A 57,671-nucleotide genomic window follows, 5' to 3' on the forward strand; every position below is an offset into this window, starting at 1 on the left:
AAACCTACGTAGGAATCAACCTCCCCGAACCAAACAAACAACCAACCCACTGACTCCACACAGCTTGACAGCCTGCGGGTTTTGCGTGTTTCTCTCTCACTTACCGATCGGTGGGAGCCGAAATCAACCGACCAAGCCTGCACCGAACTCCTCTACGGCAATAAGTGGTTGGATGACTTTCTGGACCTCTCCCTTTACGAAGTTCCTGCGGATCACGTTGTCTCCAAATACGTTGCCCAATGCTCCGAGCACCATGGCCTGGTCAAGGGAGAGATAACGCCGCGCGATAGTTCCGGACTTTACGGCAACTGCATCAAAGAATCCGCCCTGACCGTATGCTACGAGGTCCTTTTCAATCCTTACCAGGTTTTGGTAGGCCTCCTGAGGCTCGTACTCCATCGCAAGGAACGAAGCATGGGGTGTCACCACGCCGTCGCCCCACGTCGGAGTGGGGTCGGCTGCCGGTCGGCATTCTCCAAACCCGGTGTCCACGGTGGTCCGCTCGACATCAGATGGGTAGCCGTCACTGCTCATCCCCAGCGCGTCCACGCCCCACTCCGAGTAGCCACCGTTCGGGTGGCTCGCCGGTGAGAATCCCCAATATCCATACTTGGCGTCGTCCAGGCCGAACTCTCGCTGTGCCCGGACTGTTAGCGGATGGTTGATACCCCAGGCTTTCGGGGCCCAACTGGATTCGGGGACAAACAAGTCCGGCATCAATGACTCGAACATGTCCCCGCCCCAGCTGGGAACTATGCGCATGCCACGGTAGGTGTATGCCCCCTCAAACACATCGATCCCCTGATAGCTCCGGTGTTCACCCACAGGTTGTTGTTCCTGCCAGGACCAGTCACAGCTATCAGGGAACGCCCTCATGGTGGCGAAGTAGTGTGCCGGCGGAAGCTGACCCAAAGCGATGCCGATGTAGGTGGCGATGCGGGGTTCGGAATTGGTGACGTCGTAGTGGTTGAGCGTGTAAAACACGTCGGGTCCGTTACCAAGGTAGTTGCCTTGCACAGTCTCCACCGTGGGTTTGACGTCATAGAAGCCGCCTCGCAACAGACCCGCCGCAACGCCGGGCCGTGCGTCCTTGTTGTAGAAGATGCCGAAGTTCATTCGCTGGAGGATGCTGTTCGCCAATGCGGCAACCTTAGGTTCGGCGTTACGGACCACCATGAGGGCCGCGGCGAACCACCCGTTGTCCACGCTCGAGAGGAATGGCTGAACCACGTTGCCGTTCTCCGGCCAGATGGTGATGACGTCGCCGGTGGCTTCGTTGTACCAGTTGTAGAGCATGCCGCTGGGCTGGTGGTGTTTGAGGTGCATCAACGTTGTCAGGGTCTGCGTCAGGCGGTCCCTGCACTCACGTGCGCTAATGAGCCGCAGCTCACGGGCCACAACAGTGCTCCACATGTAGCCGCCAATGTTGGTGGGGGAGGTGAAGCCGCTGCGCTCAGGGTTGGTGATCGAATCGCCGATGTAGTCGGCAGGCAGTCCTGTCCGTGGATCCGTCATGGCCACCAAGGATTGCCAAGTGTCATGGGCCCACCGGTTGATGACCTTGTGGTCGATGCCGCTTTGGTTCTTCGCCGTGGATACCCGAAATGCGTTCGACGCCGGAACTGTGGTTGAGGTGGCCAAGCCGGGTTGCGCTGCGGCAGCGGTGAGTCCGGTGGCGGCGACGGCCGCGACACCGGCTAGGAGCTGGCGACGGGTGGTGACGGACAGGCCATGGGCTGGTGCAATGTGCTGGTTCATGAGGTCTGTCCTTTACTCGGTTTTGGAGGACGCGGGGCCGGATAGGGATGGATTTTCGGAAGTCAGGCGAAGGCCGTGCCCAAAGGGGAATAGGGGATTCGCGGTGTCACTGGGTACGTCCGGTCGGGAAGCCCGGACAGCATCCATGGATCTCGGAATTTCGAAGGGCAGCTTTCCTTCGGGTTGGATCCGTCCGAACAATGCGTCCAGGAGCGCTGTATCCGAGACGCCGAAGGTGCCTACCAAAGCCGAAGCCAATCCCCTCAGGGGAGTCAAAATGGCGGGACGGTCCAGGCGAACGTCGATGATCACAGGAACGCGCTTAGCCAAGGACATAAGCCGCGAGACCAGCCCCGGCGGAAAGTCCAGGCTTCCGGCGTGAAAGTGCTTCTCAAGGAATAGATCGTCGCGATGCTCCCATGGCGAGTGAAGTCGGATGATGGCAATGTCCGCCTCGTCCGGGTTTACCGCGGGTGTTCCAAACCCGGCGAGGTTGGCGGGGTCCACTCCCTCAACGTAGATGGAAGGTGACCCCGTCAGCGGCAGGGTGCTTCCGGCGTCGTCATCGCTGTTTGCCAACACCGTAACGGACCGCGCCTGCGCGCAGTGCCCTTCGCGCCGGAACTCTGTGTTCCCGACGATTTCTGCCGCCGCATCCTCGTCCACGAACGGGTTGTCGAACAGACCCAACTGGAATTTGACCAGAAGCAGGCGGCGTACGGACTCATCTATGCGTTGCTCGCTGACAAGGCCATCCCTGACCAGACCGATGAGCAAGTCCGTGCATTCTTCGCCGCCGAACTGGTCCACACCGGCGTTGAGGATTTTCAGCATACGCTCCGGTGCCGTGAGCTCTTCGACGCCCCAGGACCGTGCCGGCAACACCTGGTCTCGCACGATGTTGTCGTTGACCAATTCCCAGTCGCTGAGAACAACACCGTCGAATCCGAGCTTTTCCCTGAGTAGGCCCGTGATGATTTGCTTGTTGTAGCCGAAACCCACCTCCTCCACGGGTTCGCCGTCGAGTTCCACGCCCACCGGCATTCCGTAGTAGGGCATGATGGCGCTGGTTTTCTCCGCAATGGCAGTCCGGAAGGGAACCAAATGTTCATCGAATCGGCCACCCGGATAAACTTGCTCCCGCCCATAGGGGAAATGAGCGTCTTCACCATCGCGCTGTGCGCCTCCTCCGGGGAAGTGCTTCGTGGTGCAGGCGACGCTGGTGCGCCCCAGATTCTCTCCCTGGAACCCGCGCAGGTACTCCACCACGTACTGGGCGCTGAGCTGGGAGTCCTGGCCGAAGGTCCCTGCCTGCCGGCACCACCGCGGCTCGGTTGCCAGATCAACGGTGGGATGAAGGGCTGCCCTGATACCAACAGCCGTGTACTCCTGGCGCGCAATCCCTGCAAAACGGCGAATAAGTTCGGAGCTGCCGATAGCTGCGAGCCCGATAGGTTCGGGCCACTGCGAAAAGTGGGCGGCGGTGAAGGAGACACCGGAGTTCTCAATGAATGCATGCCGTGGGTCAGTGGAGATGGTCACGGGAATCCCATGAGGCGTCTGCTGTGCGAGTTCCTGGAGGGCGTTGCTCCAGCGGGCGGCCTCGCGGGCCGTTCCCAGCCTGTGGATATTGAAGTGGTTCATGAACTTGCCAAGAATCACGGTGCTGGTGGGCGATTTGCTGATGTCCCCCGGTGTCTCCAGCAGCGAACCTTCGGGACCGGTTTCTATCACCGTATGGAACATCAGGCCGGCCTTCTCCTCGAGGCTGAGGCGGGAGGTGAGGTCAGCTGCACGTTCCTTCGGGGTGAGGGCAGGGTCCTCAAAGGGATCCATGATCCCGTTGCCGTTAAGGTCCCGGTAGTGCGTTCCTTGGTCCGACACGGAGGTCAGGGGGCTGGTGTGGGTTTGTGATGTCATGGGTACTTTCGGGGTCAGTTGTGGTTCGGCCCGGAGGGGCTACTTGATGCCGGTGGCAGCGACGCCCTGGATGAAGAAGCGCTGCAGGGCAACAAACAAGAGAAGGATGGGTGTGATCACCAGGACTGATCCGGCCAGGAGCAGTCCGTAGTCGGTAGCGTTCTGGCCCGTGGAGTACAGCGAGAGAGCCACCGGTAGGGTGTACATGTCTTCGCTCTGGGCCACCACAAGCGGCCACAGGAAGTTGTTCCATGATCCAAGGAAAGTCAGAATCCCCAAGGTTGCCAGCGGAGGTCCGCAGAGGGGCAGAACGATCCGCAGGAAGGTGCGCAACTCACCGGCACCGTCAATCCTGGCTGCCTCGATCAGCGAATCCGGAATGCCCATGATGAATTGGCGCATAAGGAACACACCCATGGGTGCTGCCAGGAAAGGCAGGATGAGTGCCGGGTAGGTGCTCACCAGGCCGAGTTTGCTGACCATCACGAACAGTGGGACGAAGGTCACCACACCGGGAACCATCAGCATGACCATGACCAGGAGGAACAGGAACCGTTTGCCGGGGAAGTCCATCTTGGCCAAGGCGTATCCAACCATGGAGCAGAACAGGAGATTGCCCAGAACGGTGAACACGGCCACCACCAGGCTGTTGAGGAAAAACGTGCCGATGTGGAGTTCGTTGAACCACGTCAGGAAGTTCTCCAGCGTGGGTTGTTCAGGCCACCAGGTGATGGGCCGGCGGAGAAGCTCACCCTGGGTCTTGAATGCGCCAAGGAACATCCATACGAAGGGGAGGAGAGTGGAAGCTACTGCCACCAGGAGGACTGCGTAGGTCAACGGGCGGGCAGCCGGTGTTCGTTTCCTGGGCTTGCGCATTATCTGGTCTGTTGTCATTGAAGTCCTCAGTCCTTGGATCGCAGGGCTCGGAATTGGATCAGGCTCAGGAGCGCAATCGCCACAAACAGGACATAGCTGGCGGCCGAAGCGAGTCCATACTTGCCGAACCCGAACTGGTTGAACGTGAAGTAGCTGACTGACAACGTGGAATCCAGTGGGCCGCCCTTGGTCATCACAAAAGGCTCTTCAAAGAACTGCAGGAAGCCCACGGACAGCAGGACCGTCCCCAGAAGCAGGGTGGGGCGCAGCATGGGCAAGGTGATGCGCATGAAGCGCTGCCAGGCATTGGCACCGTCCACTGCTGCAGCTTCGAGAATGTCGGCTGGAACATGCTGGAGGCCGGCGAGGAAGATGATCATCAGGGTCCCTAGATTCCGCCAGACTGCCAGCATGATCAGTGCGGGCATAGACCACGTGGTGCTGTTGAGCCAGTCTGGGCCCGCGACGCCTACCCAGCCCAGGATGATGTTCAGCAGGCCATCGGGCTGGAGTATGAACCGCCAGACGACGGCGACAGCCACGATACTGGTGACCACCGGCGTGTAGAACCCGACGCGGAACGCAGTGCGGAAACGTGTTATGCCGTTGTTGAGGGCTACGGCCAACGCCAAAGCCAGAACGATCGTCAAGGGTATCCCCGCCACCACGAAGTACGCAGTGTTGAGGACGGAATGCAGGAACTGGGGATTCTTGAAGAGGGCAGAGTACTGGTTTAAACCTACGAATCCCACAGCAAACGGGTTGTCGATGTCGCGGCTGGTGAAGTCGGTGAAGGACATCAAGAACGATGACACCAATGGTCCCAGCATGAAGACCGAGAAGACCAGGACAAACGGCAACGCGAAGAGCCAGGCAACCAACGCATTGCGCCGGCGACGTGCGCGTCCTCCCCGGGCAGGAGGCCTGCCAGCCACCTTGGTGCTGGCAGGCCTGACGCTTGTGGTGGTTGCCACTGCTATTTCCCGGTTCCGATCGACTCCGCAGTCTGCTGGAGGGACTTCAACGCTTCCCCGGAGTCCTTGCCCGCCTTGACGATCTGCTCGATTTCGGTGTCAGCGGCTGCGGCTACCTGGGTCCAGGTGCTGACGGATGGCGGGTTGTTGGTGTTCTTCAATTGCTCTCCGAACACGGAAAGCTTGCTGTCGGCGGAGAGGGACGGATCTTTCCACGCGCTCTCCTGGGAGGGCAGGTCGCCCGTTGCCTGGTACCACTTGAGCTGGATCTCGGGCTTGGACAACCACTGCAGGAGCTTCCAGGATGCGTCCCTGTTCTTGGACTTCTTGAAGACCACCATGTTGGAGCCGCCCACGAAGGACGTGGAACTCTTGGCCTTGGGCATCGGCGCAACCTTGTACTTGTCCGCGAAGCCCTCCCCGCCGGCTTTGTTCAGGAGCCCCACATGCCAGGGACCACTGATCATCATGGGCGCAGAACCGTCTACGAAGGAAGCCTCGGCTGTGGTCCCTGTTGACGCCGCTTTGGACGCAATTCCGTCCGTGAAGAAGCCCGAGTAGAACTTCAGTGCCTCGGCAGCCTCCGGGGTGTCGAGAGTCCACTTGGTGCCGTCGTCGTTCATGAGCTTTGCGCCGTTGGACCACTGGAACGGAAGGGTGTCCTGGAAGGATCCGGCCACGCCAGTCGGCAACTGGATTCCGAATTTTGCCCCGGCCTTTTCCTGGAGAGCCTTGGCCAGGGTTTTGAAATCGTCCCAGGTTTCTGGGGCCTCGGTGATCCCGGCCTTCTCTGCAAGGTCGCTGCGGTAATAGACGACGCGGGTGTCAACGTACCACGGCAACCCATAACTGGTCCCTTGAACTTCCGTCGACTTCACGGAGCTTGGGAAGAACGTGCTGGCGTCGATTTCCTGGGGAGTGGCGTCGAAAGAGTCACTGAAGTCGCCCATCCACGTGGTACCCATCTGTGCAACGTCCGGAGTGGTCCCGCCGGCAATGGCCGTCTGGTACTTGCTAAGAGCCGCGTCCCAGGGAATTGCTGTGACGTCCACCTTGACGCCAGGGTTTTCGGACTCGAACTCCTTCAGCAGGGCAGGCAGTGCTTCGCCCTCGCTGCCTTGCGCCCACAGAGTGATGGTGCCGGTAGCCGGCCCCGAGGCAATGGGTGCGGCGGACGCATCACCGGCCGGAGCCGTTGCGTCCCGACCGCAGGCTGTGAGCAGCAGGGCTGCAGCGAGGCCTACCGCAGCTGCCTTGGTGGCGTTCGGATGGATCATCGTTGTTCCTTTCGTGGGTCCCGATCTTCTCTGCCAACTGCGGAAGGGAATATCGCGGAGGAGGGTCATACTTGCGCCTCAAAATAGATATCTAAGCGCTTTGATTTGCCAACAAGCCCAATCTAAGCGCATTGACTGTGACTTTGGCAACAGCTTGGTGAGGCAATGTGGAAAAAGAAAAGCCCGGCGGAACATGCCCCGCCTGACTTTATGTAATGTTGACGACCTGGCTAGGCCGCCTGGCAGCCGCAGCTTTCCCGCACCACAAGACGGACGGGGAGATGTACGTTGGCGGGCGGCTTCTCAGGATTGTCCAGCCGATCCAGCAGAAGCTGCACCATGGACCGGCCCATTTGTTCCAGGGGTTGGCGCACGGTGCTCAAGGATGGTCGGACCACGCGGCCAGCAGCAATGCCGTCGAACCCCGTCACAGCCACGTCCTTCGGGACGTTGACTCCAGCTGCCGCCAAGGTATCCAGGACCACCAGGGCGTCCTGGTCTGTGGCGCACACAATGGCATCGGGCAAGTTCCCGCCTTGGCAAAGCAAGCGCACGACCTCAGCCACGCGCTCATCGCTGCCGCACGGATAGTTGGGGCCGCGGGCCGACGATAGTCCTGCATCATGCAACGTTCGGAGGAACGCCTGGAGCCGGTGGTCATTGTCGGAGGAGGGCATGCCGCCGAGGAACATAAGCCGGGTCATGCCATGCACCGTCAAGAGATGTTCGGTAATCGCTCGAATGCCGGACTCATTGTCCACAGTTACATGGTCCAGATCCGCGTTGAGGTCGCTCTCGGAGACTTCCACCACGGGAATGCGTCGGGCAATGCGGGCCAGAGCCTCGCTGGGGACCGACCTGGGAAAAATGGCCAAACCATCAACACGGCCCGCGATGTCGGACAACACCGCCTCGTTGTTTTCCGGATTTCCGCCGCCTACCAGCAGCGCCTGGCCGCGCCGCCAGCATTCCAATTCGACCCCGCGCTGCACCTCGTCCACATACAAGGGGAAGAGTCGGAGGTCCTCGTTGCCAAGACCCTCTGTCGGGGCCGGGACCGAGGCGGCAATGCCTTCTTCCCTCCGTCCATGGGCAGGATCCAGCAGATAGTCGTAGGCAAACAGGCCAAGGGCGCCGGTCCTGCCGCGTGCCAGCCCGCGGGCGCTCGCGCTGGGGACATAGCCCAGTGCTTCGGCAGCTGCCAGTACGGCATCCCGGGTGGAGGCTTTGACCTTGTCCGGCTGCCGAAAAGTAAACGAAACCGTCGCGATCGAGACGCCTGCCCGTTCTGCGACGTGGTAGACCGTTGGACCCTTTGCCATATGACTCTCCTTCTACATCGAGTCTATGCGCTTAGCTCAACTCCGTGGTGAGAACGGGCACGATGTGATTGAGCATCGGGTGGGAACGGGCACGATGTGATTGAGCATCGGGTGGGAACGGGCACGATGTGATCGAGCATCGGGTGGGAACGGGCACGATGTGATTGAGCATGGGTGGGAACGGGCAGGATGTGATTGAGCATCGGGTGGGAACGGGCAGGATGTGATCGAGCATCGGGTGGGAACGGGCCGGGATGTGAGAGAGCGATTGGGTCCCGCCCGCGCCAATAGACTGGAACCGTGACTTCACAGGACTCTCTGACATCCATCGCCGCCGCCAGGATCGCCGTGACTGCACTGCTCGACGGCGGTGTGCGGCACGTGGTGGTGGCGCCGGGTTCGCGTTCTGCACCCATGGCCTACGCCCTTGCTGAGGCAGAAGCGGCGGGCAAGGTTCTCCTCCATGTCAGGATCGACGAACGTGATGCCGGATTCACAGCGCTTGGCCTCGCCCTCGCAACCGAAGCGCCTGTCGCAGTCCTGACCACCTCGGGCACCGCAGTAGGAAATCTGATGCCGGCCGTCATGGAGGCCAATCATGCGGCCGTACCGCTCATCGTCGTCTCCGCGGACAGGCCGGAGGAGCTTCACGGGACCGGGGCGAACCAGACCACAATCCAACTGGATCTGTTCGGCGATCACGTCCGCTTCGCCGTCGACGTCGCCGCGGGAGCAAGCCCGCAGCGCGCGATTGCCACCGCGCTCTACGCAGCCACGGGTGCGCTGGAGGACACCCCACCGGGACCGGTCCAAGTGAACCTCGCGTTCCGCGACCCACTGGTTCCGGCGGTTGGGGATGCACTTCCCGCCGTCGCAGGACACAGCGTGTTCCATTACGACGCCGGCCCCCAGGCGCTCGATCTTCCGGCCGCTTCGCAGGAACTCCCCGAACGCCGCACTGTGGTCCTCGCAGGTCACGACGCCGGTCCCGTAGCTGAGGCTTTCGCGCGCGCGCACGGCCTTCCCTTGCTTGCGGAACCTTCATCCAACGCGCGGTTCGGCCCCAACGCCGTAGGCCCATACCGGGTGCTGCTGGAGCACTTCGGCCCGGATTCGGCCACACCGATCGAGCGCGTGGTCCTGTTCGGACGGGCTACCCTTTCCCGGCCCGTGGCATCGCTGTTGGCCCACCCCACCATCGAAACCGCAATCTACCAGCCGGTTCCTGTGGCCTGGTACGAAGCTGGCCGTCGCCGCGAGACACCCCTGGAAACCCTCCCTGAGTTAGCCGCATTTGCTGGCCGGGGCTCTGCCGAGTGGCTGGATTCCTGGCTCCTGGCCGGGGCTGCCGCCCAACATGCTTTGGACGGAATATTGGCTGGGGAGTCGGCTGCCAACGGTCCTTCCGTCGGTGCCACCGTCTGGGAGCACTCGCGCGGGAAATTGGTTCTCGGCTCCTCCAACGGCATCCGTGACGTCGACCTCGCCGGCCAACCGCACCCTGACCCGATCGCCACGGTCTACGCCAACCGCGGCCTGGCGGGCATCGATGGCACCATCGCCACCGCTACCGGAATAGCACTCGGCAGCGGACGCGAAACCACGCTTCTCCTCGGCGACGTCACGTTCCTCCATGATGCCGGTGGACTACTTCTGGGCCATGGGGAACCCGTGCCTGATCTCCGCATCGTGGTCCTTAACGACTCCGGTGGCGCAATCTTTAGCCTCCTCGAGCACGGGGCAGTGGAAGACTCGGGGGCCTACGGCACCGCCGTCGAACGCCTCTTCAGCACCCCACACTCAGTGGACATCGCGGCACTCGCGGCGGCGTACGGCGTCGGACATCAGGCGGTAAGTACGACGGCGGAACTTGCCGAGGCCCTCAAGTCACCGCTGAAGGGACGCACCATTGTGGAAGTCCGCGTGGACCGGGCAGGCCTTCGGAAACTGCACGCCCGCATCAAGGAAGCGGTCTCCGGCGCCGTGAGCAAGGTCCTGACCGCGGGCTAGCCAGCCGTGGTGCTATGGCCGTGCTCTGCTTGTGGCCCTGCTGGGGATACGAAAGAACCGTGTGAACGCCATTCGCGCTACGGGCCATGGCGTTGTCCGGTTGGTGTGGAGTGATCTCCGATCGCCCGCTCGGCTGGAAGCCGAGCTCGAGGCAGCAGGGGTTCCCCGTCGTCGTCGTGTTTCTGCGGGCCGCGCAAATTCGTAGAGGACACAGAAACGGGAGGGCGACACCCACATATAGGTGTCGCCCTCCCGTTTGCGTGGCGCCAGCGAATCTGCGCGACGGTGAAGCGTCAGTCCTCCACGACGTCGATGTGCGTCGGGTCCAGGACGCGGCGCAGGAATTCCTTGGTTCGCGGCTGGGACGGGGCGCTAATGACATGCTCCGCCGGGCCTTCCTCCACAACCACGCCGGCATCCATAAAGACCACGCGGTCAGCCACTTCGCGGGCGAAGCCCATTTCGTGCGTGACCACCAGCATGGTCATGCCTTCCTGGGCGAGCTTGCGCATAACGGCAAGGACATCGCCTACCGTCTCCGGGTCAAGGGCGGACGTTGGCTCGTCGAACAGCATCAGCTGCGGGTCCATGGACAGGGCGCGGGCGATTGCGACGCGCTGCTGCTGGCCACCGGAAAGCTGGTCCGGAAAACGGTCGGACAGGTGGCCGAGGCCGACGCGTTCAAGGTTGCGGCGTGCCACCTCGGCGGCCTCGGACTTGGACCGCTTGAGGACCTTCATCTGCGAGATGGTGCAGTTGTCCAGCACGCTGAGGTGCGGGAACAGGTTGAAGTGCTGGAACACCATCCCCACGCTTTGGCGCATCCGGTTAAGGTCTACGTCGGGGTCGGTGGCCTCGAACTTGCCTACGTTGATGGTGCCCGCGTTCGGGTGTTCAAGCAGGTTCACGCAGCGCAGGAGGGTGGACTTTCCGGAGCCTGACGGCCCGATCAGGCACACAACCTGACCCGGTTCAACGGTCAGCGAGATGCCCTTGAGGACCTCATTGTTGCCGTAGGACTTGCGGAGATCCTTGATGTCCACGCCTGCGGCGCGAACAGCTGCGGTGCTCCCAGTGGAGTTATTCATGACTGTCCTGCCTATCGCTTCGTCCGCGCGGAGCGGCTTTCGAACTTCCGTGCCAGGAGGCTCAAGGGGATGGTGATGACCAGGTAGAAGGCACCGGCCACAAGCAGCGGAGTCAGGCCGGCTCCGAGGCTGGAGATGCCATCGCGGCCGAACTTGGTCAGCTCATACTGGGACGCGGTGAGGCCCAGCACGTAGATCAGCGAGGAGTCCTTGGTAAGCAGGATGATCTCGTTGGTCAACGGCGGCAGGACGATTTTGAAAGCCTGCGGAATGACAATGGAAACCATCGCGCGCCAGTGCGGCATGCCCAGTGACCGAGCGGCTTCCATCTGCCCCCTGGGAACGGCCTGGAGACCGGCGCGCAGGGTTTCGGCGATATACGCGGAAGCCACCATACCGAGGGAAACCATGACCACGATGTTGACGTCCCACTGCACACCGAAGGCCAGGGGTACGCCGTAACCGAAGGCGATGAACACCAGCAGGGCGGGGACGCCGCGGAAGAATTCGATGTATCCAGTAGCGATCCAGCGGTACAGCGGGAAAGAGGAGAGCTTCATCAGGGCCAGCAGCAGACCACCGGAGAGGCCCACAACGAAGGCAAGTGCCGTGTAGATGAGGGTGTTCTTGAGGCCGATGAGGAAGATGTCGGGGAACATCGGGCCGATTTTGGCGAAGTTGAAGACGCTGTTTCCAACGGTCTTCCAATCCACGGCGAGGATCACTGCGGCCACGGCCACAACGAAGATCCCGGCCTGGACGTACAGACTGACTTTGGCTCGTTGACGTGCAGTCATTGCCATGGTGTTCTCACATTCGTGTTGCGCAGGAGGGGCCCCGAACGGACTGCCTAAACAGATCGTTGCGGGGCCCGCCTGCGTGATTCTTGGGAGCCGGAGCTCGGACTACTTCTTGGTGGCTTCGCCGAACCAGGTTGTCTCGAACTTCTTCAGGGTGCCGTCATCGGTGATGCGCTTCAGGGTGGCGTTGACGGCATCAGCCATGGCTGTGTTGCCCTTCTTGATGGAGATGCCCAGCTTCTCGCCCGTTGCGTAGTCTTCAACGCGCTTGAGTTTGGAATCGTCCATGATGGCGTAACCCAGAACCGACTGGTTGCCGACCGCGGCGTCGATGGTGCCCGCCTTGAGGGCCTGGACCAGGAGACCGGAGTCCTCGAACTGCTGGGCGTCGATTCCCTTGTCCTTGGCGTACTGGGCGCCGGTGGTGGCCTGCTGGACGCCAACCTTCTTGCCCTTTGCGCCGTCCAGGTTGCTGATGCTCGAGGACGAGGTAGCCACGAGAGTCAGGTCGTCGTCCATGTAGGGGTTGGAGAAGTCCATGACGTTCTTGCGGACGTCGGTGATGGAGATTGAGGAGATGGAGACGTCGCAACCAGTCAGTGCCGTGCCGGTCTCGATGGCTTCGAAGGAGCTGTCAACCACGTTGAGTTCGGCCTTGAGGTCCTTGGCAAGTTCGTTGGCGATGTCCATGTCGAAGCCGACGATCTTGCCATCCTTCTGGAACTCGAAGGGCTCGTAGGGGACGTCCGAGCACACCGTGAGTTTGCCGGCGTTGATGAGCTGGGGACCTGAGCCACTGGAGGCAGCCGGGGTGGAGGAGCCACCGCAGGCTGTCAGGGCCAAGGCGCCAGCTGCGAGCACGGCGGCCATCTTGGTGCCGGACAGAACCGAACGGGAGATCTGCATGTTTTTTACCTTTTGTTGCAGGGGATGCTGAACTGAGTCGGTTTTAGTGTAGCGCCGAACCTGAGATGTGCATCACAGGAAACTTAGTTTCACTATCAGATAACTAGTTTAGCGAATATGCAAGCGGCTCCCGCGGGTCCCCGTCTGAGATCCCAGATTCAGCGCTGGATTCCCAAGGCCTCAAGCATTGGCCGGAATTTAGCCCACGTCTCGGCGAGCTCGGCCTCCGGCTGTGAACCTTCCACGATCCCGCAACCCGCGTAAAGCCGGACCGTGTTGGCGTCCTCGATGACCGCGCCGCGCAAGGCGATGCCCCACTCGCCATTGCCTGCTGCATCGAGCCAACCCACCGGTCCGGCGTAGGGACCACGGTCCAGGTGCTCCAGTTTTCGGATCAGCGCGCCGGCCACCAGAGTAGGTGTTCCGCACACTGCCGCAGTGGGATGGAGCGCGTTGATCAAGGCCAAACAAGTGGGCACATGACCTTCGATATCAGCAAGCTCGGCCTTGACGTCCGAGGCCAGATGCCAGACGTTGGGCAGTTCAAGAATGAAGGGCTCGCTGTGCGAGTTCATCGCTTCGGAAAACGGCGCCAGCTGGCGGGTCAGCGAATCAATTGCGATCTCATGCTCGTGGCGCTGCTTTTCAGATCCGGCCAATACCCGCTCGGCGTAGGCCATGGGGGATCCGTCCACACCTTCGGCATCGCGGCGATCCAACGTTCCGGCCAGCACGCGGGCCTGAGCCGTGCGGCCCTCCACCTGGATCAGCATTTCCGGTGTCGCGCCCACAAGGCCGTCAACACCATACGTCCAGCATTCCCGATACCTCGCCGCCAGTTGGCGAAGCACCTCCGCAGCGTTCACGCCGGCAGGAAGGTTGGCCACGACGTCGCGCGCCAGGACGAGTTTCTCCAGCTTGCCGGTGCGGATTTCCGCCACGCCGTTGGAGACGGCGTGCATCCAATCCGTCTCGCTCAACGACCCCCGGCTGAGGTAACCACCGGCACCGTTGGGCGAAAAAGCGTCCGGTGACAGCCCGACGTCGGACCCTCCTGCCGCAACGGCCTCACCATCGCCTTCGAATGGCTCGGTGCTTGTCAGCCAGCGGTCCAAGGCGGCGAGGACGCCCGCCTCGGTGAGCTCGGCGTCGTCGAACGTTAATCGGGTGGCCCAGGCGCGGCCATCGCGGATGCCAACCACCATCTCAGGAACGATCAGCCGGGAAACGTGCGGGGACATCTTGGAAAAAGCGAACGAGCCAAACGCAACCGGGCCAGTGCCCGGAACCTCAACGCGATCGGTGATCTCGGCCTCAAGTATGAGGTGCCGCCACCAGATATCGGCCTCAAGAAAGCGCTCCGGACCGGAGGCATTGAACCGGGTCAGCTCGCCATAGCCAACAAGGCCGGCTTCACGCCGTGACCAGCAAAGGACATCGTCCCGGACCAGAAACGACGGCAGCCCCCCGGAGGATGATTCGACATCGAGGGGGACTGTCAAGGTACGGAGCGTGCTCGTCATGATGGAACAACAGTACTCCCGCGTGCCGCCAGAACCTGAGCCGAGTTCTACAGCGCAGCAAACTCGGCTGAATGTCTGAGACAATTACAAGGTGAACCGAGCATCCTTGGAAAAGCGTCCGGACGAAGTTGCGACGATGTTTGACGATGTCGCCCCCAAATACGACGTCGTGAATGACGTCCTCTCCATGGGGCAGACGCGTCGGTGGCGCCGGATCGTGGTTGATGCAATGGATGTGAAGGTGGGCCAGAAGGTCCTGGACCTCGCCGCTGGAACGGGCACCTCAAGCGAACCGTATGCCGATGCTGGCGTGAATGTTGTGGCCTGCGACTTCTCCCTGGGCATGCTCAAGGTAGGCAAGCGCCGCCGCCCGGACATCGACTTCATCGCCGGAGATGCCACCAGCCTGCCGTTCGCGGACAACAGTTTCGACGCTTCCACCATTTCCTTCGGCCTGCGGAACGTTGTGGAACCGCGCAAGGCCCTCGAGGAAATGCTGCGCGTCACCAAGCCCGGCGGCCGGCTGGTCATCGCTGAGTTCTCGCACCCCGTGGTGCCGCTGTGGCGCAACCTTTACACCGAATACCTGATGCGCGCTCTGCCGGCCATTGCCACCAAGGTCTCCTCCAACCCGGATGCCTATGTTTACCTCGCGGAATCCATTCGCGCCTGGCCGGACCAGGACCACCTGGCCCAGTGGCTCAGCGACGCCGGCTGGACGGACATCACCTACCGCAACCTCAGCGGCGGCATCGTGGCAGTTCACCGTGCGCAGAAGCCGGCCGAGCACCGCGAAAGCGTTCCCGTTGCCAAGCTTCGCCGCCAGATCAAGCCGCGCCGGTCCGGCAGCCAGCCCAGCTGACGTGCCACTTATTTAGGACGACGTGAAAGTACTGATTGTTGGCGCGGGACCCGCCGGGTCCACCGCCGCTTATTACCTCGCCCAGGCCGGCATTGATGTCACAGTTCTGGAAAAGACTTCCTTTCCCCGCGAAAAAGTTTGCGGGGACGGTCTCACCCCGCGCGCGGTCCGTGAGATCCAGAAGCTCGGATTGCCGCATGCTGAGTCCGAGGGCTGGCGCCAAAACAAGGGGCTTCGACTCATCGCGGGCGGCCGTACCATTGAGCTGCCTTGGCCCGAGGTTTCAGACTTTCCCACGTACGGACTGATTCGGACACGTCTGGGCTTCGACGAAGAGTTGGCCCGTCACGCCCAGGCCGCGGGCGCCGTCGTGCTTGAACGCCACAGCGTCACCTCGGCATTGCAGTCCGACGACGGCCGCGTCATCGGCGCACGTGCATCCATCCTTGACGAGTCCGGACGCAAGACGGGCGAGACGCGCGACTTCCATGCCGACGTCGTACTCGCCGCGGACGGCAACTCCACGCGAACCGCCGTGTCGCTGGGTATGCACAAGCGTGACGATCGCCCGCTGGGCGTCGCCGTGCGCACCTACTTCACATCTCCCAGGCATGAAGACGACTGGATGGAAGGCTGGCTGGAACTTCCCGGCAAGTCCGGCAAGCCTCTGCCCGGTTACGGCTGGGTGTTTGGCGTCGGCGACGGAACGTCCAACGTGGGCCTCGGGATACTGAACTCTTCCAAAGAATTCGGCAAGCTGGACTACAAGCAGGTCCTGCGCGAATGGACCGCCGGAATGCCCGCCGACTGGGGTTTTACACCCGAGAACCAGGTAGGCGAGATCCGCGGCGCTGCGCTGCCCATGGGCTTCAATCGCACACCTCACTACTCGCCCGGGCTGCTCCTGCTAGGCGACGCCGGTGGCATGGTGTCCCCGTTCAACGGCGAGGGCATCTCCTACGCCATGGAGTCGGCGCGCTACGCCGCCGAGTTCCTGATCGACTCTGCTTCGCGTTCGGCCTCCGCCGGTTGGACCGCCGACGACGCCGACGCCCACCTATCGCGCTACGCGGACTATGTGCGGGACCAGTGGGGATCGCACTTCACTTTGGGTCGAATGTTTGCGTCCTTGATCGGGAAGCCGGCCGTGATGAAGCTTGCCCTACGCACGGGAATGCCGATTCCGATGCTGATGCGTTTTGTAGTGCGCATGCTCGCCAACCTCACGGATCCGTCCGCGAAGGGCTTCGAAGACCGCGTGATCCGCGTCCTTGAGATGCTCGTCCCGGCCACGTCCAACACTTCCTCTGTCCGTCCTTTTAAGGCGGCAGACTCCGACACCGCGGTTTCCGCAACAACTAGTTAGGGTTAAGCCGTGACGAACTCTGCCGAACACAGCTGGACGCATGCCGGGCACGGCCTGCCGGACACTGTTGAGCCTGCCCCCAACACCACCGCGATCGCAACGGGTCTCCAGCTGCCCGCCGGTTTTGCCGCTATCGCCGGCGACGCCGAACTCGGCCCGGCTATCACCACCAACCTTGCCCGCGTGGAAAAGAAGCTTCGCGAAGCCATCTCCAACTCGGATCCCCTTGCTGACGCAACGTCGCGCCACCTGGTGGAAGCCGGCGGCAAGCGCATTCGTCCGCTGCTCACTTTGCTGTGCGCGCACCTTGGAGATGCTTCACGTCCCGAGGTGGTCCAGGCTGCGGTTGTGGTTGAACTGACGCACCTCGCCACCCTGTACCACGACGACGTCATGGACTCTGCACCCTTCCGCCGCGGCGCCCCGACGGCCCACGAAGTGTGGGGCAACTCAGTGGCCATCCTCACCGGCGACCTCATCTTTGCCCGCGCCTCCATCCTCGTCTCCGAGCTCGGCTCCCGTGCCCTCGGCATCCAGGCCCGCACCTTCGAACGCCTCTGCCTCGGCCAGCTCCACGAAACGGTCGGCCCGCGCGAGGACGAAGACGCTGTGGAGCACTACCTCTCCGTGATCGCCGACAAAACTGGATCCCTGGTTGCAGCCTCTGGCCAACTTGGCGCGATCTTCGCCGGTGCCGATCCCGCCTTCGAGGACCTCTTGGTTGAATACGGCGAGAAGGTTGGCGTGGCCTTCCAGCTTGCCGACGACGTCATCGATGTCACCGGCGTCAAGGTCAAGTCCGGCAAGTCCCCGGGCACCGACCTCCGCGAAGGTGTTCCCACGCTGCCCGTTCTGCTGCTGCGGCGCGATGCTGCTGCCGGTGATTCGTCAGCGGCTGAGCTCTTGAAGCTTGTGGACGGGGACTTGACGTCTGATTCCGCCCTTGCCGATGCTGTGGCCGGTTTGCGCGAACACCCGGTGACCACCGAATCCTGGAAGATCGCCCGCCAATGGTCCGCCGAGGCCGTTGCCGCTTTGGCCCCGCTGCCTGAGGGTGTGGTGAAGGCGTCGCTGACGAACTTCGCGCATGCAGTGGTGGACCGGAGTAGCTAGCCTTCTCTTTGTGGGTGTGGGTTCCTGACCTTGTTTGGTTTGCTTCCAGCCGTTGTGCAGCCGTTTTGGGTTGCGTGCTGGCTGATTTAGTTGCAATGAGGGTCAGGACGCCACGGGCGTGGTGATAGTTCACGACGCCGGGGGCTACTTGGGCGTCTGGGGTGTGGGTTCCTTACCTTGTTTGGTTTCCCTCCAGCCGTTGTGCACCCTTTTTGGGTTGCCTGGTGGCTGATTTGGCTTCAATGATGGTCAGGACGCCACGGGCGTGGTGATAGTTCACGACGCCGGGGGCTACTTGGATTGCAAGCGTGACGGTCCGAAGCGGCCGGCTTCCCTGTTGGCCAAGACAGCGAGCACCTCGGACACCATTCGTTCAGGGTTATGAACGACGTCCGCGTAGTAGTAACGAAGGACCAAGTGGCCGCCCCGGATACTGGCATTGTTCCGATATTGGTCCTTTTTCACTTGTTTCCCTTCCAAATGTGTACCGCCGTCGAGTTCGATGACCAGACAATCGTCGATCAGACAGTCGACTTCCCCAACCCGGGGCAGCTGCACGTGCATGCGGACGCGGAGTCCCGCCCGCACAAAGTGAGTGTGGGCCAGAACCTCAAGCAAGGAATCCGCCCTTGGCAGGACTAGATCGAGGATTGCCCGGGCCTTGCCGTTCCGATTCCCGGTCAGCCTCGAACGGAGGTAGTCGGGAGTGAGCAGGGCCAGGGCGATCGCGCTTTGAACCATGACCAATGATTCCAACTCAGGCAAGCAACGAAGGGCGTGCATCAGGACGTCGGCCACTCCGACTACCGGAAGATATGGGTGGTGTGGATGTAGGGCTAATGCGTGATTAACTACTGCTGGATTGGGCAGACCGTTACCGCAAGTCAGGTGCAGGATGTCCGGATCGTGAAGCGTCCAAAACCCGTAGAACCGCGCAGCCGAGATGCACGTCAGACGACCATTCGCACGAAAGGCCGCAACGACGTCGGGGTCTGCTCCCTTGGTGACATACACGCCGCGCTGTACACGTTCGATAGCTCCCGATCGTGTGGCATCGGACAGGGAGCGTTCTGTAAAACCGGCCCGTTTTAGATCCGTAGTCCTGGCTGCTCCGTGCCGGGATTGAAGGAATTCGATGAGGTTCATTCGGTCATGCTTCCGTGCTTTCAGTCCTGAATGTGCTGTGTTTTGCAGCTATGTGGATAACTGCACGGGTCCGTAAATAAGATCTTGGTTGTTGGAAAATCATTGACGGCAAAAGTTGCATATGTGACAGAGTTGTCATAAGCTATTCACGGATCCACTAAATGCCTCCGGTGGGTCTGATGCGAACGGAGATTGTGGTCCCGGTTCGGTGCAGCGTATGACTCGTAACGTTGCAGCGGACCGGGGCCATTCCGTTTAACAGCAAGACCTCAGTGGAGGCGGGGTTATAGGACAAAACGTGTGTAGATTCCGGGCGTGTCAGGATCGTCCGGCCCAGCCGGTGCGGTGCCAGAGGCCTTCGTCGGGGCTGAGCCCGGTGCTGTAGAGATCTGGGCCGGGTTCCTGTTCCTGCAGGGTGTGGTTTGTTGTCTTGGCGGGTCGGTAGTGGCGGGTTTCGATGAGCTTGGCCGGCGGGCGGGGTTGCTCGCTGTGGAGGTAGAGGTACCACTCAATGGCCCGTTTTTGGTGGTCCTCGCTCATCCCCCGGTGTGCCCGCAGGATCAGCCTCAGTTGCGCGTTCGTGCCTCCTTCGATCCTGTTGGTCGTCGAGGCGATGTCCAGCCCGGTGTACTCGGCCTGCAGATAGGTGAAAAGCGTCCCGGCCCGGCCGAGTCGTTCCAGGAGCCGGTAGGCCTTGCGGAGTCTGTCGTGCGTGTACCACCAGGCCTGATTCGACCGGACCCATCCCGGCGCCACCGCCGTAGAGGTACGATAAGTGCGCGCCTTGACCAGATGCCCGTGTTCCTGATGCCAGTCGTTCAACCCTGCCAGCCACGCTGCTGCTTCGGCCGGGGCGGTGATCCTTGTCAGCGCCCGTCCCAGCCGCAGCAAGGTCTTTCCTGCCTCTGTTCTGGGCCGGCTGGTCAGATAGGTGCGGACGTTCCGCTGGACATGGACCAGGCAGCGCTGGACTGCGGTTTCGGACCAGCATTCCGACAAGGCAGCGGCGATCCCTGACCCGCCGTCGGTGATCACCACCCTCGGTGCCGGGAAGCGCTGCAGCAGAGCCGCCCACGCAGCCTTCTTCTCGGTGTCGCACCACTGCCAGCCAAGCACATGATCACCGGCAACGGCGATTAAACAACACCACGAACCGACGTAAATCCCATCGACCTGGATCTGGTCATGGACCTCACCGGTCACGGGAATGCGCGGGTCAATGTTCCAACACCAGGCAGTACGCCGACGGAAGGAACGGGCCGTACCAAACGATCCACGTGATGCCTGACTGGACGTACCCAAAAGCCAGCCGAGGAACGCCTCCAACTCCGCCCGGCGGCTCACATCCGGACGTTCCCCAGACCGGCTCGACCCACAGCCCAGACATCGAAAGCGCTGCTTCCCCGCAGCCGTTTTCCCGTTCCGCACCAGCCTCTGACCGCAGACCAAACATTCCAGCGATATGCAAGCACCCCAGCCACACTAAGCTCCAAAAGCTTAGCTACCCTGGATTTCACCCGCCAATACTGGGAAGTAGGCCTCTCCCATACACACGTTTTGTCCTATAACCCGCACAATGGCCGTGGCCCAGCCAAACCTGGTTGGGAAGCCACAGCCCCCAGCGATTGGCGCGGGCTGGGGGCCGGGGTGAGTGCCGCCGTCGTGGTTGTTGGTGGGGCATGGAGGCCGGGGGGCCGTGGCTTCGAGACCTTGTTTGGAGGACGGGCAGCTCTAATGCAACCCGGATAGGGTGCAAAGGGGCTGCGGCCAAGCCAAACATAGTCGGGAAGCCAGAACCTCCGGAGAACAGCCTGGCGGGGCGGCGGGGGAGGCGTGGCTTCGGGACCTTCTTTGGAGGACGGGCTGCTCTAATGCAACCGAAATAGGGTGCAAAGTGGCCCTGGCCCAGCCAAACCTGGTCGGGAAGCAACGGTCCCCACCAAAAAAAATCAGCCCACCGAAACAACCCCCAAACAAAAACAGCCCCCACACCACCCAACAAAGGGAGCGCAGGGGCTGCCAGTCAAAACCTAGTCTTCGTCGTTGAACGCCCACTCGAACATGTCGAAGACGAACTCGGAGAACGTGCCTTCTTCGCTCTTCCATTGCCCGCGGGCGTTGTTGCGGCGCCAGACGATGGGGTCCGGGATGCTGACATCGGCGATGCGGAAGCCCCAGGTGAATTGTTCCTCTTCGTCCTCGAGGAACATGAGGAAACCGTCGTCGTCCACCTCGAGTTCTTCGGGATCCCAGAAGTAGTGGTACGCCTCCATGAGGTCTTCGCAGCCGCCAAGAGCGAGGTAGAACTCGCGCAATGCCAGCGGGATCGTGAAGGAGTGATCGGCGAGGGCCTCGTCAAGTTCCCCTGGTGTGAGGCCGTCTTCTTCCTGCCATTCATCCTCGAGATACTTTGGGACCAGCGCACGGAACTTCTCGAGGAACATGTCAGTCATGCTCTTATCCTAGCTAATCGCGGGCACCCGAAATTGCGCCCGCTCCGGTGCCTCCACGCTGCCATCCGCGCACGGCCAATGGCACGTACCAACTGCGCCTCCAGGCTGTGACGCGGAAGGCGAAAACGATGCCGGCCACCAGGCATGCAGTGAGCCCGCTAAACAGGCCAAGGTGCCAGAGCAGGGTGGTCAATCCAGCCCCCACGAACGCGGGTAGCGCGTAGATGTCGCGGGCATCAAAAAGGGTAGGAATCTCGTTGGCCGTGATGTCGCGTAGCAGGCCGCCGCCCACTGCTGTTGTCACTCCCAAAAGGATCGCAGCCACAGGATTCATGCCGGACGTGAGTGCCTTCAGCGTCCCGGTGATGCAGAACAGGGCCAGCCCGCCGGCGTCGAACAGGGTTAAGAGGGACGTGAAGCGCTGCACGGACGAGAACAGGAAGTACACCAGCAGTGCAGCGAGCAGAGGCGGGATCAGATAGACCGGATTTGTGAAAGCAACAGGGGGTCCGGCGTTGATGACCACGTCGCGGATCGCACCACCACCGAGCGACACAATGGACGCGAGGAGCACTGAACCCACGATGTCGAATTGTTTGCGGGCTGCCAGCAGCGAACCCGAGACCGCGAAGAAAAACACGCCGACCAGGTCAAGCCACAGAAGGACAATGTCGATGGAAATCAAGTGGACGGGTTCTTTCTGCCTGCGACTCTCAGTAGGTGCTGGCTCAACGTTACGCTAGCTCCCATGAACAGCCCCGTTTTGATCGCCTGTGCCCACGGAACCCGCAACGCCGAAGGCCAGGCCGCCATCCGCCAGGTCATGGCCGAAATCGAAGCCCTGCGCCCCGGCCTACAGGTGCTTGAGGCGTACGTGGACGTGCAGGAGCCTGAGCTGTCCGGCGTGGTGGAAGGCCTGCCTGAGGGGACGGCCGCCGTCGTCGTACCGCTTTTGCTGAGTACCGGCTTCCACATCAAGGTGGACGTGCCCAAGGCGATCAAGAGCCGGCCGGAAGTAGTGGCCGCGAGGCCGCTGGGTCCGGACCCGCGCTTGGCTGAGATGCTCGCTGCGCAGCTGCGCGCTGCCGGGCTGAAGGAGAACGACGGCGTGCTGCTGGCTGCCGCGGGATCGTCCCTTCCGGACGGCTCGGTGGACTCCGAGGAGCAGGCGCGGCAGCTGGCCGAGCTTCTGCCGAACAAGGTTCGCGTCGCCTATGGTGCCAGCGCGCAGCCAACAGTGCCCGACGGCGTCGCCTCTTTGCGTGCCGAACTCGCCGAAGACGGTGGAACAGGGAGGGTTTTCGTGTCCTCGTACCTGTTGGCAACTGGCTACTTCCACGATCAGCTGGCCAAGGCTGGAGCGGACATTGTTACGGCTCCGCTGTTGCCCTCGCCGGTTCTCGCGGAGATAGCGCTGGAGCGTTACGACGCCGTTCTGGCAAGGGCGTCCTAACCTTTATTTGCGGGGTGGGAGCACAAAAAGGACCTGCATATACATGCCCTTGGGACAAGGCCGCTGGCGTGTTCGTGACGAAATGTTTCCCTAGGTGACTTAGCGTTTCCGGACCTTTGCTGACGAAAACTGGCCAGACCTAAAGTCGACGTATGACAGATACAGCTGTAGCCGGTGCGCCCGCGGACTCCGCAGTCCCCTCGCGCCCAGCACGCACCCGCCCTGCCGCCAAGCCTCACGGCCAGTGGAAAGTTGATGGCACTGAGCCACTCAACGCCAATGAAACCTGGAAGCAGGAAGACAACGGGCTGAACGTCCGTGAGCGGATTGAGTCTGTCTACTCCAAAGAGGGCTTCGACTCGATCGACGGCACCGACCTTCACGGCCGTTTCCGCTGGTGGGGCCTGTACACCCAGCGCAAGCCCGGGATCGACGGCGGCAAGACCGCGACCCTTGAGCCGCACGAGCTCGAAGACAAGTACTTCATGCTTCGCGTCCGCATTGACGGCGGTGCGCTGACCACCGAGCAGCTGCGCGTTATCGGCCAGATCTCCGTGGACTTCGCCCGCGGATCGGCCGACCTCACGGACCGCCAGAACATCCAGTTGCACTGGATCCGCGTGGAGGACGTGCCGGAAATCTGGCGCCGCCTTGAATCCATCGGCCTGTCCACCACCGAGGCCTGCGGTGATGTTCCCCGCGTCATCCTGGGTTCGCCGGTTGCCGGCATCGCCAAGGACGAGATCATCGATCCCACGCCGCTCATCCACGAGCTCGCCGAGCGTTTCATCGGCGACCCCGAGCTGGCCAACCTGCCTCGCAAGTACAAGACTGCGATCACTGGGCACCCGTCCCAGGACGTGGTCCACGAGATCAACGACTTTGCCCTGGTGGGTGTTGTCCACCCCGAACTCGGTGCCGGTTACGACCTCTGGGTTGGCGGCGGCTTGTCCACCAACCCCCGCCTGGCCGAGCGGTTGGGTGTGTTTGTTTCGGCCGACGTCGCCGCTGAAGTATGGCTCGGCGTCACTAGCATCTTCCGCGACTACGGTTACCGCCGCATGCGTACCAAGGCCCGCCTGAAGTTCCTGATGAACGACTGGGGTCCGGCCAAGTTCCGCCAGATCCTGGAAGACGAATACCTTGGCTTCAAGCTTCCGGACGGCCCCGCCGCTCCCAAGCCGACGGCTCCTGGAGACCACATCGGCGTCCACGAGCAGAAGGACGGCAAGTTCTTCATCGGCGTGACCCCCACCGTGGGACGTACGTCCGGTGAGTCCTTGGTGAAGCTCGCCGACACGCTGGAACAGCACGGCAGTTACCGGCTGCGCACTACTCCCCACCAGAAGCTCGTCATCCTGGACGTAGCCAAGGAACAGGTGGAGCCGCTCATCGCAGAACTGGACACGCTGGGCCTTTCCGCCCGTCCGTCCGTGTTCCGCCGCGGCACCATCGCCTGCACGGGCATCGAGTTCTGCAAGCTGGCCATCGTAGAAACCAAGGTCACGGCGGCAACCGCCATTGCTGAACTGGAACGCCGCCTGGCCGACCTCGTGGAGACCAAGCAGCTCCCGCAGGCACTTTCCCTCCACATCAACGGCTGCCCCAACTCCTGCGCCCGCATCCAGACCGCGGACATTGGCCTCAAGGGCATGATGCTGCCAACGCCCGACGGCGACCCCACCCCGGGTTTCCAAGTCCACCTCGGTGGCGGACTGGCTAACAACGAGCGTGAGGAAGCCGGCCTGGGACGTACTGTCCGCGGCCTCAAGGTCACGGTCGAAGACCTGCCTGATTACGTGGAGCGTGTGGTCCGCAAGTTCGTCGCTGTTGGCGCCGAGGGCCAGACCTTCGCTGAGTGGGCACACTCCGCAGATGAAGGAGACCTCCAGTGACGACAGCCCTCAAGCGGTCCAACGAAGAACTCAAGGCACTGGCCGAAGCCGGAGCTGCAGAGCTTGGCTGGAACGCGCCCGCCCGCGATGTCATCGCCTGGGTAGCACGGAACTTTGAGCTCCCCGCAGTAACCGTGGCTTGCTCCATGGCCGACGCCGTTCTTCCGGCCTTGGTCGCGGACCAGCTTCCCGGCGTCGACGTGTTGTTCCTGGAGACCGGCTACCACTTCAAGGAAACGTACGAGACCCGCGACGAAGTAGCGGCGAACCTGCGTGTCAACGTGGTGGACGTGCTCCCGGAGAACACCGTTGAACAGCAGGACCGCCTGCTGGGCAAGGACCTGTTCGCCCGCGACCCCGCCCAGTGCTGCGCGCTGCGCAAGGTAGAGCCGCTGCGCCGCTCGCTTGCCGGCTACGAAGTGTGGTTCACCGGTGTTCGCCGCGACGAAGGACCCACCCGCACCAACACGCCGGTGATCACTTGGGACGAGGGCTTTGGCCTGGTCAAAGTTAACCCGATGGTCGACTGGACCTTCGACCAGCTGGTCGAGTACTCCGAGGACAACATCCTTCCCGTCAACCCCCTCCTGAGCCAGGGCTACCCGTCAATCGGCTGCCAGCCCTGCACCCGCAAAGTGGCCCCGGGTGAAGACCCCCGCGCAGGCCGCTGGGCAGGATCCGACAAGACAGAATGCGGACTACACACATGAGCACGTACACAACAGAGGAGTCCACAGTGGAAGTTGCAGCGGCAGTCGACGCCCCTTCAGCTCAACGCCTGAGCAGCCTGGACACCCTCGAGTCCGAAGCGATCCATATCATCCGTGAAGTGGTTGCCGAGTTCGAGAAGCCCGCACTGCTGTTCTCCGGCGGCAAGGACTCCGTGGTCATGCTGCACCTGGCCACCAAGGCTTTCTGGCCAGGCAAGGTTCCTTTCCCGGTCCTGCATGTGGACACGGGCCACAACTTCCCGGAGGTCCTGGAGTTCCGCGACCGCACTGTTGAGCGCCTCGGCCTGAAGCTGGTTGTTGGTTCGGTCCAGGAGTTCATTGACCGCGGCGAGCTGGCCGAACGTGCCGATGGCACCCGCAACCCGTTGCAGACCGTTCCGCTGCTTGATGCCATCCAGCGCAACAAGTTCGACGCCGTGTTCGGCGGCGGCCGTCGTGATGAGGACAAGGCCCGCGCCAAGGAGCGCATCCTGAGCCTCCGTGACGAGTTCGGCCAGTGGGACCCGCGCAACCAGCGCCCTGAGCTGTGGAACCTGTACAACGGCCGCCACACGGTGGGCCAGCACGTCCGCGCGTTCCCCATCAGCAACTGGACCGAGCTGGACATCTGGCGCTACATCGAGCGCGAGAACATCGAGCTGCCCGGCCTCTACTACGCCCACGAGCGCGAGGTCTTCGCCCGTGACGGCATGTGGCGCGCTGTGGGCGAGGTTTCCCAGCCGCTCCCGCACGAGGACGTCATCACCAAGACTGTCCGCTACCGCACGGTGGGCGACATGTCCTGCACCGGTGCCGTCGAGTCCGACGCCTACACCGTGGCCGACGTCGTAGTTGAAGTCGCTGCCTCCACCCTGACCGAACGTGGCGCCACCCGCGCAGATGACCGCATCTCCGAGGCAGCCATGGAAGACCGCAAGAAGGACGGCTACTTCTAAATGAGCACCGAAACCGCATTCCTGCAGGCCGGACTGGAGTCCGCGCCGCTTCCGTCCACGCTTTTCCGCTTCGCCACTGCCGGATCCGTGGACGACGGCAAGTCCACTTTGGTGGGCCGCCTCCTTCACGATTCGAAGGCGATTCTTGCTGACACGCTCGACGCCGTTGCCCGCACTTCTGCCGACCGCGGCTTTGGTGGGGACAAGGGTGGGATTGACCTCGCCCTCCTGACCGATGGCCTGCGTGCCGAGCGCGAGCAAGGCATCACGATCGACGTCGCGTACCGCTACTTCGCCACGGATCGCCGGAGCTTCATCCTGGCGGACTGCCCCGGCCACGTTCAGTACACCAAGAACACGGTGACCGGTGCGTCCACTGCGGATGCCGTCGTCGTACTTATTGACGCCCGCAAGGGTGTTCTTGAGCAGACCCGCCGGCACCTGTCCGTGCTGCAGTTGCTGCGCGTTGCCCACGTCATTGTGGCGGTGAACAAGATCGACCTCGTTGACTTCAGCGAGCAGGTGTTCCGCGACATCGAAACTGATGTGCAGAAGGTTGCCCGCGAGCTGGGTCTTGGGTCCGATGGCGTGGCTGACCTGCTGGTTGTTCCCGTATCGGCACTGGATGGCGACAACGTGGTGGAGCGCTCCGAGCGCACTCCTTGGTACACCGGTCCTGCCCTGCTTGAGGTCCTGGAAACCCTCCCGGCAGCCGATGAGCTTGAGGCAGAACTGGAGAGCTTCCGCTTCCCAGTGCAGCTGGTGATCCGTCCGCAGGGTGCCCTGGCGCCTGATGCTGTGGCTGGTGGCTTGGACGTCGAGGCCTACCGTGATTACCGTGCCTACGCTGGCCAGATCACCGAGGGCTCCGTCAAGGTTGGCGACGAAGTCACTGTGCTGAGCCCTGGCCACGAGCCGCGCATTACCCGGATTACTGGCATCGACTTCGCCGGCAAGGAACTTCAGGAAGCGGCTGCTCCGCAGTCGGTTGCCGTTCGTTTGGCTGACGAGATCGACATTGCCCGTGGCGACACCATCGCTGCCGCAGGCACGGTCCGCGAAAGCACGGCTGACCTGTACGCGTCGCTGTGCTGGCTCTCGCCCAAGCCTCTGCGTGAAGGCCAGAAGGTTCTGGTGAAGCACGGTACGCGCACGGTCCAGGCCCTGGTTCGCAACGTCACCGGCAAGCTGGACCTGGCCACGTTCAACGTGGAGCCCGCCTCAAGCCTTGAGCTCAACGACATCGGACATGCCCAGCTTCGCCTGGCGGCTCCGTTGCCGCTGGAGAACTACCTGCACCACCGCCGTACGGGCGCCTTCCTGGTGATCGACCCGGTCGACGGCAACACCCTTGCCGCCGGTCTGGTCAAGGACCACCCTGGCGATCACGAAGACGAGCGCTACGTCATCTAAGGTCGAAGAGTCAGATAGACCGCAGCTTGTTCGAAATTCCCGGCCTTGTACGGCGGGGATTTCGAACAAGCTGCGGTTTTTTCATTGAGCGATTTAGCAGGAAGATCACTACATGCCCCAGAACACAGCACTCAGCACCCTGTTGGACTCCGGCGAAGACCTCGTCCTTGACGGGGCCCTCGCCACGGAATTGGAGGCCCACGGCTGCGATCTTGAGGACGCATTGTGGTCGGCCAAGGTCCTGCTGGAGCAGCCACACCTGGTCAAGCAGGTCCACCGGGATTATTTCGACGCCGGTGCCTCCGTGGCCATTACGGCCAGCTATCAGGCCACTCCCCAAGGGTTCGCGAGGCGCGGGCTTTCGATGGAGGAGTCGCTGGAGTTGGTGGCGCGGAGCGTGCGGCTGGCCGACGAGGCACGACGCGAACATGCCGAGGCGAACCCTTCCAGCGGCCCTCTTCTCGTGGCCGGGTCCGTGGGACCGTACGGTGCCTACCTTGCTGATGGCTCGGAATACCGGGGGGACTACACGCTGAGCACCGCGGAGTTCATGGATTTCCACCGTCCACGTATTGCCGCCCTTGTGGAAGCCGGGGCTGATTTCCTGGCGTGCGAGACACTGCCGTCGTTCGCCGAAGCGGAGGCCCTGCTGGCGCTCGTGGCGGAGTTCGACGTCGAATCCTGGTTTACGTTCACCCTGCGGGACGCGGAACACATCAGCGATGGAACGCCCCTGGCTGAAGTGGCTGCGCTGCTCCGCGCGGAGCCGCGGGTGGCCGCCGTCGGGGTTAACTGCGTGCCGTTGGAACTGGTGACGCCCGCTCTTGGGACGCTGAGCGGGTTCGCGGACAAACCGTTGGTCGCCTACCCGAACTCGGGGGAGACCTACGACGCCGTCACGAAGACGTGGGGTCCTTCCGAGGGCGGCCTGGGCACAACCACTCTTGCCGGGAATGCCCCCGATTGGCGCGAGCGGGGAGCCCGGCTGATCGGTGGCTGCTGCCGCACGACGCCGCAGGACATCCTGAAGCTCGCCGCCACCATGACGCCACGTGACCCTTCGTGAACGCAAGTGCCGCACAACCCCGCGCAACATTGAAGGCCTGACGCCGAATATGACGTCACGTGACCCTGCGTGAACGTTGGTTTCTGTGGGATTGAAGCCGAAATATGACAGTCCCTACTGTGAAGGCATGACCTTTCCGGAATGGTCCTTCCTTGCCCCGAGCGGGCGATGTCACGGGGCCTGATCTTCGCCCCTTCGCATCCCACATCTCATTAGGACCTCCCCATGGCAAACACCCCCGAGTCACAGAAGCCCGATTCCGGCACCATCCGCATCGTCGCCGGTGAGACCAACAAGCCCAAGCGCCGCCGCGCCCTTGAGATCGGCGTGGCCGTCGGCCTTGTCCTGCTGATCGGTGCAGGCGCTGCGGTTGCCTCTGCCGTCTCCCGCAGCAACGAGGCCGCTCCGGCTCCCACGACGTCGCCCGCTGCTGAGCTCAAGCTTGGCTACTTCAGCAACGTGACGCACGCCCCGGCCCTGGTAGGCATCAGCAAGGGCATCATCGCCAAGGACCTCGGCGATACCAAGCTCAGCACCCAGATCTTCAACGCAGGCCCTGCCGCGATCGAGGCTTTGAACGCCGGCGCTATCGACGCCACGTACATCGGTCCGAACCCGGCCATCAACTCCTTCGTCAAGAGCAACGGCGAGTCCGTCAGCATCATCGCTGGCGCAGCAGCAGGCGGAGCGCAATTGGTGGTCAAGCCCGGCATCAACTCCGCGGCCGACCTCAAGGGCAAGGTCCTCGCCTCGCCGCAGCTTGGCGGCACCCAGGACGTTGCTCTCCGCTCTTGGTTGGGTCACCAGGGCTACAAGACCAACCCGGACGGCAGCGGCGACGTCACGATCAACCCGACCGAAAACGCACAGACACTGAAGCTCTTCCAGGACGGAAAGCTCGACGGCGCGTGGTTGCCTGAGCCGTGGGCCTCCCGTTTGGTCCTGGAAGCAGGCGCGAAAGTCCTGGTTGACGAGAAGGACCTGTGGGACAAGGGCGAATTCACCACCACCATCCTGATCGTGAACAAGAAGTTCGCCGCTGAGCATCCGGAAACTGTGAAGGCACTGCTCAAGGGCCATGTTGAATCCGTGAATTGGCTAAACTCCGCAACTCCAGAGGAGAAGGCGAGCACTATCAATGCTGTCCTCAAGGACACGGCCGGAAAGCCGCTCCCCGCCAACGTGATCGACCGAGCGCTGAAGAACATCACCTTCACCACGGACCCGCTCGCCGGAACATACAAAAAGCTCCTGCAGGACGGCGTAGATGCTGGCACCACCAAGGCTGCCGATATCAACGGCATCTTCGACCTCCGGGCCTTGAACGAAGTAGAGGGTAAGAAGACCTCCGCTGCAGGTCTCGGCCAGGACTAAGCACCAAACGGCTGGTCTGCTTCCCCTCCGAAACACGGGTGGGGGAGCGGGCCAGCCTTCAGCCACATCAGCTCCACCACATCAACACGAAGGACGGGACCATGCCAGTCGTACTCGAGAACCTGGGCAAGCGCTTCGGCGACGGCGCCCCGGTGCTGGACGACGTCAATGCCACCATCGCGAAGGGCGAGTTCGTTGCCCTCCTCGGTGCGTCCGGCTGCGGCAAGTCCACACTGCTGAACATCATGGCGGGACTTGAGCATCCGACGTCGGGCGCTCTTGAGGTGCCCAGCGACGGCGCGGCTTTCATGTTCCAGGACTCGGCACTGTTCCCATGGTTGACGGCGCGAGGCAACATCGAGCTCGCACTTCAGCTGGCTGACAAGTCCAGCACCAAGGCCAGCCGCCGCGCACGGGCAACGGAACTGCTGGAGCTGGTCCACCTCGGCGGTGCTGGCGACAAGCGTCCGCACGAACTATCCGGTGGCATGCGGCAGCGTGTTGCTTTGGCACGGTCGCTGGCGCAGGACCGGCAGCTGCTGTTGATGGACGAGCCTTTCGCGGCACTTGATGCGATTACCCGCGACCTCCTTCACGACGAACTCGAGCGGATCTGGAAGGAAACCGGCCGCACCATCGTGTTTGTGACGCACAACGTTCGTGAGGCTGTCCGCTTGGGCCAGCGGGTGCTGCTGTTGTCCTCGCGTCCGGGTCGTGTCGTAGCGGAATGGGATGTCACCGAGGAACACCGAACCGATGCTGGTCGCGCTGGGGAGCTGACCGGAGTCATTACCCGCCGGCTACGCGAGGAGATCCGCCGCCATGCCAAGTAACCCCACCACCACCCAAGAGCGGACCCTTCCCGTGAGCGAATCCAGCGAGCACATTACGTCGCCGTCCCTGAAGGGCAACCCCTCCGAACTCCGCGACCTCGAAGCGGGCCTGGACAACCTCCAGTCCGACGCCGCACGCAAAGCAGGCATCGATTGGAAGCGCGTGCTGCTACCGATCGCAGCGTTGGTTGTACTCGTCCTCGTCTGGCAGTTCTACGTTTCCCTTGGCCTCAAGCGCCGTGACCAGGTACCCGGGCCCCTTGATGTGCTGAACCAACTCGTGACGCTCTGGGGCGAAGGCAAGGTCCAGGAATCGGTATGGACGTCCCTGCAGCGTGGCTTGGTCGGCTTCCTGATTTCGGTTGTGGTTGCTACGCCTGTGGGCTTGTTGTTGGCGCAGGTTGCTCCTCTCCGCCGTGCGTTTGGGCCACTGATTTCCGGGCTCCAGGTGTTGCCGTCCGTGGCTTGGGTTCCTGCAGCGATCATCTGGTTCGGCCTGACCGACGGCACCGTGTACTTCGTAGTCCTCATGGGTGCCATTCCCTCGATCATCAATGGCCTGATCTCCGGTGTTGACCAGATCCCACCGCAGTACCGCAGCGTGGGCACCGTCCTGGGTGCGAACCGGCTGCAAATGGCCCTGCAGATCGTCCTTCCTGCAGCACTTCCCGGATACATCGGCGGGCTGAAGCAGGGGTGGGCTTTCTCCTGGCGCTCGTTGATGGCCGCGGAAATCATCGCCGTGGGTGGCACTATTGGCTTCGGCCTGGGCTCCCTGCTTGACCAAGGACGTGCGTTGTCAGACATGGCCGTGGTCATGTCTGCGATCCTGTTGATCCTGGCCGTGGGCATCCTGATCGAGCTCCTCGTCTTCGGCCCGATTGAGAAGCGCCTCCTCCAGCGTCGTGGTTTGCTGGCGGGGAGCAGCCGCTAGGGATTAGTCCTTAAAGCAACGCGGGGTCAGATACGGCCGATGTTGAAGCCAAACATGGGCCGTAACTGACCCCGCGTTGCTTTTGGGGGCCTAGAATCGGCGCATGGGCCTTCTAACGTTCAGCATCAACTTCACCTTGGACGGTTGTGTGGACCACCGGGAGGGCATCGCGGACGACGAAACGCACGCCCACTTCACCCGTCTCTTGGACGAGAGCGGCGCGATGCTCTGGGGGCGCACCACCTACGAGATGATGGAGAGCGCTTGGCCAGCGGTGGCCCGCGGCGACGTCGATGCCCCGCCGGCGATGCGCGAGTGGGCGCTCAAGTTGGAGACCAAGCCGAAGTACGTCGTCTCGGCGACGCGGAGCGAGTTCCCGTGGACAAACAGCCACCACGTCGTCGGTGACCTGCGCACGGCGGTGCAGGAGCTCAAAGATCGGACTCCCCGCGGAGTGCTTCTCGGCAGCGGCAAACTCGCCACAGCGCTGGACCGGCTGGACCTGATCGACGAGTACAAATTCCTCGTCCACCCCATGATCGCGGGGCACGGCCCAACCCTGTACCAAGGCGGACTGCCCAGTACCCGGCGACTTGAGCTGATCTCGGCGCAGCCGCTCAGCAACGGCGCGGTCGCCATGCACTACCGACGCGCTGGATAAGTTTCTTCGCGAGGAATTCCTGGGCCGCCTCAAGAGTTGTCCCGGACATGCACAACAAACGGATCGGCTTCCTTTCCTTCGGCCATTGGGCACGCGTCCCTGGCTCGCTGGTGCCGTCGGCCGGCGAAGCAATCAAGCAGGGCATCGAACTGGCCGTGGCCGCAGAGGAACTGGGGATCGATGGAGCGTTCTTCCGTGTGCACCACTTTGCCCGGCAGCAAGCGTCCCCGTTCCCGCTGCTCGCCGCGATCGCGGCAAGGACCAGCAGGATCGAGATGGGCACCGGCGTGATCGACATGCGCTACGAGAATTCCTAGCGTAGCTTTGAGCTATTCGGTATTTGCTTGCTAGCAGCCCAGCTCCATACCTAGTCTCCGCCGACTGCACGGGAATCGATCTCGTCGAGGAGTCTGACGGTTGCTAGGTTCGTCCAAAAGATCCAGTCGAGGAACTCTTCTCCGTATTCTGACTTCTGGGCCTTGTCGCGGTGACGGAACGTGAACTTGTTCGCAATGTGGAACAGATCGTTTGCATCCTTCGAGGAGATCTTCTTTTCAATCACTTCTTTTCTGGGCTCCAGTTCGCCGAACAGAAGAGTGATTGCCGCTCGTTTGTCAGTGAGTGTTGCGCTCCGATGCCGGTACATTCTCACAGCGTGGGCTACTTCGTCGCGCGGGACTGCAGCCCGGCGGGATATCTGCTCAGCCGCGAGGTCGTCAAGGGGCGAGTTGAAATGCCGAATGAGCCGCCCACGTTCTTCGTCGGATGAGCCAAGGCGCAGCGGGAGGTTGTGAGCCTCAAGCAGGCCGTTTACGCGCCAGCGGTAGACGATCTGTCCGGAGGCGGGGTTGAAGTCCTCATAATGTAGGCCGCAGTCTGCGTGCTCGTGATACCACGTCGTGCGCGGCCGAGCTGCCTGATCGTGAAGGTATTCGATCAGAGAGTAAAGGGCCGCGTCAGGTAGCTGTTCGATTTCATCAGGACTCAGGGGCCAGGGGATCTCGATTTTCGTTGCTCGCCTGAGCGCTAGGCGAAAACTTTCCGAGTAGTCGTTGTATTCGTCAACGCAGAATGCGGGAAGAACCTTCGGGAAATAGCCTGTTTGCTGGAAGGTCTCGACCAGATCCAGGAACGCCCTAGGAAATGTAAAGTCCAGCTGCGGGACGTCCACCGAGCCGTCGTTAGAGTTGCGCTCGGCCCAATAGACGGGTTCTTTGTATGGACGCAACCGCGCTTCATCGCGCAGAAGAGCTTTCAGCCAGGTACGGGCATCGTCTTCATGCATGTCAAACGACGATCCCCAGCTGGATGTAGTCACTGCAAACCTTCGAGCAAACGACTCAGCAACGCTAGCGTCGTGGAACGCCTCTGCAAGGAGGTGCTCAACCATCTTGACCCACTTATCGGAACCGCTGACGTTCAAAATTTGCCGGGCTTCCCACTCAAAGAGCGATCGCGGCCAGCTAAGTTCGTAGACGGGGTCAATCATAATTAGAAGAATAGTCCTGATGTTTAGGATCACAGCGATCTGCCTCAGAGTGCCAGAAACGCAGAGGGAGGCGACATCAGTGGTGCGTTCGAGAGCTTCGCCTTAATCACGGCCAGAAGCCAAAAGGTCCTCTTGCTGCTTGGAGAATTAGCAGGCAGAAACGAAAAGTCGGCACGGTATGAGTCGCTCGCATTTTAGCAACTCAGACCGGCCGACTCGGGAAATCAGTGCGGATTACTTGCTTCGCCAACTATTTTCAGGACGACGTTCGGGGAGCATGTGTGGAGACCCAAGCCGTCCCTGAGAGGCCATTGCAAACCACGCAGCCCAACGGTCGGAGAACTCGGACAAGTCGTAGTGATCGACTTTCATGAACGGCCAGGCATGTTGATGCTCGTTTTGACCGAAGATAGCGTTTGCTCCATCGCTCGTGGGCGGCAAGTCGTAGGGGTGAACGGCGGGTTGGCTGTCTCGCATGAAGATGGTCTGGATGAATGCCGTCTCAAACCAACCGTAGTCATCCGCTGCTTGTATATCGCCGAACCACAGCGAGTGGGCCCTACCTCTGTAACCTCGGACCGGCGATAGGCATTCGAGCGTCAAATTAGAGGCGGCGACTACCTCGAACGATGGGACGTAGTAGCCCTTCTCCCAAGAACCCAACGTGCGGCTGGGTGGGGCTAAGCGAAGGCGTGCATTGTTGAGGGTAATTTGCCAGCTGCCGTCCTTTCCTTCAGCGACTTTGCTGCCTGGGGCATTCTCTGTCAGAACCTCCAAGAACTCTGCCGAGAGCCGCTTGAACGCATGAATGCCTGCGTCAGCGAGGGCGGACTGTCGTTCCTGTTCTGTTTTGGCGGCAGAGCGCTGGCGGGCCAGTTCGGCCTGCTTTTGTGCCTCGGCTTGGTTGGCCTCCTGCAGGAGTGCGAGTCCAGCAGAAGTTTGCTCCTTGAACGACAGGTCAAGGCGCTTACGAAACTCGGAAGGGGAGGGACGTGATGCCGGGGCCTTCGCGAGACACTCCTCGATAAGCCAAGCTAGTTTTTTAGGCGCGGTGGACGCCGGGATGGCGTCGTGGAGATGGGCTTCACGGAGTGCGGCGGCGTCTCCGATGAACGGCCGGGCTCCAGTAACAAGCTCGTAGGCCATAACGCCTAGAGCGTACATGTCCGTAGCGGGGGTCGCGTGCTCCAGCCTCCACTGTTCGGGAGCAGCGTAGGCTGGCGTCCACGAATATTTGTGTGTCCCGGCAGCTGCCGTTGCGGCTTCAGCGTAGCGTGCAATGCCAAAGTCGGCGAGGCACCAAGAACCATTTATCAACAGGATGTTTTCCGGTTTCAGATCCCGGTGAATAACCCCACGTGCCTTAATGTCGGCGAGCCCGTCAGTCACGTCCTCCAAGACTTTCTTAGCCGCGGACAGGTCCATTGGCCCCTTGTTTATCTCGTCGCGGAGTGAGTGTTCCGCCTTCGGCATGGCAATAATCCAGTTATCTGCGTCCTCTCCCGAATCTACGACAGGAACGACATTCTTGGCACCGTCGAGCCTCGTCTCGAAGAGCATCTCGCGTTCAGCACCAGCGGTCTTAGGGATGAACTTTAGAGCACCGACCTCGTTGTTTGGTCCAATAGCTTCGAGAACGTATCCAAACGTCCCACGGCCAAGCTCTGCCCCGGCTTCCCATTCGCCCTTGAGCAGTACCTTCATGTGATCCCCCTTATTATTTGCGCGCTGTGCAGTGTCGACCAAGTCTATTAGCGGACTGGTAACCACGAAGTGTCGGCACGGCGTCATACGACGAAAGCACACGTGGGGAGGGGTTTCAGGTTCAGGTCTATCCTGACGGGTCCTACTGCACGCGGAACGTGGGCGGCGTGGTTATCTAGGTTGGACGTTGACATCGAAGAAGGAGCAAAACTTGGATTGGGATTGGGGGTCGGTTCCTGATTGGTTGGCAGCGATAGGAACCATTAGTGCCGTCATGCTGGCGCTTCACTTGGGTCGTAGAGACGGGAAGCGTTTGGCGGAGGAGCGTCTCGAAGCGAAAGCTGACCGTGAAGCCGCAGCGAATGAGCGTGCGGAGTATGCCAAGCAGCGTGAGGAAGCACTTACTGTGGCACGGCGGAGACTCGCCGCGCAAGTGACAATCGTTGTCGAGCCGTCCGATAAAGCCAAGGCTGACGTTAACCTCCCGCAACCTCCTCCTTTGGTGTGGAGGGTACACAACGGGGGAGACGAACCGATTTCCAGGGTCATCGTGGCCCGCAGAGAGATCAACCCAGAGGACGGATCTCTAACGGGCAGAGTTGATCTCGTTCATACGTGGCAAGCGATTGAAGCGGGCGGGGAACGGCAGGTCGAGCGGCCCTATGATGGACACCTCTACCATCCCGAGCGTGAAGTGCAATTCAGCGACGGCAGCGGAGTCCGTTGGCAGCGCACATCGTCTGGCTCGTTGCGGCAGATGATTAGGGATGACCCAGAAGCTATCCGGGTCATGATGGTCAGCCCGTTGACGTAAGAGCTATAGGCTTCGCTCATGGGATTTATTAGACGATTTTGGGGGCGCTCGTCAGTCCACGGTACAGACCTTGCGCGCGTGGAACGCGGAGCCGCCGAGGTAAGCCGGGAGCCCGCAGATGTCGATTTAACAGCGCTGTCAGAGTCGCCCATGGTCCGTACGTCAGAGCCGACACAAGTAGCTGTGCCGCTTCCGAGTGGCAATCACGCAGAGCTCTCCGAGAGAGAATCGAAAGAACGGTCTGCGCCGAGGGTGAAGAAGGTTTTATTGCCGAAGGATGCTTTGTCGATCCTGGATCTGACGGGGATCAAGTCAACGCGGACTCGGATCGTTGGCTTGTCGTACTGGGTTCCTGATGCTGGGCGGGCGAAGCATGGCGGCACGGAGTATCTCTTGCTGCGAGAGCCCAAGAACGAATGGGACGCGGACGCCGTCGCCGTCTATGGCAAAGGTCGCAAGGTTGGACACCTTTCGGCGGCAAAGGCGGCAGCTCTTGCGCCCATCTTTGACGCGCTCGACTATGACGCCTTCAGAGTCGGCGGGGCCTCGGTTTCCCCCAATTCGTCCAACCTTTGGGTCGATCTTCCGGCCCTTCCGGCACTTCGGTCCTTCGTGAAGAGCATGGAGCGTCCGCAGAGCGCGGCATGTCCTGAAGTGCCTGCTGAGAAATGAGAAAAGGCCCCTCTCGCAGACTAGGAAGTAGGTTCCTAGGTTGTGGAGGGGCCTTTTGTTACAGCGGCTTCTAGCCGCTCTGTCGGCGAGATTCCCAACGCGAGCGGCGGGTGTTGAGCTTTGTGCAGCGGCGGCAAATTGAGTTTCGTCGCCCACCGGCCCGTCGCCGGAACTGGGACACCAGGCGCGGACCACAGTGAGCGCATTCTTTGGTTTCAGGGGCTATAGGCATTGTGTTGGTCCTTTCATGGTGCTTTGGACGCGGTGGAAGTTTTTAGGGCATGGGCTTCGGCAGTGCGCCGGACAAGGCTTGCCGCTGCTGCAATATGCTGGGCTAGGGGTGATTCTTGGCGAGTCGCTCGTGCGGCTTCCCAGCTCGCCCCGTGAAGCGGGAGAGCACGGACCGCGTCCGCTGCTGCCCGAACGGTTCCTGCTGCGGCGACCTCGGTGGGGCTGAGTTTCAGCGGGGCCAGGGACGCTAGCGACGCTGAGCTGAGTGGTGGAGCGGGTGCTTGCTTGCGTCTAGCCATTTACTTGCTCCAGCGGGCGCGGGCGGCCTTACGGGCGGCGCGGGAAACAGAGGGGCGGACGCCGTTTTCTCCTGGCGCTTCCTCCTCGTCTAGGCGGAGATCGAGGAGGCCCAGGAGGCGGACCAAGATCGCACGTTGCTGGCGGGCTTCACTGAGGAGCGGCGAGGGCTTGCCTGTCGGCAGTACCGGGCCGGTCTTGCGGATCTCGTCCTCGATGATTCGCAAGGTATCGATCGTTTCGGCGGCCTGGAGCAAGGCGGCGAGTTCAGGAAGGCTTAGCTCGAACTCCTCCACGGCGGCGACGTAAAGGCTACGGCCAGCGGCGCCGAGATGGGCGGGAATTTCGTTAATCATGTGTACTCCTATAGGGCTTGGATGCACGGTGGAGGGCGGAGAGGAGCAGCGGGGCGGGGGCTGCCGCCAGTCGGCGGGCCCGCTCGGCGTCATGGATTTTGGCAGTAGCGCGGGCAGCGAAGGCGTGAGCTGTCAGAGGATCTCGAACCTCGAAAGCGCCGTCGGGAGTGTTCACGACGATCGGCTTAGTTGGGTCTTTGATCTTGCGATAGTCGGCAGGCATGTAGATGCTCACGCGCCCCTCGGCGGCGATGTACTTGCCATTGTGCTTGCTGTAGTGGCCGCGCGACTGGTGGAGTGTCATTGCGGTGCCATACCGCTTGCGGGCGCTCTTGAACCACTCGGGGAGCTCGTCGGATTTCTTCTTCTTGGCCCTGTTTGGGCCGTAGGCGTTACTGTTGCCCGTGCGGGCCTGGGAATTAGTCACGGAATGGTCCTTTCGGAGGTCGCCGGGGACACGGCAGAGTGTTTTTTTCAAAAAACGCGGGACGCACGCTTGGCGTTTCGAGCTATGCCTTATCGGGAGAAGAAGAGGGGCCGGAGGAGGAGTCACCCCCCAGGGGCCGAGGCGCCGACGCCGGACAGCGAAGGCGCCTCGTTCAGGTCCCCGTGTTTACATGAGGTCGCGAGTGAGGTCAGTCCCTCGACGACTGGCTCCGGCGTAACTGCGCGAGTTTCTCCTCGATAGTCTTGTCGCCTCGGTCTGCTGGGCGTGGCTTCAGGTCCGCACGCCGGTTGCGGCACATGATCAAGACCGGCTTGGCATTCCTCGCCGGGTGGAATTTGCCGCACCCGTCGGCGCATGGCACTAGGTAACGGCTCGCCTGGATTGGGGAGGGTTCTGCGGTCTTGGCTTTGGCTTCTGCGGCCTTGGGTTCGGCGGGGCGGCTACTGCGCTCGGCGTGTTGCCCTGCGATCTGCTCGGTCAGCCGCGCGCGGATGTTCTGTAAGCGAATGTCCTCGGGGAGCGCCCGCCAATTCTTATGGGAGAAGGGCTTGCGGAATGCGTTCGGGGCGATCCGATGATCAACGCCAGCGAATCGGGCGAGCCCGCTCATACGCTTCTCGACGTCGCGGAGGACTGCGGCGGGGACAGGGGCGGCGGTGTTGGTGGTTTCCAAGGTAGGACAGGCAGGCTTTCTGTGAGGGACGGGGCGCCGAAGGGCGCCGGGGTTGTGTTCCCGGTGCCTTTCGGTGGTTGTCTGGGGTCTGGCGCCGCCAGCGTTTATCGGGCGAGTGCTGCCTTGGCGATCGCGTCCGGGTCGAAGCCGTTGCCGTGAGGGTTGAGGTCGCTGGCACGCTGGGTCTTGATCACTTCGTATAGGGCTTCGGGTGTCATGTCATCGGCCTGTGCTTGGCGCCGGATGCGTTCCTTGGTCATTTCGTCGAGGTCGTTGAAGTTCTCGGGGAGCTTGGTTCTGCGCTTGGCGGCCTTGACGATTTCTGTGATGTTGTAGCGTTCCATGATCACTTTCCATTGGGGTTTTCTGTGGGGGTGAGAGATGCAGTGCTGAGAAGCGCATCAAGAGTCGATATCGGATGAACAAGTTCGACACCGTGCGGAGTTCGAGACTCGCCGATGATGCGAGTGTGTTGTGTTAGTTCGAAGAGTTGTGGTCGATAATTTCCTGGCGGCGTCCGCGCTCACGCGCGGCGGCTATAGTGCGCTGTTCATTGGCTCGGATGCTCTCACGTGCCATCGCTTCGATCTGTTCGGCGGTTGGGACTTCGCCGCCCTCTGCCACGGTCTTCACGGCTTCCGTGGGGAAGTCAGAGACCAGTTTGGACAGGTAGTACCGGACCTGACTGATACGGCCGTCGTTGTGGGCGTGACGCTGAGTGTGCCGGTGGAACTCGTGAGCTGAGGGGTGGCCCGCGCTGGCGTAGAGACTGTCCCGCTTAGTAAGAGCTGCCTCTAGCGCTGCGTGGGCGGCAAGTGTGGCCTCGTGGGCTTCGAGTGCGGCTTTCGCTGCGCGGCGGCGGGTTTCATCAGGCTTCGGAATATTCCAGACGATATCGAGGTAATCCGTGCCGAGCTTCCTGGCCGCCAAGGCGTTTCGCCTCAATTCGAGGTCGATTTGCGCCCGTCGTCGAGTGAGCTCATCGTCAAGGTTCTGGTCGTACTCATGAGCCGGGTGCTTGGCTCGGCGAAGTTTGGTGAGCTCTTGGCTGAGCTTCTTGCGTTCGGCACGGAGCGGGATAGCTGCGGAGTTCTGAGCTTCGAAAGCCGCGAAAGCTTCATCGGCGCCAGGGATAAGCGCTCTCTGGTCTGCGTTGGGCTGTTTGCCGTGCCCAATGACTGCCACGCCTTCGTAGACGTTGATGAAGCCAGACAATTCGGATTGGGAAATGGTCAAGGGTGTTCCTTTCGTAGGGTTACCGACGCGGGGACTACGCCGGGGTGAGGTTGGTGACGGTTGGGAGTAGCTCGGGCTAGCCTCTAGGCGGGTTGGAGGCGAGCCGGCTTTTCCGGGGCGGGGGCTTACCCGCCGAGTAGGCGGCGGGCGTCGCGGGAAAGCTGGGCGATCAGCACCGGGTCGGCGCCGCTAGCGAGTGCGGCGCTCTGCTGGGTGAGGATCTCGCGCGCTCGGGCGACGCGGCTGGCTCGGTCCGCGCGGGAACGCCGCTGGCGGCATCGCTCGGAGCATGTTTCGCGGCGGCCTGTGAGGGGCTGTTTCTTGCAGACTGGGCAGAGCATGGAGTCGCTCCTCTCGGCGGGTCGGTCGTAAATGGCAATGTCACGGTTTTGTGGCAGAAAAAGGCCGGTCGATTTCGGCGAACCGGCTAGGAGCATGGCGACGGGCGAGCGCTCACCCGGTGGAAACATGCCGGGGAGGCTCGACGCCTGTCTGAGTGGCTGCTCTGTATCCCCGACGAGCCACGAGGGGGAGTCGTGTCCCTATCCATAGAGAGAGCCAGGGAGGCTGTTTCTGCTCACCGGAGAGGGAACTTTTCTGAAAAGTTTCGCCAGGGAGGGTCGGTGGCCGGTGGCGGGCGTCGCCGGGAAGGGCCAATGACGGAACCATGACGAAATGACGGAAGAAACGTCATTTCCTATTAGGGCTTTAACAGAGAGAGTCTTTAAGGGGAGATAGAGAATGACGAAAGAACCGTCATTTCGTCATAGTTCCGCCATGACGCCTGTCAGTTGACCCTCTTCGGCGCCGTCACCGGCCACCTCGGCGCACGAAAAAGGCCCCTGCCGGTAACGGCAAGGGCCTTCAGAGCGTTTACACGCGGTCGATACCTTCATCGCCTGACGCGAGACGCTCCTCCTCGGCGCGAACGGTCCTCTCGGCGTCGGTCAGAAGCCAGCGCCGAAAGTCGGCGACATCGGGCTTGTAGGTGAGTTCCATTGGTTCGGCGCTGCCGTAAATGCGGTCGCGTGCGTGGTTCGGCTGTTCAGTCATGGGAGCTCCTTGCTACGAAAGCCAGTTGAAAGAGACTCGATCCGGGTCGATCGGCGCTCGCCGGTTCGTCGTCGGCGCCACCATGACGGAGTCCAGGCCCACAGCGAGAATCTTCCGCTTCGCGGCGTCTTCCACGGCGGAGTCCCACGCTTCGCCCAGAGTCCGGCCGGTCCTTACGTTCGTCGCGGTCTTGGTCGCCGGTAAGGCCCGGAGCTCGTCCCGTCGGGCCTTCAGCGTGCCGATACGGGCCGCCAGGGCGGCAACGTCTGAGCCGTCGTCTAGCATGGCGGCCGTAGCCTCTCGGAGAGCGCCCTCGATCTCTTTCAAGGATGCCTCGGTCGATGTTGAGTCGGAGCTCTCGATCGTTTCAAACTCCGGCCAGCGTCCGGCGAAAGCGAGGAAGCGCTGGCTGACGAGGTCCTCCAGGGCAACGGCGTGGATCTTCGGGCTCGGGCAGGGCTCGTTATTCCAGGAGGCCCGACAGGCGTAGATCGGTTTACCGCTGGAGCTCGTAACGTACATTTTCGAGCCGCAGACGGCGCAAAAGGCAATGCCGGATAGAAGTCGGGCCGCTCGTCGGTTCACTGGGCGGGCGTCGGGGGAGCCTTGGAGCGGGTAGCCGATGCGGGCGCGAAGGGCTTCCAGGGTCGCCAGATCCAGGAGGGGTGGCCAGATGGAGGCCGGGAGGCCGTCGGCGTCTCGGATCAGGTCGCCAGCGTGAGTGACGCGGCCGAGGAGGAGATCTGACGTGAAGAGGGAGCGGATCGTCGAGGTTCGCCAGATGCCACGGTCGAGGCCGTCGGCAGGTTCACCGGCGCGGAGAGCGCGACGAGCGGGGCTCTTTGACGTCGGGATCTCGCGAGCCTGGAGGTCGGCGGCGATCCTGCTGAGTGTCTCGGCGCCGTCCAGGATTCGGCCGGTGACCTCGCGGACGAGTGCGGCCTCCTCCTCGTCGTGGATCAGGACGCGGCCGACGCCGTCAGGCGCCGGGACGGAACGATAGCCGAACGGGATCGCGGCGCCCCCGGCATATTTGTTCGTGACCGTCTTCCGGTAGGCGATCGAGTTCTTTAGGCGAGCGGCGGCGTTGTCGGCCTCGGAACGGGCCACTTCGGACAGAACACCAGCGATCAGCCGGAAGGCCGATTGATCGGAGGTCAGACCGTCTTGGAGAGCGACGAAAAGCGCCGGGTTGTTGGCAGCCTTGCGGGCGTCCAGGGCTCGGGAGAGCTCGCCGAGGCCGTCCCAGCCTTGGCGCGTGAAGCGGTCGAGCTTCCACACGGCCAGGACGTCGGCCTCGTCGTCGGCGATCAGCCGGACGGCTTCAGTCGCATTAGCTCGGGCCTTGCGGCCGGAAATGCCCTCGTCGACCAGGATGCCGGAGACGGTCCAGCCTTGGCGCTCGGCGTGGGCGCGGAGGTCGCGATCCTGCCGGTCGATGGAGGTCGAGTCGTCGACAACGGCCGAAAGACGTAGGTACAGCACGGCTCTTGGTTGGCTAACAGTCTTCATGGGAATAGCTTACTAAGACGCTACGAGAACCCGCTTTACATGGCGGAGGAAGCTGCCGCAACGGATCTGATCAGCGACGGCCGGCTTCAGCTCGGCGTGAGCCGCGGTTCACCCGAGCCTGCCCTGAATGGTGCCGCCAACTTCGGCTACGTCCCGGATGAAGGCGAGGACACCGGGGACATGGCGCGGCGTCACACGGCGCTCTTCCGCAAGGCCATTGCCGGGCACGGTGTGGCCCAGGCCGATCCCCACTATGCGGGCGGAGCCACCGGACTTCTGCCCATCCAACCGCTCTCCCCAGGCCTTCCACAGAGGATCTGGTGGGGTGCCGGCACCCGCAAGACTGCAGTTTGGGCCGCTGAGCAGGGCATGAACCTGATGAGTTCAACCCTCCTGACCGAAGACACGGGTGTCCCGTTCGACCAACTGCAGGCCGAGCAGATCCAGATGTTCCGCGAAGCCTGGGCAGCCGCGGGTCACGATTTCGAGCCGCGCGTTTCAGTCAGCCGCAGCATCCTGCCGATCGTCGATGAGGTGGACAACCGCTACTTCGGCCTGCGCGCCCAAGCGGACCGGCAGGACCAGGTAGGAATTCTCGACGGCGCGTTGTCCCGTTTCGGGAAGAGCTACATCGGAGAGCCGGACGCCTTGGCGGAAGAACTCGCAGCCGATGCAGCCGTCCAAGCTGCCGATACCGTCCTGCTGACGGTGCCCAACCAACTGGGGGTGGAGTACAACGCGAAGCTCCTGGGGAACGTCGCGAAGTACATCGCACCTGCTTTTGGTTGGGTCCGCCAAACACCTGAGTCCCGACAAAACGCCTGAGTTACGCCCTACGAAGCGGCGGGCAACCGCCCGATGCCCGCCGCTTCAACGGCAGTCTCCGTAACACCAGCTTCCGAGGAACCGGACCCCGAAACCGCAGACCCATCCACGAAGACCCGGTAGCCACGTTCGTGATCGAAGCCATGGATCTCGCGGGTGTCCAAAGCAGCCATGAACTCCAAAGTTTGCCGCGTGATGACCTGGCCTGGGACAAGGATGGGGAAGCCGGGCGGGTACGGCGTGACGAAGCCAGCGGAAATGACTTCCTGCCCGGCCCGAACCGCAAGGGCCAATTCTTCGGCGGACAAGTAGGCCGTGGATTCGGGCTTGTAGCTTTCGAAGTAGGCCGCGCGGATGTCGCCGTCTTCGCAGGCGTCGTCCACACGGAACCGCGCCGCGAACGTGCTGAAGTCCGGGAGCGGTGGTGTCTGCGCAATCACCGCTGATCCTCCGGCCTGCGGCGATGCAGGCGAAAGCACGGGCACTGTCCGGGGTCGCGACGAGGGGTGGGGGTTTTCGAATCCCTCGGCGAGTTTGACCAGGACCTCGATCAAGTACGCCACGGAACTTCGCGAGGTACCGATGTTGGTCATGAACAACACAGTGTTCCGGGACGTCTTGTTCACTTGGATTCCGTGATCGTCCATGAGGTAGCTGTGGCGGAACGTGTCGCCGTCGATTCCTGTCCTGCTGATGTCCAGCGTGAGGCGGCTGGGATCAATAACGAACTCATCGCGCTGCCAGGCGTCCTCAAGTTCCGCCAACCCCTCCCGCAGCGGCATGGCGGCGCGGGTTTCGCGGTATTGGGGCTCAATAAGGTCCCGTGAGGTCAACACCCGGAAGTATTTCTTCAGCAGGGGATGCCGTGCGACTGCTTGTGCCACCGAGACGGCGAGGTCGGACTGCTTCTGGACCAAACCAAAACCCTCCAACTCCACCTGTCGCCGGCCAATGTCCAGGGAAGCCAGGATTTGGTAGTTGGGTGAGGTGGAGGTGTGGGTCATGTACGCCTCGCGGAAGGACTCCTGGTTGGACGCCATGAAGTCTTGGTCGTACACATGGATCATCGAACCTTGGCGCAAGGACGTCAGGGTCTTATGTGTTGACTGGGTAGCGTAAACCCTGATGCGCGCCTTGGCAGGGTTGGGAATCAGCCGCCTGTTCAGCCATGCCTCGTCATCAAGGGGTTCACCGGTTACGGGGTCATGCAGGGCCGCTGCTTGCTCGGCGTACCGGGCCGCGTAGGCAGGGCTGCTGAAGGAGGCTTCCAGTGCGGCTGCTGAAGCCATTGCCGTTCGACGCCGGTAGATGGGGTGGGAGCGGGCGAAAGCAAACCATGCCTCATCCCAGAGGAAAACGAGGTCCGGTTTGATGGCCAGGCATTCCTCCATGACACGCTCGACGTCGTAAACGATTCCATCAAAAGTGCAGTTGGTCAGCGTCACCATTTTGACTTCGTGCAGCCGTCCGGCCCGCCGGTACTCAAGCAGCCTGCGCTTCAAACTCGCCAAGGGCACAGCGCCATAGAAGGCGTATTTGTCCAGGGGGTAGGCATCCAGATATGAAACGCGGGCACCGGCGAGCACGAAGGCGTAGTGGTGGGACTTGTGGCAGTTCCGGTCAACCAGCACGACGTCACCAGGTGCCAAGAGTGACTGATGAACGATCTTGTTGGCCGTGGACGTGCCATTGGTAACGAAGTATGTTCTCTGCGCTCCGAAGGCCCGGGCAGCGAGGTCCTGCGCCTGCTTGATGGATCCATGCGGGTCCAGCAGGGAATCGAGGCCGCCGGAAGTTGCCGACGTTTCTGCCAACAGTAGGTTGGTCCCGTAAAAATCGGCCATGTCCCGGATCCAAGGGGAGTTCCCTACGGATCCACCACGCGAAATGGGCAGCGCGTGGAAGACGCTTGCAGGCCGGCGGCTGTAATCCTGCAGGGCGGTGAAGAACGGAGCTTCGTATCGTTCTGCAACCCCGGACAAAACGGACAAGTGCAGGTCCAGGTGATCCTGCCTGCGGAAAATCCTGCGGAACTTCCTGGTCAGTGATCCGGCCAGGGACTCGATGGAGACGCCCGCCACCAGATAGACATCCAACTCGGGCCTGAGACCGGATATCTCCTCGGCCAGACCCAGGATCCGTTTGACGGGCCGCAAGGCCTGGAGGCCTTCGGGAGTGTGCCCAGCCAGGAACCGGCGGAGGTCGCTGCCCAGCAGCTGGGAGCTGCGAACGGAAAAGCCCGGGCGAAGGATCACGGCCTGGATATCTGGATTAAGCAGGACGGCGACCAGCGCGTCTTCGTAGCTGGGAACCACATTGATTTCGTAGGTGAAAGCATCCGATGGGCGCCGCTGGGCTGCCATGTTGTTCTTCAGCGCCTCCGCTTCCTGGGGCGTGATGTTGTCCACCACCAGAACCTCGAAGCGCGGACGTTCAGCCTGCTCGGCTTGTGCAGCCTCGTCCTCCAGCGACTCCTGGACGAGCCCGGAAACTGAACCTTGCTCCGCTCCGGAAGCCAATGGAAGGTGCGCCAAACCGGCCAGAAGCTCGAGCGCGGCGTGGGGGTCGCCGTCGTCGACTAATTGGCGCAACTGTGCCACAGCGGCAACGCCCGGTTCTGCCCAGTAGGGCTCCACGGCGTCCAAGAGGGCAAAAGTCCGGCTGATCTGGGAGTGCAAACCCGAGTCGGACGATCCGGACTGACGGTCCAAGGCCAGCTGCTTGATGGCATATCCCAGGAACTCCCAAGCATCGGCGCGCGACCTCCAGGCGCGGCTGGGCGTGCCAATTTTTGGAAGGGGGGAGAGGGTGCTCATGTGACGTGTTTTCTCTTTCAAACTGAGGGCGGGTTCAAAGCGGACTGCTCATTACGGATTCGGCCACGGTGGGCATACCAGCCGGCCACCAGCAGCGGCGCCAGTACCAGCAGGGAAGCGAGCACCCATCGGCCCGTCTCCGAGAAGCCCATGGTGACCAGGACAAAGGCCAGGAATCCGAGGGTGAGATAGGAAGTAAAAGGGGCGCCGAAGAGTCGGAATGCGGGCCTGGCTACTTTGCCGCTGCGCACCCAAGCCTGCAACTTGATGTGGCAGAGCATGATGGTGGCCCAACCGCCGATGATGCCCAGCGCGGAGACCTCGAGCACGATTTCAAAGACCTGCGACGGAACGATGGCATTCAGGCCCACGCCCATCAAGGTGACGACGGCAGTCAGAAGGATGCCGCCGTAAGGGACACCGGAAGCGCTGATGCGGGCGGTAAAGCGGGGAGCTGAGCCCTTGATTGCCATGGAACGCAGGATCCGGCCGGTGGAGTACAAGCCAGCGTTGAGGCTGGAGAGGGCGGCGGTCAGAACCACGAAGTTCATCACGGAGGCCGAGATCGCGCCGGCCTGGGGATCGCCAAGGTGCGAGAAAAAGGTCACGAACGGCGATTCACCGGACTTGTAGGACGTGAAGGGCAGCAGAAGCGAAAGCAACAGGACGGAGCCGACGTAGAAAATGCCGATACGGAGGACCACCGTGTTGACGGCTTTGGGCATGACCTTGTGCGGGTTGGCGGTTTCGCCGGCGGCGGTGCCCACCAGCTCAACAGCAGCGTACGCGAAGACGACGCCGCTGATCGCCAGGAGCGGTGCCACCGCTCCCGTGGGGAAAAGGCCGCCGTTTTCGGCAATGACGTTCAGGCCGGGAACGCCCACATCCGTCCGGCCACCAAGGACAATGAAGCAGATTCCGACGACGAGGAAGGCCACCAGCGCGCCCACCTTGATGAGGGCGAACCAGAACTCCATCTCACCGAAGATCTTCACGGACAACAGGTTCAATGCCAGCACCACCACAAGTGCGATCAGGGCAATGAGCCACTGGGGGACGTCGTTAATGGGTTGCCAGAACTGGCCCCAAAACTTCACGTACAGGGCCACAGCGGTCACATCCACGATTGAGGTCATTGCCCAGTTCAGGAAGTACAACCAACCAGCCGTGTAGGCCATCTTCTCGCCGTAAAACTCACGGGCATAGGAAACGAACGAGCCTGAGGCGGGGCGGTAGAGAACAAGCTCACCCAATGCGCGCAGGATGAGGAAAGCAAAGAATCCGCACACCGCATAGACCAGGACCAAGGCCGGGCCTGAACCATTGAGGCGGCCGCCGGCTCCCATGAACAGCCCCGTACCGATCGCGCCGCCAATGGCGATCATCTGGATCTGGCGGGGCTTGAGGGTCTTCCGGTAGCCCGATTCTTCCGTTGAGAAATCCTGGCCTGGCTCCTGGGAAACAAGCAGGGGGCCGGCCTCATCGGACCGGTCGGGCGCAGCAGAATGCGCTGAAACTGACGTGGGTATCACTTGGGGGTCTCCTTTGACTCCGGCGCCGCCGTCGGCAGCTCAACAGTCCCAAATGGCACAGACGTGCTGCGTGCGCTGGCGCGACGCACAGCGTTTGCGGCGTTGGGGACAGTCAATAACTCTAGATCTCAGGCGAATCCCGCAAATTGGCTGGCGAACCAAATTCAGGGCCCGGCTCTTGTGCCAGCTGGACAACACTGGTGTCCTGAAGGCCCGGTAATGTTTCTGGCTGTGCGCGATTGCGCAGGAGCATGGGCAGGACTTCTTCAATGGCGAAGGACGTCCGGTTGACCCGAATTGAATACGAGAGGAAGCGATAGCTTCGTTGAAGGCCCTGGACATTGACGACGACGGCGTCGTCACCTTGCTGAGCGACGTACTTGAAGACCTGGGCGTGGACAACGCACGGTTGTTGCTTGCTCCGGACACGGACAACATGACGGTTCGTGAAACCGTCATTGTGGATGCAGAAGATGAGGATGCCACCCGTCCTGGGTCCTTGGTGATGCTCATCGGCGCCCGTGGACGTGTGGCGCTGCCGGCAATCCGCCGGATCATCAGCGGCCGGCCCACCGCTGTGGCAGTCAAGGGCAACGAACGTGAACTCGAAGCCGTGGCGGAACTGCTGCAATCCACCGGTATCGGATTGGTGGCAGTGGCCCCCGGCCTTCGCTGGGACAAGTTCGAAAGCGTCGCCGTGGACCGTATCCGGGAACGCGGTGTATCCGGGGGGAACCCCACCACGGTGCACAGGGACTTGTTCGCCATCGCCCAAACAACCGCAACCCTGACCAACGGCCACGTGGTCATCGAAGATCCAGGAAACAGGGTCCTCGCCTACTCCCCGGCATCCAACGATGTTGATGAGCTCCGTCGCCTGTCCATCCTTGCGCGGCGCGGACCGGAGCGGTACCAGAAACTCCTTAAGGAATCGGGCGTCTACAAGCATCTTCAGGCAACCGAGGAACCCGTCCATGTGGAGGCCAACCCTGATGCTGGCCTTCGGGAACGCGTGGCCATTGGCATCCACGCGGGAAGCCGGGTGATGGGCTACATCTGGCTGCAGGAAGGTGCCGAGCCGTTGGCGCCGAACACTGACAGGCTGATGATCGGTGCTGCCCGGCATGCCGCCATTGAATTGGTGCGCCACAGGAACCAGCAATCCCAATCGATGCGCGAAGACCGCGTGTCCAGTCTCCTCAGCGGTACGGCACAAGTTCACTCGCAGGCCCAGTCGGCGGGCATCGACCCCTCCAAACCCGCTGCTTTGGTGCTGATTTCGGCGGGCGGGCTGGACCAGAGCGCCCCGGGGCAACAGCTCCGCAGGGGTGAGCTCTCCAATCTCGCATCCATCCACGCGGCGGCCTACCGTCCGGGAGCAGTGGTGGGAGCCCTGGGCACGGAAACAGCGATCATCCTGCCGGACCTGGACCCCGTGAAGTCCCTGCCCGCCATGAACCGGCTGGTCAACACGATTGTGCGGGACGCCACCACGCACCTGCACTTCCAGGTCCAAGCAGCCGTGGGCCCGATTGTTCCGCGGCTGGACGCCCTGTATGCCACGCTCGACCACGTCCGCAGCGTCCTCAAAGTGCTGCAGAGCACTCCGTCGATCCGTGTTGCGTCCTACCGGGATGTGGAAACCACGGTCCTCACCAACGAGTTGCTGGATCTGCTGGAAACACGGAAAGGGCTACGGCACCAAGGCATAGCGAAGCTCTGCGACCGATACCCGGAGTTCGCTTTGACGCTGCTCACGTACCTCGAATTCTTTGGCGATGTGAACCGCTGCGCGGAGGAACTGGCCATCCACCGCAACACCGTCCACTACCGGCTCCGACGCGCCTGCGAAGAGGCTGGCCTGGACCTGCAGTCCGCGGACGAACGATTGCTTGCCCACCTCCAGATAAGACTGTGGACCTACGCAGAGGCCAGGAGCTAGAACCTTGGACATCCAGAATCTCCTCGACGACATCGTCGGGGCAGTACAGCCGCACGTCGGGCAAGGCAACGTTGCCGACTACATTCCGCAGCTGGGAGCAGTAGACCCCCACCAGTTCGGCATCTCCATCGCAACCCGGGACGGTGACGTCTACTCCTCAGGGGACGCGCACGTGCCCTTCTCCATCCAAAGCATTTCCAAGGTGTTCGCGCTCGCCTTGGTGTTGGCCTTCGACGGCGATGGCATCTGGAAGCGTGTCTTCCGTGAACCTTCGGGCAACCCATTCAACTCGTTGATCCAGTTGGAGAGCGAGGACGGGATTCCCCGGAACCCCTTCATCAACGCCGGCGCGATCGTCGTCAGCGACCGGCTCCTCAGCGTCACGGGAAGCGCAGCCCTGGCTGTCCGCGACCTGATGCGCCGCGAAACCGGCAACTCCACTGTGGCCGCGGACCATTATGTGGCGGCGTCAGAACTCCGCAACAGCCACCGCAATGCCTCTCTTGCCCACTTCCTGGCCAGCTGCGGCAACCTGGAGAACCCCGTGGAAGCCGTCCTCGAGTCCTATGTGGAGCAGTGCGCCCTGGCCATGACGTGTGAAGACCTGGCGCTCGCAACCCGGTTCCTGGCCGCGAACGGCGTAGGAGCGGACGGCACGCGGTTGCTGTCCCCAGCCCAGACCAAGCGGATCAATGCCGTCATGCTCACTTGCGGGACTTACGACGCCGCCGGTGAATTCGCATATCGCGTGGGCTTGCCTGGAAAGAGCGGTGTTGGGGGCGGGATCGTCGCAGTGGTTCCCAACAAATGCGCCATCAGTGTCTGGAGCCCGGGCCTTGGGCGGTCCGGCAATTCGGTGGCAGGTGTGGCTGCCTTGGACGAATTCACGACGCGCACGGGCTGGTCTGTTTTCTAGAGGCATGGGTTTTTAACGGCACGCGTTTCCTGACGTTTGCCCAAGGAAACAAGGGATGAAGCGTATGTGACGCTGGATTACCCAGCGTTACCGGGTGTTTCCGAGCCTTTGAAGCATGTTACGGCGCCGCCCTACAGTTTTTTCATGGCAATACAGGACATTTACCCCACGGCGCTGCGGCTGCTTGGCCGCCCGGTGCTGGTTGTGGGCGGCGGGCCCGTCGCGGAGCGCCGTGCCAAGGGACTGCTCGACGCCGGTGCGAAAGTTACCGTGGTCGCTCCCGTTGCCTCCGAAAACCTCCGCGGACTCGCCGATGCCGGACTCCTCACCTGGGAGCCGCGCGAGTACCGCACGTCAGACCTCGACGGCGTCTGGTTCGTTCAGACCGCCACGGGCACTGCCGCTGTGGACACCCAGGTAGCAGCCGACGCCGAAGCGCAGCGCATCTGGTGCGTCAACGCCTCGGACCACGAATCCTCAGCTGCCTGGACGCCCGCAGTGGCCGTGGTGGATGACGTCAAGATCGCCATCAATGCAGGGGGAGACCCACGCCGCGCCATGGCGCTCCGCGATGCTGTTGCCACTGCCCTGGAAGCGGGGGACCTGCCGCTCCGTCGTCACCGCAAGCCGGACGCTGCCGGCAAAGCGCCTGCCGGTTCTGTTGCGCTCGTTGGCGGCGGCCCTGGCGACTCGGGGCTCATTACAGTCCGGGGTCGACGCTTGCTGGGCCAGGCCGACGTCGTGGTTGCTGACCGTCTTGGCCCTCGTGAGCTGCTCAAGGAACTGGCTCCGGACGTCCGCGTGATCGAGGTCGGCAAGACGCCGGGCCACCATCCCGTACCGCAGCTTGAGATCAACCGCATCCTCGTTGACGAAGCCCTCAAGGGCAACCGCGTGGTCCGCCTCAAAGGCGGCGACCCCTATGTCCTGGGCCGCGGTGGCGAGGAAGCAGAGTTCTGCCGGCAGAACGGCGTCGAAGTTGAAGTGGTGTCCGGTGTGACGTCGGCCATTTCGGTTCCTGCCGCTGCAGGTATTCCCGTTACGCATCGCGGACTGGCCAAGGGTTTCAGCGTCGTGACCGGTCACGAAGAGCTTTCCGAAGTGCCGGCCCGGCCGGATCACACTGTGGTGTTGCTCATGGGAGTGGCGCAATTGCGCGATTCCGCGGCTGCCCTTGCTGGCTCGGGTCTGCCTTTGGACACTCCAGTGGGTATCGTTGAGAACGGGTATTTGCCGGACCAGCGCGTCACTATCGGCACGTTGGGAACCATCGCGGACCAGGCTGAGGCCGTCGGCGTGGCCAATCCCGCGGTCATAGTGATCGGCGATGTTGTCCGTGTCAGCCCCTTCGCCCCACAGCATTTCAAGACCGCTGATTACAGCACGATTTCCCCCAACCGTCCCCGCGTCCGCACCAACTAAGCCCCCTTACCCAACTAGGTCGCACTTAAGCGCGTTTTGAGCCCTCAAAACGCGCACAGCTGCTACTTAGTTGGGAGGACTGAGAAGAAGAAGGAACACAGCCGTGTCAATTAGCACCCCCGTAGGTTCTGCGGACCGTCCGCTTCGCGTCGCCGTCATCGGCTCCGGCCCTGCCGGCGTGTACGCAGCAGACATCCTGACCAAGAGCGAAGCCGTCAAGAGCGGCGAACTCAACGTCAGCATCGACCTCTTTGACCGCTACCCGGCACCGTACGGCCTCATCCGTTACGGCGTCGCCCCGGACCACCCGCGCATCAAGGGCATCGTCAACGCCCTGCACAAGGTCCTGGACCGCGGCGACATCCGCTTCTTCGGCAACGTTGACTACGGCACGGACATCTCCATCGAGGATCTCCGCAAGCACTACGACGCCGTCATCTTCGCAACCGGCGCTATCAAGGATGCGGACCTGAACATCCCGGGCATCGAGCTTGAGGGTTCCTTCGGCGGCGCCGACTTCGTCTCCTGGTACGACGGACACCCTGACGTTTCCCGCGAATGGCCGTTGGACGCAAAGGAAATCGCCGTCCTCGGCAACGGCAACGTGGCCCTTGACGTCGCCCGCGTCCTCTCCAAGCACGCTGACGACCTCCTGGTTACCGAAATCCCGGACAACGTCTACGCTGGCCTGAAGAATTCCCCGGTCACGGATGTTCACGTCTTCGGCCGCCGTGGCCCGGCGCAGGTGAAGTTCACCCCGCTCGAACTCCGCGAACTCTCGCACTCCAAGGACGTAGACATCATCCTCTACGCCGAGGACTTCGAATTCGACGAAGAGTCCGACCGCCAGGTCCAGACCAACAACCAGACCAAGACCATGGTTGGCACGCTCACCAACTGGATCGCCGAGCAGCCCGAGGACCTCTCCGAGCTCAAGGCCTCCCGTCGCCTGCACCTGCACTTCCTGCACAGCCCGGTTGAGATCGTTGACTCCCCGGAAACTCCGGGCAAGGTTGCCGGCATCAAGTTCGAGCGCACCGAGCTGGATGGCACGGGCAACGCCCGCGGCACCGGCGAGTTCGTCGACTACCCGGTCCAGGCCGTTTACCGCGCTATCGGCTACTTCGGTTCGGCCCTGCCGGATGTCGAGTTCGACCACAAGAAGGGCGTCGTGACGAACGACGGCGGCCGCGTCCTGGACGCCGACGGCCAGCACGTGCCGGGTCTCTACGCGACCGGGTGGATCAAGCGTGGTCCCGTGGGCCTGATCGGCCACACCAAGGGCGACGCCCTCGAGACCGTTACGTACCTCTTGGAGGACCGCGAAAACCTGCCGTTCGCCGAGGTTCCTGCGGCAGACGCCGTCGTGGATCTGCTCGACTCCCGCGGCGTGCAGTTCACCAGCTGGGAAGGCTGGCTGGCTCTGGACGCCCACGAGCTCGCGCTCGGTGCAGCAGCCACCGAGGCCGGCGGCTCCCACGGTGTTGAGGTTACGCGTGAGCGCATCAAGGTTGTGCCGCGCGAGGACATGGTCAACATCTCCCGCGACGGGGTCTCCGCCCAGGTCTAAACCAACGCGGGGTCACTTACAGCCCATTCCGGGTCTTCGGATGGGCTGTAAGTGACCCCGCGTTGCTTTAACCTGAGGTATGGACGTCGTCGTCATTGAAACGCCCCAGTTGGGGGACCGGAGCTACCTGGTGCATGACGGCAGCGTGGGCTTGGTGATCGACCCCCAGCGGGACACCGATCGGATAGAGGCGGCAGCGAGGGAAGCCGACGTCCGGATCACCCATGTGGCCGAAACCCATCTTCACAACGACTACGTCACTGGCGGTCTGCTGCTCGCCGAGGCGCATGGTGCCGCTTACCTGGTCAATGCCGATGACCATGTTGAATTCAGTCGCGTGCCCGTCTCTGACGGACAGGTGCTTCACGTCGGCCGGCTCACTGTGACGGTGGTTGCCACGCCTGGCCACACGCACACTCACCTCTCGTACGTGGTGCGGGAGGACGCGCACGACGGCGGCACTGAGGCTGTGTTTTCCGGCGGCAGCTTGCTCTATGGTTCAGTCGGGAGGACGGACCTGGTGTCTCCTGATGACACTGCAAAGTTGGCCCACGATCAGTACTCTTCCGTCCGGCGCCTTGTTTCCTCGGCATCGCCGGGCGCAGCGCTTTATCCAACACACGGCTTCGGTTCCTTTTGCTCCGTGGGGCCCTCCAGCAAGGTGAACGCCTCAACCATTGGCCAGCAAGCCGCCGCCAACCATGCCCTGACTGATCCCAACGAGGACCATTTTGTGGCCGAGCTGTTGGAGAACATCACAGCCTATCCGGCCTACTACGCACACATGAGCCCCCTCAACGCGGCCGGGCCCGGTGTAGCGAACTTGCAGGTGCCTGATTCCGTGGACGCCGCAGAGCTGAGCCGTCGCTTGGGAGCGGGGGAGTGGGTGGTGGATCTGCGGCACAGAGTGGCTTTCGCGGACAGCCATCTCCAAGGCAGCGTGAGCTTCGAGTACGGGCGGGGCGATAACTTCACCAGCTACCTCGGCTGGGTGATCCCGTGGAACCAACCCCTTACCTTGCTGGGCCCGTTGGATGAGGTGGAGAAGGCGATCCGCGATTTGGCGAGGATTGGCATCGATGGTCCGGATGCCGCCGTCGGGCCTGATGCCACGGTCCTGAACGTTGGTGCGCTGGCACCTGACCATCCAAGGGCGAGCTACGAGCACGGGGATTGGGCTGTACTCCTCAAAGACCGGGAGCCTGAGGACGTGGTGCTGGATGTTCGCCGCCCCGAGGAATACAAGGCGTCGCACGTCAAGGGAGCGCTCAACGTTCCCGTCTATGAGTTGCTTGGCAGGATCACTGAGCTGCCGGACGCCAGGCTCTGGGTGCACTGTGCCACGGGATACCGGGCGAGTGTCGCAGCGAGTCTCCTGGACCGGGCCGGGCGCGAGGTGGTGCTGATCAACGCGAAGTTCAGGGACGCTGCCGGGGTGGGAATCGAGACTGTGTCATAGCAGGCCCGGTGATCCGTTGCAGGCCCGCTATCTCGTCGCTGGGCAACAACGGATCAGCGGGCTGGCAACGGATTAACGAGGGGTCTTGTCTGCGCAGAAATCCAGGTTCCGGTAAACGCTCTGGACAGCGGCGTCGGGATCGTGTGCTTCCAACGCGTCCACCAGTTCGTCGTGGCCTTCGCGGGGGATGCCGTTGAAGCCGCCCTTGCGCTGCTGGCGGAGGAGGTCGTTGTGGAAGACCCCGCCAAAGGAGACGTAGAGCTGATGTAGCAGCGGGTTTCCTGATGCCAAGGCAACGCGTTCGTGGAATTCCCAATCGGCGCGCGCCCACGTGGGGTAGTCCTCGGACTGCCAGGCGTCATGGCGCAGAGCCAGGAGGCGGCGCATCTCGGCCAAGTCTTCGGCTGTGGCGTGCTTGGTGGCGAGGCGGGCCGCCTGGGTGTCCAGGCCGAGCCGCACTTCCACGATGTGTTCCTGGGTGTGCTCCAAGTACATACGCTGTGCCGCGCCGGACATTTCGCTGTTGGCCCGCACGTATGTGCCGTCACCGCGGCGGACTTCGAGCATGCCCGAGTGCGCCAATGCCTTGATGGCCTCGCGGAGGGTTCCCCGGGAAACGCCCAGGGTTGCCATGAGTTCAGGCTCTGCCGGGATGCGCTCCTGGAGCGGCCATTCGCCTGATTTGATCATGTCCCGCAGCTTTGCAGTGATCTCCTCGGCGAGGGCCGGGCGATGCGAAGGGGTCAGGGTCATGCTGTCCTCGGTCCGGTCTTGGTAGCAGTGCGCTTGCTCGTGAGCATGTGGCAGGTAACCATGAGCGCCACCGCCACGATGGAGAGCAGGCTCATTGGCAGCGCCCAGCCGCCCGTTGCGCTGTGGAGCAGCCCCATGCCAAAGGGGCCAATTGCCGCAATCAAGTATCCCAGCGATTGGGCGATCGTGGAGAGCGCGGTGGTTTCCGCTGTCGACCGTCCGCTGCGGCTGATGATTACCAGGACCAACGGGAAGATGCCCAACCCGAAGCCGAACAGCACAGCAGGCACAACTGCCAGCGACGTCGGCAGCCAGACCATGGCGGCAATGGCAACCAGCGTGGAGCTGCTTGCGAGGTAGAGGGCAGGCCGCAGCATTCCGGGCCTGGAGCCGAAGGCGAGCAGGATCATGCCTGCGGCCACGGAGACCAGCTGCATGACGCCAAATTGCAGACCGCTTTCGGAGGCGCTGAGGCCCTGGGACGTGAGGATGTAGGCGAACCAGCTCATCACGGCGTAGGCGAGGAAGGCCTGGAAGGTGAAGATGGCCGTGATCAGGATGCCCAGGCGAGTGCGGAGGAGGGGCCACATGGATACGCGCGGACGATCCGTCCTGGTGGAGTTCCGGTGCGAGTGCAGGACCACTGGCAGGAAGCCCAGCAGTGCTGCGACGCCCAGGATTCCCCAAGCGGCAAGACCCATCGACGGCGAACCAAGCTGCTGCGCCAAGGGAACGCTGACGGCCGCTGCGAAGGTGGCGCCACCGGACATCGTGAATGTGTAGAGGCCGGTCATCATGGAGGTCCGGTCGGCGTGGTGCTCCCGGATGAACGACGGCATGGCCACGTTGCACACGGCAAGTCCGGACATCGCCAGGACTGTTCCGCCAAGGAGCGCACCGGTGGCCGGTATGCCACGAACCAGTAGACCCCCGGCCAGCAAGGCCAAGGCAATCGCGATGGCCTTCTCCACGCCCACCCGGCGGGTTAGCCACGAGGTCCCCATCCCCGCAACCGCGAAGCACAGCAGCGGAATCGAGGGCAGGATCGATGCCACCAGCGCGCCGTAGCCCAGCACCTGCTGCAGCTCATGGAACAGGGCCGCAGCGCTGGTGATGCCGGCGCGCAGGTTCAGCCCGATCAGTACCACGGCGATGATTCCGACGACGGCGACCACACGAGTCTTAGGGACGGCCTGGCTCGCGCTTGTTGCCATCGAAGCAGTGGCAATCGTAGGGATGTTTCCTGTGGTGGGGGTAAGAGG

Annotated in this window: 48 protein-coding genes and 2 pseudogenes (1 of these 50 running past the window's edge); 23 read left to right on the forward strand and 27 right to left on the reverse strand. The window is 62.3% G+C overall.

Features of this window, described 5'->3' with window-relative positions; translation table 11 throughout:
• Positions 1-123: 123 nt before the first annotated feature.
• From ACFX4T_RS02025 to ACFX4T_RS02050, 6 genes are all read right to left on the reverse strand, one after another.
• Positions 124-1,758 (reverse strand): glucoamylase family protein, encoded by a 1,635-nt coding sequence (locus ACFX4T_RS02025; protein ID WP_377650631.1) that lies wholly within the window; start codon positions 1,756-1,758, stop codon positions 124-126.
• Positions 1,759-1,770: 12 nt separating this feature from the next.
• Complete coding sequence (locus ACFX4T_RS02030) at positions 1,771-3,678, reverse strand: glycoside hydrolase family 3 N-terminal domain-containing protein (RefSeq protein ID WP_377650632.1); 1,908 nt, start codon at positions 3,676-3,678, stop codon at positions 1,771-1,773.
• Positions 3,679-3,717: 39 nt separating this feature from the next.
• Entirely contained in the window at positions 3,718-4,572 is an 855-nt protein-coding gene (locus tag ACFX4T_RS02035) for a carbohydrate ABC transporter permease (protein WP_223946664.1), read from the reverse strand.
• 8 nt (positions 4,573-4,580) lie between these two features.
• Complete coding sequence (locus ACFX4T_RS02040) at positions 4,581-5,528, reverse strand: carbohydrate ABC transporter permease (protein ID WP_377650633.1); 948 nt, start codon at positions 5,526-5,528, stop codon at positions 4,581-4,583.
• 2 nt (positions 5,529-5,530) lie between these two features.
• On the reverse strand, positions 5,531-6,805 hold the full coding sequence (locus ACFX4T_RS02045; protein ID WP_377650634.1) for a sugar ABC transporter substrate-binding protein: 1,275 nt from the start codon (positions 6,803-6,805) through the stop codon (positions 5,531-5,533).
• A 230-nt stretch (positions 6,806-7,035) separates the two neighbouring features.
• Positions 7,036-8,127, reverse strand: a complete 1,092-nt coding sequence (locus ACFX4T_RS02050) for a LacI family DNA-binding transcriptional regulator (RefSeq protein ID WP_223946661.1) — start codon at positions 8,125-8,127, stop codon at positions 7,036-7,038.
• Between the two features lie 300 nt (positions 8,128-8,427).
• On the opposite strand from ACFX4T_RS02050, the gene menD reads away from it, so the two are divergent.
• Complete coding sequence (menD, locus tag ACFX4T_RS02055) at positions 8,428-10,137, forward strand: 2-succinyl-5-enolpyruvyl-6-hydroxy-3-cyclohexene-1-carboxylic-acid synthase (RefSeq protein WP_377650635.1); 1,710 nt, start codon at positions 8,428-8,430, stop codon at positions 10,135-10,137.
• Positions 10,138-10,430: 293 nt separating this feature from the next.
• Here the strand turns inward: menD and ACFX4T_RS02060 are convergent, their stop codons facing one another.
• From ACFX4T_RS02060 to ACFX4T_RS02075, 4 genes are all read right to left on the reverse strand, one after another.
• Entirely contained in the window at positions 10,431-11,225 is a 795-nt protein-coding gene (locus ACFX4T_RS02060) for an amino acid ABC transporter ATP-binding protein (RefSeq protein WP_216927427.1), read from the reverse strand.
• Between the two features lie 11 nt (positions 11,226-11,236).
• Positions 11,237-12,028: an amino acid ABC transporter permease gene (locus ACFX4T_RS02065; protein WP_216927425.1), complete on the reverse strand. Its 792-nt coding sequence runs from the start codon at positions 12,026-12,028 to the stop codon at positions 11,237-11,239.
• Positions 12,029-12,130: 102 nt separating this feature from the next.
• Complete coding sequence (locus ACFX4T_RS02070; RefSeq protein ID WP_377650636.1) at positions 12,131-12,931, reverse strand: ABC transporter substrate-binding protein; 801 nt, start codon at positions 12,929-12,931, stop codon at positions 12,131-12,133.
• 158 nt (positions 12,932-13,089) lie between these two features.
• Positions 13,090-14,454, reverse strand: coding sequence for an isochorismate synthase MenF (locus tag ACFX4T_RS02075; RefSeq protein ID WP_377650637.1), 1,365 nt, complete (start codon positions 14,452-14,454; stop codon positions 13,090-13,092).
• A 91-nt stretch (positions 14,455-14,545) separates the two neighbouring features.
• On the opposite strand from ACFX4T_RS02075, the gene ACFX4T_RS02080 reads away from it, so the two are divergent.
• From ACFX4T_RS02080 to ACFX4T_RS02090, 3 genes are read left to right on the forward strand one after another with little or no spacing between them, the layout of a single operon-like run.
• Positions 14,546-15,316, forward strand: a complete 771-nt coding sequence (locus tag ACFX4T_RS02080; RefSeq protein WP_377650638.1) for a demethylmenaquinone methyltransferase — start codon at positions 14,546-14,548, stop codon at positions 15,314-15,316.
• 22 nt (positions 15,317-15,338) lie between these two features.
• A complete protein-coding gene (locus ACFX4T_RS02085; protein ID WP_377650639.1) occupies positions 15,339-16,682 on the forward strand; it encodes a geranylgeranyl reductase family protein in 1,344 nt (447 codons plus the stop codon).
• Between the two features lie 9 nt (positions 16,683-16,691).
• A complete protein-coding gene (locus ACFX4T_RS02090; protein WP_223946655.1) occupies positions 16,692-17,795 on the forward strand; it encodes a polyprenyl synthetase family protein in 1,104 nt (367 codons plus the stop codon).
• Positions 17,796-18,086: 291 nt separating this feature from the next.
• Here the strand turns inward: ACFX4T_RS02090 and ACFX4T_RS02095 are convergent, their stop codons facing one another.
• The 4 genes from ACFX4T_RS02095 to ACFX4T_RS02110 form a co-directional block, all read right to left on the reverse strand.
• Positions 18,087-18,941 carry a type IV toxin-antitoxin system AbiEi family antitoxin domain-containing protein gene (locus tag ACFX4T_RS02095; RefSeq protein ID WP_377650640.1) on the reverse strand — a complete coding sequence of 285 codons (855 nt, stop codon included), beginning with the start codon at positions 18,939-18,941 and terminating at the stop codon, positions 18,087-18,089.
• A 318-nt stretch (positions 18,942-19,259) separates the two neighbouring features.
• Positions 19,260-20,390 carry an IS1249 family transposase gene (locus ACFX4T_RS02100; protein WP_377650641.1) on the reverse strand — a complete coding sequence of 377 codons (1,131 nt, stop codon included), beginning with the start codon at positions 20,388-20,390 and terminating at the stop codon, positions 19,260-19,262.
• Positions 20,391-20,971: 581 nt separating this feature from the next.
• Positions 20,972-21,394, reverse strand: coding sequence for a hypothetical protein (locus ACFX4T_RS02105; protein ID WP_216927411.1), 423 nt, complete (start codon positions 21,392-21,394; stop codon positions 20,972-20,974).
• A gap of 13 nt (positions 21,395-21,407) precedes the next feature.
• The gene (locus tag ACFX4T_RS02110; protein WP_216927402.1) at positions 21,408-22,079 is read right to left on the reverse strand and encodes a trimeric intracellular cation channel family protein; all 672 of its coding nucleotides are present in this window, start codon (positions 22,077-22,079) and stop codon (positions 21,408-21,410) included.
• On the opposite strand from ACFX4T_RS02110, the gene ACFX4T_RS02115 reads away from it, so the two are divergent.
• The 11 genes and pseudogenes from ACFX4T_RS02115 to ACFX4T_RS02165 form a co-directional block, all read left to right on the forward strand.
• Entirely contained in the window at positions 22,080-22,847 is a 768-nt protein-coding gene (locus ACFX4T_RS02115; protein WP_377650642.1) for a sirohydrochlorin chelatase, read from the forward strand.
• A gap of 152 nt (positions 22,848-22,999) precedes the next feature.
• The gene (locus ACFX4T_RS02120) at positions 23,000-24,742 is read left to right on the forward strand and encodes a nitrite/sulfite reductase (protein ID WP_377650643.1); all 1,743 of its coding nucleotides are present in this window, start codon (positions 23,000-23,002) and stop codon (positions 24,740-24,742) included.
• Positions 24,739-25,452 carry a phosphoadenylyl-sulfate reductase gene (locus ACFX4T_RS02125; RefSeq protein ID WP_216927396.1) on the forward strand — a complete coding sequence of 238 codons (714 nt, stop codon included), beginning with the start codon at positions 24,739-24,741 and terminating at the stop codon, positions 25,450-25,452. Before ACFX4T_RS02120 ends, ACFX4T_RS02125 begins: the two co-directional genes overlap by 4 nt.
• Positions 25,449-26,408, forward strand: a complete 960-nt coding sequence (gene cysD / locus ACFX4T_RS02130; protein WP_223946651.1) for a sulfate adenylyltransferase subunit CysD — start codon at positions 25,449-25,451, stop codon at positions 26,406-26,408. The genes ACFX4T_RS02125 and cysD overlap by 4 nt, the downstream gene beginning before the upstream one ends.
• The gene (locus ACFX4T_RS02135) at positions 26,409-27,821 is read left to right on the forward strand and encodes a sulfate adenylyltransferase subunit 1 (protein ID WP_377650644.1); all 1,413 of its coding nucleotides are present in this window, start codon (positions 26,409-26,411) and stop codon (positions 27,819-27,821) included.
• 112 nt (positions 27,822-27,933) lie between these two features.
• A complete protein-coding gene (gene mmuM / locus ACFX4T_RS02140; protein WP_377650645.1) occupies positions 27,934-28,887 on the forward strand; it encodes a homocysteine S-methyltransferase in 954 nt (317 codons plus the stop codon).
• Between the two features lie 225 nt (positions 28,888-29,112).
• Complete coding sequence (locus tag ACFX4T_RS02145; RefSeq protein ID WP_377650646.1) at positions 29,113-30,261, forward strand: ABC transporter substrate-binding protein; 1,149 nt, start codon at positions 29,113-29,115, stop codon at positions 30,259-30,261.
• A 101-nt stretch (positions 30,262-30,362) separates the two neighbouring features.
• Positions 30,363-31,094: an ABC transporter ATP-binding protein gene (locus tag ACFX4T_RS02150; RefSeq protein ID WP_216927376.1), complete on the forward strand. Its 732-nt coding sequence runs from the start codon at positions 30,363-30,365 to the stop codon at positions 31,092-31,094.
• Positions 31,084-32,028, forward strand: coding sequence for an ABC transporter permease (locus ACFX4T_RS02155; RefSeq protein WP_216927374.1), 945 nt, complete (start codon positions 31,084-31,086; stop codon positions 32,026-32,028). Before ACFX4T_RS02150 ends, ACFX4T_RS02155 begins: the two co-directional genes overlap by 11 nt.
• A 103-nt stretch (positions 32,029-32,131) precedes the next feature.
• Positions 32,132-32,689, forward strand: a complete 558-nt coding sequence (locus ACFX4T_RS02160) for a dihydrofolate reductase family protein (RefSeq protein ID WP_223946646.1) — start codon at positions 32,132-32,134, stop codon at positions 32,687-32,689.
• Between the two features lie 47 nt (positions 32,690-32,736).
• Positions 32,737-33,000 (forward strand): annotated as a pseudogene (locus ACFX4T_RS02165) (LLM class flavin-dependent oxidoreductase); the annotation flags it as partial.
• Between the two features lie 56 nt (positions 33,001-33,056).
• Here the strand turns inward: ACFX4T_RS02165 and ACFX4T_RS02170 are convergent.
• Both ACFX4T_RS02170 and ACFX4T_RS02175 read right to left on the reverse strand, forming a co-directional pair.
• Positions 33,057-34,178 (reverse strand): hypothetical protein, encoded by a 1,122-nt coding sequence (locus ACFX4T_RS02170; protein WP_377650647.1) that lies wholly within the window; start codon positions 34,176-34,178, stop codon positions 33,057-33,059.
• Between the two features lie 234 nt (positions 34,179-34,412).
• Positions 34,413-35,882 carry a serine/threonine-protein kinase gene (locus tag ACFX4T_RS02175; protein ID WP_377650648.1) on the reverse strand — a complete coding sequence of 490 codons (1,470 nt, stop codon included), beginning with the start codon at positions 35,880-35,882 and terminating at the stop codon, positions 34,413-34,415.
• 211 nt (positions 35,883-36,093) lie between these two features.
• Here ACFX4T_RS02175 and ACFX4T_RS02180 point away from each other — a divergent pair, with 211 nt between their 5' ends.
• Together ACFX4T_RS02180 and ACFX4T_RS02185 are read left to right on the forward strand one after the other, a co-directional pair.
• Complete coding sequence (locus ACFX4T_RS02180) at positions 36,094-36,696, forward strand: hypothetical protein (protein WP_377650649.1); 603 nt, start codon at positions 36,094-36,096, stop codon at positions 36,694-36,696.
• Between the two features lie 282 nt (positions 36,697-36,978).
• Positions 36,979-37,368 (forward strand): HIRAN domain-containing protein, encoded by a 390-nt coding sequence (locus tag ACFX4T_RS02185; protein ID WP_377650650.1) that lies wholly within the window; start codon positions 36,979-36,981, stop codon positions 37,366-37,368.
• A gap of 530 nt (positions 37,369-37,898) precedes the next feature.
• Here the strand turns inward: ACFX4T_RS02185 and ACFX4T_RS02190 are convergent.
• The 7 genes from ACFX4T_RS02190 to ACFX4T_RS02220 form a co-directional block, all read right to left on the reverse strand.
• Complete coding sequence (locus ACFX4T_RS02190) at positions 37,899-38,252, reverse strand: terminase (protein WP_377650651.1); 354 nt, start codon at positions 38,250-38,252, stop codon at positions 37,899-37,901.
• Positions 38,245-38,679: a hypothetical protein gene (locus ACFX4T_RS02195; protein WP_377650652.1), complete on the reverse strand. Its 435-nt coding sequence runs from the start codon at positions 38,677-38,679 to the stop codon at positions 38,245-38,247. Before ACFX4T_RS02195 ends, ACFX4T_RS02190 begins: the two co-directional genes overlap by 8 nt.
• A gap of 208 nt (positions 38,680-38,887) precedes the next feature.
• Positions 38,888-39,373, reverse strand: a complete 486-nt coding sequence (locus tag ACFX4T_RS02200) for a hypothetical protein (RefSeq protein WP_377650653.1) — start codon at positions 39,371-39,373, stop codon at positions 38,888-38,890.
• A gap of 104 nt (positions 39,374-39,477) precedes the next feature.
• Positions 39,478-39,717, reverse strand: a complete 240-nt coding sequence (locus ACFX4T_RS02205) for a hypothetical protein (RefSeq protein WP_377650654.1) — start codon at positions 39,715-39,717, stop codon at positions 39,478-39,480.
• A 133-nt stretch (positions 39,718-39,850) separates the two neighbouring features.
• Positions 39,851-40,609 carry a hypothetical protein gene (locus ACFX4T_RS02210; protein WP_377650655.1) on the reverse strand — a complete coding sequence of 253 codons (759 nt, stop codon included), beginning with the start codon at positions 40,607-40,609 and terminating at the stop codon, positions 39,851-39,853.
• A gap of 873 nt (positions 40,610-41,482) precedes the next feature.
• Entirely contained in the window at positions 41,483-41,662 is a 180-nt protein-coding gene (locus tag ACFX4T_RS02215; protein ID WP_377650656.1) for a hypothetical protein, read from the reverse strand.
• 12 nt (positions 41,663-41,674) lie between these two features.
• Positions 41,675-43,174, reverse strand: coding sequence for a recombinase family protein (locus ACFX4T_RS02220; protein WP_377650657.1), 1,500 nt, complete (start codon positions 43,172-43,174; stop codon positions 41,675-41,677).
• 18 nt (positions 43,175-43,192) lie between these two features.
• Between ACFX4T_RS02220 and ACFX4T_RS02225 the strand changes: the two are divergent.
• Positions 43,193-43,999, forward strand: a pseudogene (locus tag ACFX4T_RS02225) (LLM class flavin-dependent oxidoreductase); the annotation flags it as partial.
• A gap of 8 nt (positions 44,000-44,007) precedes the next feature.
• Here the strand turns inward: ACFX4T_RS02225 and ACFX4T_RS02230 are convergent.
• Entirely contained in the window at positions 44,008-46,815 is a 2,808-nt protein-coding gene (locus ACFX4T_RS02230) for an aminotransferase class I/II-fold pyridoxal phosphate-dependent enzyme (RefSeq protein WP_377650658.1), read from the reverse strand.
• 17 nt (positions 46,816-46,832) lie between these two features.
• Positions 46,833-48,284: an amino acid permease gene (locus ACFX4T_RS02235; RefSeq protein ID WP_377650814.1), complete on the reverse strand. Its 1,452-nt coding sequence runs from the start codon at positions 48,282-48,284 to the stop codon at positions 46,833-46,835.
• A gap of 388 nt (positions 48,285-48,672) precedes the next feature.
• Between ACFX4T_RS02235 and ACFX4T_RS02240 the strand changes: the two genes are divergently transcribed.
• The 5 genes from ACFX4T_RS02240 (at position 48,673) to ACFX4T_RS02260 (ending at position 55,656) form a co-directional block, all read left to right on the forward strand.
• Positions 48,673-50,289 carry a PucR family transcriptional regulator gene (locus ACFX4T_RS02240; protein WP_377650659.1) on the forward strand — a complete coding sequence of 539 codons (1,617 nt, stop codon included), beginning with the start codon at positions 48,673-48,675 and terminating at the stop codon, positions 50,287-50,289.
• A 4-nt stretch (positions 50,290-50,293) separates the two neighbouring features.
• Positions 50,294-51,205, forward strand: coding sequence for a glutaminase (locus ACFX4T_RS02245; protein WP_216927365.1), 912 nt, complete (start codon positions 50,294-50,296; stop codon positions 51,203-51,205).
• A gap of 144 nt (positions 51,206-51,349) precedes the next feature.
• Positions 51,350-52,627, forward strand: a complete 1,278-nt coding sequence (gene cobA / locus ACFX4T_RS02250) for a uroporphyrinogen-III C-methyltransferase (protein WP_377650660.1) — start codon at positions 51,350-51,352, stop codon at positions 52,625-52,627.
• Between the two features lie 103 nt (positions 52,628-52,730).
• Positions 52,731-54,197: an FAD-dependent oxidoreductase gene (locus tag ACFX4T_RS02255; protein WP_223946641.1), complete on the forward strand. Its 1,467-nt coding sequence runs from the start codon at positions 52,731-52,733 to the stop codon at positions 54,195-54,197.
• Positions 54,198-54,276: 79 nt separating this feature from the next.
• Complete coding sequence (locus tag ACFX4T_RS02260) at positions 54,277-55,656, forward strand: rhodanese-like domain-containing protein (protein ID WP_377650661.1); 1,380 nt, start codon at positions 54,277-54,279, stop codon at positions 55,654-55,656.
• Between the two features lie 72 nt (positions 55,657-55,728).
• On the opposite strand, the gene ACFX4T_RS02265 is transcribed toward ACFX4T_RS02260, so the two are convergent.
• Both ACFX4T_RS02265 and ACFX4T_RS02270 read right to left on the reverse strand, forming a co-directional pair.
• Positions 55,729-56,409 carry a FadR/GntR family transcriptional regulator gene (locus ACFX4T_RS02265; RefSeq protein WP_223946639.1) on the reverse strand — a complete coding sequence of 227 codons (681 nt, stop codon included), beginning with the start codon at positions 56,407-56,409 and terminating at the stop codon, positions 55,729-55,731.
• A protein-coding gene (locus ACFX4T_RS02270) for an MFS transporter (protein ID WP_377650662.1) crosses the window boundary here: on the reverse strand, positions 56,406-57,671 show its 3' portion. 15 nt of this gene lie beyond the right edge of the window; only the last 1,266 of its 1,281 coding nucleotides appear in the window; the start codon falls outside the window, past its right edge; it ends in the stop codon at positions 56,406-56,408. The genes ACFX4T_RS02265 and ACFX4T_RS02270 overlap by 4 nt, the downstream gene beginning before the upstream one ends.

It is taken from the genome of Paenarthrobacter sp. YIM B13468 (assembly GCF_042788025.1).
GTDB classification, from domain to species: Bacteria; Actinomycetota; Actinomycetes; order Actinomycetales; family Micrococcaceae; genus Arthrobacter; species Arthrobacter aromaticivorans.

What these genes read in the sequence shown, in the direction of transcription:
- ACFX4T_RS02205 (WP_377650654.1), bottom strand. Translation starts at nt 39,717, where the DNA reads ATGGAACGCTACAACATCACAGAAATCGTCAAGGCCGCCAAGCGCAGA.
- ACFX4T_RS02170 (WP_377650647.1), bottom strand. Translation starts at nt 34,178, where the DNA reads ATGATTGACCCCGTCTACGAACTTAGCTGGCCGCGATCGCTCTTTGAG.
- ACFX4T_RS02190 (WP_377650651.1), bottom strand. Translation starts at nt 38,252, where the DNA reads ATGATTAACGAAATTCCCGCCCATCTCGGCGCCGCTGGCCGTAGCCTT.
- ACFX4T_RS02035 (WP_223946664.1), bottom strand. Translation starts at nt 4,572, where the DNA reads ATGACAACAGACCAGATAATGCGCAAGCCCAGGAAACGAACACCGGCT.
- ACFX4T_RS02070 (WP_377650636.1), bottom strand. Translation starts at nt 12,931, where the DNA reads ATGCAGATCTCCCGTTCGGTTCTGTCCGGCACCAAGATGGCCGCCGTG.
- ACFX4T_RS02050 (WP_223946661.1), bottom strand. Translation starts at nt 8,127, where the DNA reads ATGGCAAAGGGTCCAACGGTCTACCACGTCGCAGAACGGGCAGGCGTC.
- ACFX4T_RS02260 (WP_377650661.1), top strand. Translation starts at nt 54,277, where the DNA reads ATGGACGTCGTCGTCATTGAAACGCCCCAGTTGGGGGACCGGAGCTAC.
- ACFX4T_RS02065 (WP_216927425.1), bottom strand. Translation starts at nt 12,028, where the DNA reads ATGGCAATGACTGCACGTCAACGAGCCAAAGTCAGTCTGTACGTCCAG.
- ACFX4T_RS02230 (WP_377650658.1), bottom strand. Translation starts at nt 46,815, where the DNA reads ATGAGCACCCTCTCCCCCCTTCCAAAAATTGGCACGCCCAGCCGCGCC.
- mmuM (WP_377650645.1), top strand. Translation starts at nt 27,934, where the DNA reads ATGCCCCAGAACACAGCACTCAGCACCCTGTTGGACTCCGGCGAAGAC.
- ACFX4T_RS02095 (WP_377650640.1), bottom strand. Translation starts at nt 18,941, where the DNA reads ATGAACCTCATCGAATTCCTTCAATCCCGGCACGGAGCAGCCAGGACT.
- ACFX4T_RS02025 (WP_377650631.1), bottom strand. Translation starts at nt 1,758, where the DNA reads ATGAACCAGCACATTGCACCAGCCCATGGCCTGTCCGTCACCACCCGT.
- ACFX4T_RS02150 (WP_216927376.1), top strand. Translation starts at nt 30,363, where the DNA reads ATGCCAGTCGTACTCGAGAACCTGGGCAAGCGCTTCGGCGACGGCGCC.
- ACFX4T_RS02135 (WP_377650644.1), top strand. Translation starts at nt 26,409, where the DNA reads ATGAGCACCGAAACCGCATTCCTGCAGGCCGGACTGGAGTCCGCGCCG.
- ACFX4T_RS02160 (WP_223946646.1), top strand. Translation starts at nt 32,132, where the DNA reads ATGGGCCTTCTAACGTTCAGCATCAACTTCACCTTGGACGGTTGTGTG.
- ACFX4T_RS02120 (WP_377650643.1), top strand. Translation starts at nt 23,000, where the DNA reads ATGACAGATACAGCTGTAGCCGGTGCGCCCGCGGACTCCGCAGTCCCC.
- ACFX4T_RS02220 (WP_377650657.1), bottom strand. Translation starts at nt 43,174, where the DNA reads ATGAAGACTGTTAGCCAACCAAGAGCCGTGCTGTACCTACGTCTTTCG.
- ACFX4T_RS02215 (WP_377650656.1), bottom strand. Translation starts at nt 41,662, where the DNA reads ATGACTGAACAGCCGAACCACGCACGCGACCGCATTTACGGCAGCGCC.
- ACFX4T_RS02265 (WP_223946639.1), bottom strand. Translation starts at nt 56,409, where the DNA reads ATGACCCTGACCCCTTCGCATCGCCCGGCCCTCGCCGAGGAGATCACT.
- ACFX4T_RS02045 (WP_377650634.1), bottom strand. Translation starts at nt 6,805, where the DNA reads ATGATCCATCCGAACGCCACCAAGGCAGCTGCGGTAGGCCTCGCTGCA.
- cobA (WP_377650660.1), top strand. Translation starts at nt 51,350, where the DNA reads ATGGCAATACAGGACATTTACCCCACGGCGCTGCGGCTGCTTGGCCGC.
- ACFX4T_RS02175 (WP_377650648.1), bottom strand. Translation starts at nt 35,882, where the DNA reads ATGAAGGTACTGCTCAAGGGCGAATGGGAAGCCGGGGCAGAGCTTGGC.
- ACFX4T_RS02030 (WP_377650632.1), bottom strand. Translation starts at nt 3,678, where the DNA reads ATGACATCACAAACCCACACCAGCCCCCTGACCTCCGTGTCGGACCAA.
- ACFX4T_RS02155 (WP_216927374.1), top strand. Translation starts at nt 31,084, where the DNA reads ATGCCAAGTAACCCCACCACCACCCAAGAGCGGACCCTTCCCGTGAGC.
- ACFX4T_RS02145 (WP_377650646.1), top strand. Translation starts at nt 29,113, where the DNA reads ATGGCAAACACCCCCGAGTCACAGAAGCCCGATTCCGGCACCATCCGC.
- ACFX4T_RS02060 (WP_216927427.1), bottom strand. Translation starts at nt 11,225, where the DNA reads ATGAATAACTCCACTGGGAGCACCGCAGCTGTTCGCGCCGCAGGCGTG.
- ACFX4T_RS02105 (WP_216927411.1), bottom strand. Translation starts at nt 21,394, where the DNA reads ATGACTGACATGTTCCTCGAGAAGTTCCGTGCGCTGGTCCCAAAGTAT.
- ACFX4T_RS02075 (WP_377650637.1), bottom strand. Translation starts at nt 14,454, where the DNA reads ATGACGAGCACGCTCCGTACCTTGACAGTCCCCCTCGATGTCGAATCA.
- cysD (WP_223946651.1), top strand. Translation starts at nt 25,449, where the DNA reads ATGAGCACGTACACAACAGAGGAGTCCACAGTGGAAGTTGCAGCGGCA.